The sequence below is a fragment of the Mesorhizobium newzealandense genome (assembly GCF_042682145.1).
In the GTDB taxonomy this organism is placed as follows: domain Bacteria; phylum Pseudomonadota; class Alphaproteobacteria; order Rhizobiales; family Rhizobiaceae; genus Mesorhizobium; species Mesorhizobium newzealandense.
Window position 1 is genome coordinate 1 of sequence record NZ_JBHUGZ010000013.1, and the last position, 53,676, is coordinate 53,676.

General features: G+C 63.5%; 53 protein-coding genes and 6 pseudogenes (1 of these 59 only partly in view). 30 read left to right on the forward strand and 29 right to left on the reverse strand.

Features of this window, described 5'->3' with window-relative positions; genetic code table 11:
- A pseudogene (locus ACFSOZ_RS19555) lies at positions 1 to 686 on the forward strand (TRAP transporter substrate-binding protein); the annotation flags it as partial.
- Positions 687 to 1,465: 779 nt separating this feature from the next.
- Here ACFSOZ_RS19555 and ACFSOZ_RS19560 read toward each other — a convergent pair.
- The 4 genes and pseudogenes from ACFSOZ_RS19560 to ACFSOZ_RS19575 all read right to left on the reverse strand — a co-directional run.
- Entirely contained in the window at positions 1,466 to 1,636 is a 171-nt protein-coding gene (locus ACFSOZ_RS19560) for a hypothetical protein (protein WP_379101015.1), read from the reverse strand.
- 64 nt (positions 1,637 to 1,700) lie between these two features.
- Positions 1,701 to 1,790: pseudogene (locus ACFSOZ_RS19565) on the reverse strand (hypothetical protein); the annotation flags it as partial.
- 132 nt (positions 1,791 to 1,922) lie between these two features.
- Entirely contained in the window at positions 1,923 to 2,153 is a 231-nt protein-coding gene (locus ACFSOZ_RS19570; protein WP_379101018.1) for a hypothetical protein, read from the reverse strand.
- Between the two features lies 1 nt (position 2,154).
- Positions 2,155 to 2,289 (reverse strand): annotated as a pseudogene (locus ACFSOZ_RS19575) (alcohol dehydrogenase catalytic domain-containing protein); the annotation flags it as partial.
- Positions 2,290 to 2,300: 11 nt separating this feature from the next.
- Between ACFSOZ_RS19575 and ACFSOZ_RS19580 the strand changes: the two are divergent.
- Positions 2,301 to 2,720, forward strand: a complete 420-nt coding sequence (locus ACFSOZ_RS19580; protein WP_379100512.1) for a hypothetical protein — start codon at positions 2,301 to 2,303, stop codon at positions 2,718 to 2,720.
- Between the two features lie 174 nt (positions 2,721 to 2,894).
- Here the strand turns inward: ACFSOZ_RS19580 and ACFSOZ_RS19585 are convergent, their stop codons facing one another.
- Positions 2,895 to 3,293: an efflux RND transporter permease subunit gene (locus ACFSOZ_RS19585; RefSeq protein WP_379100514.1), complete on the reverse strand. Its 399-nt coding sequence runs from the start codon at positions 3,291 to 3,293 to the stop codon at positions 2,895 to 2,897.
- A gap of 421 nt (positions 3,294 to 3,714) precedes the next feature.
- Here ACFSOZ_RS19585 and ACFSOZ_RS19590 point away from each other — a divergent pair.
- Together ACFSOZ_RS19590 and ACFSOZ_RS19595 are read left to right on the forward strand one after the other, a co-directional pair.
- Positions 3,715 to 3,771 (forward strand): annotated as a pseudogene (locus ACFSOZ_RS19590) (hypothetical protein); the annotation flags it as partial.
- Between the two features lie 268 nt (positions 3,772 to 4,039).
- Positions 4,040 to 4,201, forward strand: coding sequence for a hypothetical protein (locus ACFSOZ_RS19595; RefSeq protein ID WP_379101021.1), 162 nt, complete (start codon positions 4,040 to 4,042; stop codon positions 4,199 to 4,201).
- A 375-nt stretch (positions 4,202 to 4,576) separates the two neighbouring features.
- Here the strand turns inward: ACFSOZ_RS19595 and ACFSOZ_RS19600 are convergent, their stop codons facing one another.
- Positions 4,577 to 4,825, reverse strand: a complete 249-nt coding sequence (locus ACFSOZ_RS19600; RefSeq protein ID WP_379100516.1) for a hypothetical protein — start codon at positions 4,823 to 4,825, stop codon at positions 4,577 to 4,579.
- A 248-nt stretch (positions 4,826 to 5,073) separates the two neighbouring features.
- Positions 5,074 to 5,379, reverse strand: a complete 306-nt coding sequence (locus tag ACFSOZ_RS19605; RefSeq protein ID WP_379100518.1) for a type 1 periplasmic-binding domain-containing protein — start codon at positions 5,377 to 5,379, stop codon at positions 5,074 to 5,076.
- Positions 5,380 to 6,167: 788 nt separating this feature from the next.
- Between ACFSOZ_RS19605 and ACFSOZ_RS19610 the strand changes: the two genes are divergently transcribed.
- Positions 6,168 to 6,797, forward strand: coding sequence for a Mu transposase domain-containing protein (locus ACFSOZ_RS19610; RefSeq protein WP_379100520.1), 630 nt, complete (start codon positions 6,168 to 6,170; stop codon positions 6,795 to 6,797).
- Complete coding sequence (istB, locus tag ACFSOZ_RS19615) at positions 6,790 to 7,563, forward strand: IS21-like element helper ATPase IstB (protein ID WP_095090157.1); 774 nt, start codon at positions 6,790 to 6,792, stop codon at positions 7,561 to 7,563. The genes ACFSOZ_RS19610 and istB overlap by 8 nt, the downstream gene beginning before the upstream one ends.
- 51 nt (positions 7,564 to 7,614) lie before the next feature.
- Here istB and ACFSOZ_RS19620 read toward each other — a convergent pair whose 3' ends face one another.
- On the reverse strand, positions 7,615 to 8,205 hold the full coding sequence (locus ACFSOZ_RS19620; RefSeq protein WP_379098223.1) for a hypothetical protein: 591 nt from the start codon (positions 8,203 to 8,205) through the stop codon (positions 7,615 to 7,617).
- 8 nt (positions 8,206 to 8,213) lie between these two features.
- Positions 8,214 to 9,086: a S1C family serine protease gene (locus tag ACFSOZ_RS19625; protein ID WP_379098220.1), complete on the reverse strand. Its 873-nt coding sequence runs from the start codon at positions 9,084 to 9,086 to the stop codon at positions 8,214 to 8,216.
- A 169-nt stretch (positions 9,087 to 9,255) separates the two neighbouring features.
- Here ACFSOZ_RS19625 and ACFSOZ_RS19630 point away from each other — a divergent pair, with 169 nt between their 5' ends.
- Complete coding sequence (locus ACFSOZ_RS19630; protein ID WP_379100522.1) at positions 9,256 to 10,206, forward strand: S1C family serine protease; 951 nt, start codon at positions 9,256 to 9,258, stop codon at positions 10,204 to 10,206.
- A 3-nt stretch (positions 10,207 to 10,209) separates the two neighbouring features.
- Here ACFSOZ_RS19630 and ACFSOZ_RS19635 read toward each other — a convergent pair whose 3' ends face one another.
- Together ACFSOZ_RS19635 and ACFSOZ_RS19640 are read right to left on the reverse strand one after the other, a co-directional pair.
- Positions 10,210 to 11,115, reverse strand: a complete 906-nt coding sequence (locus tag ACFSOZ_RS19635) for an arginase family protein (RefSeq protein WP_379100524.1) — start codon at positions 11,113 to 11,115, stop codon at positions 10,210 to 10,212.
- 104 nt (positions 11,116 to 11,219) lie between these two features.
- Positions 11,220 to 11,636 carry a VOC family protein gene (locus ACFSOZ_RS19640; RefSeq protein WP_379100526.1) on the reverse strand — a complete coding sequence of 139 codons (417 nt, stop codon included), beginning with the start codon at positions 11,634 to 11,636 and terminating at the stop codon, positions 11,220 to 11,222.
- Positions 11,637 to 11,702: 66 nt separating this feature from the next.
- Here ACFSOZ_RS19640 and ACFSOZ_RS19645 point away from each other — a divergent pair, with 66 nt between their 5' ends.
- A complete protein-coding gene (locus ACFSOZ_RS19645; RefSeq protein ID WP_379100528.1) occupies positions 11,703 to 12,332 on the forward strand; it encodes a TetR/AcrR family transcriptional regulator in 630 nt (209 codons plus the stop codon).
- On the opposite strand, the gene ACFSOZ_RS19650 is transcribed toward ACFSOZ_RS19645, so the two are convergent.
- Entirely contained in the window at positions 12,262 to 13,224 is a 963-nt protein-coding gene (locus tag ACFSOZ_RS19650; RefSeq protein ID WP_379100530.1) for a LysR family transcriptional regulator, read from the reverse strand. The two genes, ACFSOZ_RS19645 and ACFSOZ_RS19650, sit on opposite strands and share 71 nt — an antisense overlap.
- A 109-nt stretch (positions 13,225 to 13,333) precedes the next feature.
- Between ACFSOZ_RS19650 and ACFSOZ_RS19655 the strand changes: the two genes are divergently transcribed.
- Positions 13,334 to 13,969 carry an FMN-dependent NADH-azoreductase gene (locus tag ACFSOZ_RS19655; protein ID WP_379100532.1) on the forward strand — a complete coding sequence of 212 codons (636 nt, stop codon included), beginning with the start codon at positions 13,334 to 13,336 and terminating at the stop codon, positions 13,967 to 13,969.
- Positions 13,970 to 14,025: 56 nt separating this feature from the next.
- On the opposite strand, the gene ACFSOZ_RS19660 is transcribed toward ACFSOZ_RS19655, so the two are convergent.
- Together ACFSOZ_RS19660 and ACFSOZ_RS19665 are read right to left on the reverse strand one after the other, a co-directional pair.
- Entirely contained in the window at positions 14,026 to 14,325 is a 300-nt protein-coding gene (locus ACFSOZ_RS19660; protein ID WP_379100534.1) for an AzlD family protein, read from the reverse strand.
- Positions 14,322 to 15,056, reverse strand: coding sequence for an AzlC family ABC transporter permease (locus tag ACFSOZ_RS19665; RefSeq protein ID WP_379100536.1), 735 nt, complete (start codon positions 15,054 to 15,056; stop codon positions 14,322 to 14,324). The genes ACFSOZ_RS19660 and ACFSOZ_RS19665 overlap by 4 nt, the downstream gene beginning before the upstream one ends.
- Positions 15,057 to 15,227: 171 nt before the next feature.
- Here ACFSOZ_RS19665 and ACFSOZ_RS19670 point away from each other — a divergent pair, with 171 nt between their 5' ends.
- Positions 15,228 to 15,686 (forward strand): Lrp/AsnC family transcriptional regulator, encoded by a 459-nt coding sequence (locus ACFSOZ_RS19670; RefSeq protein ID WP_379100538.1) that lies wholly within the window; start codon positions 15,228 to 15,230, stop codon positions 15,684 to 15,686.
- 193 nt (positions 15,687 to 15,879) lie between these two features.
- Positions 15,880 to 17,082 carry an MFS transporter gene (locus ACFSOZ_RS19675; RefSeq protein WP_379100540.1) on the forward strand — a complete coding sequence of 401 codons (1,203 nt, stop codon included), beginning with the start codon at positions 15,880 to 15,882 and terminating at the stop codon, positions 17,080 to 17,082.
- A gap of 9 nt (positions 17,083 to 17,091) precedes the next feature.
- Here ACFSOZ_RS19675 and mocR read toward each other — a convergent pair whose 3' ends face one another.
- Complete coding sequence (mocR, locus tag ACFSOZ_RS19680; RefSeq protein WP_379100542.1) at positions 17,092 to 18,561, reverse strand: rhizopine catabolism transcriptional regulator MocR; 1,470 nt, start codon at positions 18,559 to 18,561, stop codon at positions 17,092 to 17,094.
- A 98-nt stretch (positions 18,562 to 18,659) separates the two neighbouring features.
- Between mocR and ACFSOZ_RS19685 the strand changes: the two genes are divergently transcribed.
- From ACFSOZ_RS19685 to ACFSOZ_RS19705, 5 genes are all read left to right on the forward strand, one after another.
- Positions 18,660 to 19,778 (forward strand): Gfo/Idh/MocA family protein, encoded by a 1,119-nt coding sequence (locus ACFSOZ_RS19685; protein ID WP_379100544.1) that lies wholly within the window; start codon positions 18,660 to 18,662, stop codon positions 19,776 to 19,778.
- A complete protein-coding gene (gene iolE, locus ACFSOZ_RS19690; protein WP_379100546.1) occupies positions 19,775 to 20,674 on the forward strand; it encodes a myo-inosose-2 dehydratase in 900 nt (299 codons plus the stop codon). Before ACFSOZ_RS19685 ends, iolE begins: the two co-directional genes overlap by 4 nt.
- 156 nt (positions 20,675 to 20,830) lie before the next feature.
- Positions 20,831 to 21,787 carry a rhizopine catabolism ABC transporter substrate-binding protein gene (locus ACFSOZ_RS19695; protein ID WP_379100548.1) on the forward strand — a complete coding sequence of 319 codons (957 nt, stop codon included), beginning with the start codon at positions 20,831 to 20,833 and terminating at the stop codon, positions 21,785 to 21,787.
- Positions 21,788 to 21,842: 55 nt separating this feature from the next.
- Positions 21,843 to 22,940, forward strand: coding sequence for an ABC transporter permease (locus ACFSOZ_RS19700; RefSeq protein WP_379100550.1), 1,098 nt, complete (start codon positions 21,843 to 21,845; stop codon positions 22,938 to 22,940).
- Positions 22,940 to 23,734: an ATP-binding cassette domain-containing protein gene (locus ACFSOZ_RS19705; RefSeq protein ID WP_379100552.1), complete on the forward strand. Its 795-nt coding sequence runs from the start codon at positions 22,940 to 22,942 to the stop codon at positions 23,732 to 23,734. The genes ACFSOZ_RS19700 and ACFSOZ_RS19705 overlap by 1 nt, the downstream gene beginning before the upstream one ends.
- A 33-nt stretch (positions 23,735 to 23,767) precedes the next feature.
- On the opposite strand, the gene ACFSOZ_RS19710 is transcribed toward ACFSOZ_RS19705, so the two are convergent.
- Positions 23,768 to 24,064: an HlyU family transcriptional regulator gene (locus ACFSOZ_RS19710; RefSeq protein ID WP_379100554.1), complete on the reverse strand. Its 297-nt coding sequence runs from the start codon at positions 24,062 to 24,064 to the stop codon at positions 23,768 to 23,770.
- Positions 24,065 to 24,115: 51 nt separating this feature from the next.
- Positions 24,116 to 24,757 carry a TetR/AcrR family transcriptional regulator gene (locus ACFSOZ_RS19715; protein ID WP_379100556.1) on the reverse strand — a complete coding sequence of 214 codons (642 nt, stop codon included), beginning with the start codon at positions 24,755 to 24,757 and terminating at the stop codon, positions 24,116 to 24,118.
- A 177-nt stretch (positions 24,758 to 24,934) separates the two neighbouring features.
- On the opposite strand from ACFSOZ_RS19715, the gene ACFSOZ_RS19720 reads away from it, so the two are divergent.
- Together ACFSOZ_RS19720 and ACFSOZ_RS19725 are read left to right on the forward strand one after the other, a co-directional pair.
- Positions 24,935 to 25,612 (forward strand): PspA/IM30 family protein, encoded by a 678-nt coding sequence (locus ACFSOZ_RS19720; RefSeq protein ID WP_379100558.1) that lies wholly within the window; start codon positions 24,935 to 24,937, stop codon positions 25,610 to 25,612.
- 77 nt (positions 25,613 to 25,689) lie between these two features.
- Complete coding sequence (locus ACFSOZ_RS19725; protein WP_379100560.1) at positions 25,690 to 25,950, forward strand: YiaA/YiaB family inner membrane protein; 261 nt, start codon at positions 25,690 to 25,692, stop codon at positions 25,948 to 25,950.
- 87 nt (positions 25,951 to 26,037) lie between these two features.
- Here the strand turns inward: ACFSOZ_RS19725 and ACFSOZ_RS19730 are convergent, their stop codons facing one another.
- Positions 26,038 to 26,715, reverse strand: coding sequence for a PadR family transcriptional regulator (locus tag ACFSOZ_RS19730; protein WP_379100562.1), 678 nt, complete (start codon positions 26,713 to 26,715; stop codon positions 26,038 to 26,040).
- 272 nt (positions 26,716 to 26,987) lie between these two features.
- Here ACFSOZ_RS19730 and ACFSOZ_RS19735 point away from each other — a divergent pair, with 272 nt between their 5' ends.
- Complete coding sequence (locus ACFSOZ_RS19735) at positions 26,988 to 27,245, forward strand: DUF2798 domain-containing protein (protein WP_379100564.1); 258 nt, start codon at positions 26,988 to 26,990, stop codon at positions 27,243 to 27,245.
- A 68-nt stretch (positions 27,246 to 27,313) separates the two neighbouring features.
- Here ACFSOZ_RS19735 and ACFSOZ_RS19740 read toward each other — a convergent pair whose 3' ends face one another.
- The 3 genes and pseudogenes from ACFSOZ_RS19740 to ACFSOZ_RS19750 form a co-directional block, all read right to left on the reverse strand.
- Entirely contained in the window at positions 27,314 to 27,706 is a 393-nt protein-coding gene (locus ACFSOZ_RS19740; protein WP_379100566.1) for a thiol-disulfide oxidoreductase DCC family protein, read from the reverse strand.
- 40 nt (positions 27,707 to 27,746) lie between these two features.
- Positions 27,747 to 28,554, reverse strand: a pseudogene (locus ACFSOZ_RS19745) (EamA family transporter).
- Between the two features lie 153 nt (positions 28,555 to 28,707).
- Positions 28,708 to 29,001, reverse strand: a complete 294-nt coding sequence (locus tag ACFSOZ_RS19750) for a GYD domain-containing protein (RefSeq protein WP_111543731.1) — start codon at positions 28,999 to 29,001, stop codon at positions 28,708 to 28,710.
- A gap of 328 nt (positions 29,002 to 29,329) precedes the next feature.
- Here ACFSOZ_RS19750 and ACFSOZ_RS19755 point away from each other — a divergent pair, with 328 nt between their 5' ends.
- Positions 29,330 to 30,385, forward strand: a complete 1,056-nt coding sequence (locus ACFSOZ_RS19755; protein ID WP_379100568.1) for a TauD/TfdA family dioxygenase — start codon at positions 29,330 to 29,332, stop codon at positions 30,383 to 30,385.
- Between the two features lie 126 nt (positions 30,386 to 30,511).
- Here ACFSOZ_RS19755 and rpoD read toward each other — a convergent pair whose 3' ends face one another.
- The 3 genes from rpoD to ACFSOZ_RS19770 all read right to left on the reverse strand — a co-directional run bounded on the left by rpoD (position 30,512) and on the right by ACFSOZ_RS19770 (position 35,515).
- Entirely contained in the window at positions 30,512 to 32,533 is a 2,022-nt protein-coding gene (gene rpoD / locus ACFSOZ_RS19760; RefSeq protein ID WP_379100570.1) for an RNA polymerase sigma factor RpoD, read from the reverse strand.
- Positions 32,534 to 33,054: 521 nt separating this feature from the next.
- Entirely contained in the window at positions 33,055 to 34,998 is a 1,944-nt protein-coding gene (dnaG, locus tag ACFSOZ_RS19765) for a DNA primase (RefSeq protein WP_379100572.1), read from the reverse strand.
- A 151-nt stretch (positions 34,999 to 35,149) separates the two neighbouring features.
- Positions 35,150 to 35,515 (reverse strand): RcnB family protein, encoded by a 366-nt coding sequence (locus ACFSOZ_RS19770; protein WP_379100574.1) that lies wholly within the window; start codon positions 35,513 to 35,515, stop codon positions 35,150 to 35,152.
- 361 nt (positions 35,516 to 35,876) lie between these two features.
- On the opposite strand from ACFSOZ_RS19770, the gene ACFSOZ_RS19775 reads away from it, so the two are divergent.
- From ACFSOZ_RS19775 to ACFSOZ_RS19785, 3 genes are all read left to right on the forward strand, one after another.
- Entirely contained in the window at positions 35,877 to 37,541 is a 1,665-nt protein-coding gene (locus ACFSOZ_RS19775) for a Na/Pi cotransporter family protein (RefSeq protein WP_379100576.1), read from the forward strand.
- Between the two features lie 103 nt (positions 37,542 to 37,644).
- Positions 37,645 to 37,854 carry a DUF2061 domain-containing protein gene (locus ACFSOZ_RS19780; RefSeq protein ID WP_379100578.1) on the forward strand — a complete coding sequence of 70 codons (210 nt, stop codon included), beginning with the start codon at positions 37,645 to 37,647 and terminating at the stop codon, positions 37,852 to 37,854.
- 126 nt (positions 37,855 to 37,980) lie between these two features.
- Positions 37,981 to 39,165, forward strand: coding sequence for an MFS transporter (locus ACFSOZ_RS19785; protein WP_379100580.1), 1,185 nt, complete (start codon positions 37,981 to 37,983; stop codon positions 39,163 to 39,165).
- Positions 39,166 to 39,183: 18 nt separating this feature from the next.
- Here the strand turns inward: ACFSOZ_RS19785 and ACFSOZ_RS19790 are convergent, their stop codons facing one another.
- The gene (locus tag ACFSOZ_RS19790; protein WP_379100582.1) at positions 39,184 to 41,466 is read right to left on the reverse strand and encodes a heavy metal translocating P-type ATPase; all 2,283 of its coding nucleotides are present in this window, start codon (positions 41,464 to 41,466) and stop codon (positions 39,184 to 39,186) included.
- Between the two features lie 109 nt (positions 41,467 to 41,575).
- Between ACFSOZ_RS19790 and ACFSOZ_RS19795 the strand changes: the two genes are divergently transcribed.
- Complete coding sequence (locus ACFSOZ_RS19795; RefSeq protein ID WP_379100583.1) at positions 41,576 to 41,992, forward strand: MerR family transcriptional regulator; 417 nt, start codon at positions 41,576 to 41,578, stop codon at positions 41,990 to 41,992.
- Between the two features lie 12 nt (positions 41,993 to 42,004).
- Here the strand turns inward: ACFSOZ_RS19795 and ACFSOZ_RS19800 are convergent, their stop codons facing one another.
- Together ACFSOZ_RS19800 and katG are read right to left on the reverse strand one after the other, a co-directional pair.
- Positions 42,005 to 42,562, reverse strand: coding sequence for a GNAT family N-acetyltransferase (locus ACFSOZ_RS19800; protein ID WP_379100585.1), 558 nt, complete (start codon positions 42,560 to 42,562; stop codon positions 42,005 to 42,007).
- Between the two features lie 194 nt (positions 42,563 to 42,756).
- Positions 42,757 to 44,952 (reverse strand): catalase/peroxidase HPI, encoded by a 2,196-nt coding sequence (gene katG, locus ACFSOZ_RS19805; RefSeq protein WP_379100587.1) that lies wholly within the window; start codon positions 44,950 to 44,952, stop codon positions 42,757 to 42,759.
- 262 nt (positions 44,953 to 45,214) lie between these two features.
- Between katG and ACFSOZ_RS19810 the strand changes: the two genes are divergently transcribed.
- The 5 genes from ACFSOZ_RS19810 to ACFSOZ_RS19830 all read left to right on the forward strand — a co-directional run bounded on the left by ACFSOZ_RS19810 (position 45,215) and on the right by ACFSOZ_RS19830 (position 51,171).
- Positions 45,215 to 46,168: a hydrogen peroxide-inducible genes activator gene (locus ACFSOZ_RS19810; protein ID WP_379100589.1), complete on the forward strand. Its 954-nt coding sequence runs from the start codon at positions 45,215 to 45,217 to the stop codon at positions 46,166 to 46,168.
- A gap of 86 nt (positions 46,169 to 46,254) precedes the next feature.
- Complete coding sequence (locus tag ACFSOZ_RS19815) at positions 46,255 to 47,079, forward strand: N-formylglutamate amidohydrolase (RefSeq protein ID WP_379100994.1); 825 nt, start codon at positions 46,255 to 46,257, stop codon at positions 47,077 to 47,079.
- Positions 47,076 to 48,944 (forward strand): flavohemoglobin expression-modulating QEGLA motif protein, encoded by a 1,869-nt coding sequence (locus ACFSOZ_RS19820; protein ID WP_379100591.1) that lies wholly within the window; start codon positions 47,076 to 47,078, stop codon positions 48,942 to 48,944. Before ACFSOZ_RS19815 ends, ACFSOZ_RS19820 begins: the two co-directional genes overlap by 4 nt.
- Positions 48,945 to 48,958: 14 nt before the next feature.
- Positions 48,959 to 50,005 carry a glutathione synthetase gene (locus ACFSOZ_RS19825; RefSeq protein WP_379100593.1) on the forward strand — a complete coding sequence of 349 codons (1,047 nt, stop codon included), beginning with the start codon at positions 48,959 to 48,961 and terminating at the stop codon, positions 50,003 to 50,005.
- A 179-nt stretch (positions 50,006 to 50,184) separates the two neighbouring features.
- On the forward strand, positions 50,185 to 51,171 hold the full coding sequence (locus ACFSOZ_RS19830) for a hypothetical protein (protein ID WP_379100595.1): 987 nt from the start codon (positions 50,185 to 50,187) through the stop codon (positions 51,169 to 51,171).
- 51 nt (positions 51,172 to 51,222) lie between these two features.
- Here ACFSOZ_RS19830 and pcaD read toward each other — a convergent pair.
- Positions 51,223 to 52,013: pseudogene (gene pcaD, locus ACFSOZ_RS19835) on the reverse strand (3-oxoadipate enol-lactonase).
- A gap of 105 nt (positions 52,014 to 52,118) precedes the next feature.
- Between pcaD and ACFSOZ_RS19840 the strand changes: the two are divergent.
- Positions 52,119 to 53,045: a LysR family transcriptional regulator gene (locus tag ACFSOZ_RS19840; protein WP_379100597.1), complete on the forward strand. Its 927-nt coding sequence runs from the start codon at positions 52,119 to 52,121 to the stop codon at positions 53,043 to 53,045.
- Positions 53,046 to 53,097: 52 nt separating this feature from the next.
- Here ACFSOZ_RS19840 and ACFSOZ_RS19845 read toward each other — a convergent pair whose 3' ends face one another.
- Positions 53,098 to 53,676 carry the 3' portion of a GIN domain-containing protein gene (locus ACFSOZ_RS19845; protein WP_379100599.1) on the reverse strand. It continues 129 nt past the right edge of the window, so the window shows 579 of its 708 coding nt (coding positions 130–708); its start codon lies beyond the right edge, outside the window; its stop codon occupies positions 53,098 to 53,100.

Consider the following 53,676-nt stretch of genomic DNA (forward strand, 5'->3'; position numbering starts at 1 on the left):
CTCGCCACGCAGGGTCTTTTCGGCCTGCCGGGCGGCAACACCGGCGTGCAGATGGGTGGCTGGTTCCGCAAGGAGATCAACACCGTCGCCGACCTGTCCGGCCTCAAGATGCGCATTGGCGGCTTTGCCGGCAAGGTGGTGCAGAAGCTCGGCGTCGTGCCGCAGCAGATCGCCGGCGGTGATATCTATCCGGGCGCTGGAAAAGGGCACCATTGACGCCGCCGAATGGGTCGGCCCGTATGACGATGAGAAGCTCGGCTTCTACAAGGTCGCGCCCTATTACTACTACCCCGGCTGGTGGGAAGGCGCCCCGACCGTCCATCTGATGTTCAACAAGGCGACATACGACGAGCTTTCGCCGGCCTACAAGTCGCTCCTGCGCACTGCCGCCCAGGCTGCCGATGCCGACATGCTGCAGAAATACGATTTCTCTGAACCCGGCAGCGGTGAAGCGGCTGGTGGCCGGTGGTGCGAAGCTGCGCCCGTTCAGCCAGGACATCATGTGCCGCCTGCTTCGAAAAGGCGAACGTAGGTCTATGCCGAAATGGAAGCCACCAACGCGCCGTTCAAGAAGATCTGGGAATCGATCAAGGGGCTTCCGCAAGGAGCACTATCTCTGGGCGCAGGTGGCCGAATACAATTTCGACACCTTCATGATGGTTCAGCAGCGCAACGGCAAGCTGTAGACCATTCCATTGCCTCCCTTGGAGAGACCCCGGGCCTGCTCGCCCGGGGTCTTTCTTTTCAGGCTGGCGAGGAACTGACCTCGACCAGGATTCCGCCGGGCGCAAGGCAGAAGAGGTGGTCGAATTGACGCCGCCGCGCGTCAGCTCCTGGACCTCGCCCGGCGTGAGGCCCGCATCGGCAAGCTCGGCCTGCTTGGCGTGCACAATGTCTGGTTTGCCGACGAAGAAGCCGACGTGAAATGCGTCTGGATAGGTGGCCGCCCCTCCTTTGCCCGGTGTCATGAGGTTGAGGGCAAAGCCGTCGGCTCCCCGTAGGAGCGCGAAGGCGTCCCTTGCCGCGCATGGCGAGAAGCTCGAAGCCGAAATGGCTGGTGAAGAAGCCGGCAAGAGCTGCGACTTCGGTGGTGACGAGATTGGCATGGTTCAGTTTCATGGTCTTTGTCCCTGTCGCGTGTTGAAAGGCGGACAGGCTTGGCTGCAGACCGTGAACCGGCGGGGCCGTGGCTTCAGGAAATCCGGACATGACCCAACCGGCCCACGGACTTTCGCCTCGCTTGCCGGCCGCGGGTTCTCCCGCAAATCATGCGGCGAACAGGCCTCCGTTCAAAAACGGAAGAGACCGGACTACCGAACCGGTCATGTCCTTTTTCGGCGCGCACCCAATAGCCGATCGATGGGTTGCCGGCAAGCGCGCACAAGGCCAAGCGACGGCCGGGCCGCTCAGCCCGGATGCGGCACCACCAGCACCTTGACCTCGCCGGGCGCCGGCGGATTGGCGATCACGCTGCCGCGTCTTCGAGCGCCACTGCCTGGAGATCAGCCGGTCCGATCTCGATTGCGCCCGATGCAATGAGCTCGGCGGCGCGGCGATGCGTGAAGGGATTGAGGAACGAGCCGAGCACTTTCAATTCCCGGAACAGCAGGTCGAAGGGCTCGAATTCCGCTTTCATGCCTTGCGGCGTCCACGCCGACGATGACGACCGTACCGCCGGCGCGGGCCAGCCGCATCGACTGCTCGACGGTCTCTCGCACGCCCGCGCATTCGAAGACGACGTCGACACCGCCTGGCGCCAGGCCCGCTGTCCGGTGACGCATTGATGACATCGGTGGCGGTCGGATCGATCGTTGCCGTGGCGCCGAGATCCCTCGGCGAGCGCGCGCCGCGGGCTTGCCTGGTCGACAGTATGATGGTCGTGGCTCCGGCGAGACGCGCGAGCTGCACGGTGAGCAGGCCGATCACTGCCGCCGCCAAGGCACGGCCACCGAGCTGCCTGGTCTGATTTCGGCCAGGTCGACGCCATGCCGGCAACAGCCGAGCGGTTCGCAGAAGGCACCATGCGCCGGTTTCAGGCTGGCAGGCAGGATGAAAGCCTGCTTCTGCGGCAAGGCAAGATATTCGGCAAAGCCACCATCCGCGATGAATGCCGATGGCGCGCAGGTTGCTGCAGAGGTTGGCCCGCCCGGCATGACAGTGGCGCGCAACGCCCGCAGGCGATGTTGGGGTCGCCGGTGACACGGTCGCAACGGCAAAGCCCGAGACGGATTTTCCGATTGCCTCGATGATGCCGGAGAATTCATGCCCGGGCGTCACCGGTGCGTGCACGGGAATTCGCCGTGGAACAGATGCCGGTCCGTGCCGCAGACGCCGCAGGCTTCAACGCGCACCAGAAGCTCATCCGGTCCGATCTCAGCTTCTCGACTTCGCGCAGGGCGATGCTGCCCACCGCTTCCAACCGAACCGCTTTCATGATCGTGGCCATGCCGGTTCAGTTGAGAGCTTGGCGGTTGCGACAGGGCCGGCCGCCACCTGGACGTTCTGCTCGGCAATCGCATTCTGAATCGTCGACGGCGGTGATGCCGAGATTGGCGAGCTTGTCCGGATCGAGCCAGACTGCGCATCGAATAGCGCCGCTCGCCGAAGATCTGCACATCGCCGACACCGGGCAGCCGCTTCAGCGGATCGACCACCTGCAGATAGGCGAGATTGCTCAGCGCCACCGGATCGACCGAACTGTCCGGCGGAGGTCAGGTTGACGATGAGGACGAAGTTCGGATTCTGTTTCTTGCATCGTCACGCCGCCCTGATTGACGATCGCCGGCAGCGACGACGCGGCCTGCGAGACGTCGGTTCTGGACGTCGACGGCGGCGGTGCTCAGGGAGTAGCCGACATCGAAGGTGATGGTGATGGTCGAGGAGCCGTCATTGGACTACTCGTCGACGACATGTAGGTCATGACCTTGCACGCCGTTGATCTGCTGCTCCAGCGGCGTGGTCACGGTATCGGCCACCACCTGCGCGCTGGCACCCGGATAATGGGCGCTGACCACGGACCTGCGGTGGTGTGATGTCGGGAAACTGCGAGACAGGCAGCAGGAAATAACAAATTCGGTCCCGGCGAGCACCATGATGATGGCGATCGCCGAGGCGAAGATCGGGCGGTGGATGAAAAAGTTTACCATGGACACGCACGCCTCTCCGGCTGCTCTTGCCTTGCCGAAGGCACTTGGCAACCTGGACAGCCTTTGGCCGCGCCGATCAGCGGGCTCTTCCAGCGAACGCAGCAACGGCACGTCGCGGCGCTGCGCATCGGCGAGCGAACGCAGCATCCTCTCGAAGGCGCGCGGGTCGACGCCATCTGCTTTCATGACCAGCGGATCATCGGATCCCGGACGGCTTCATCTATGGTAAGATCGCGGCGCTGTGCATTGGCCGGCTCCTTGTCTGTCGATTCGCAGCCCATGCTCACGAACCGTTTTCCATCTCTTCACCGGCCGAAGCCGCATGACCTGCAATTTTCGCCCATCTCGATCTGGCCCATCTTTGATCTGGTAGGACCAGTTCACAGCCTTGTGATTGACGGAAGGCGATATAGGTGTTTACGTAAGTAACATTCGTGACGTACAGACCGGTAACACCCTAGTCAAGAGCGTACCGAGGGATTTTTGGAAACCAAGGAGGTTTTGATGGAAGACGGCACTGTGGAACGCGCTCGCCCCCGGGACAGGATCCTGGAGGACGGCGCAGGATATGTTTCACAAGCATGGCATCAAGGGCGTCGGCATCGACGCGATCACTGAGGCCGCCGGAACCAACAAGATGACGCTCTATCGACATTTCGATTCCAAGGATGACCTCATCATCCAATGCCTGCGCGCCACCGCCTGCAAGGCTGGTGCGATGTGGGAAAAATTCGAAATCGAACACCCCGGCGACAAGCTGGCTCAACTGCATGCCTGGGTTCGTGTTGCTGCGATATGCTCAGGGCGGACGGCCGCGGCTGCGACATGGCCAATGCCGCCGTCGAGGTTGAGCGAGACCGACCATCAGCTAGGCGTGTTGATTAAGGAACTCAATGGAGGCCCAGCGCGATCGCCTCGTGACGCTGTGCAGGGATGCCGGCATCGGCCAGGCCGAGTTGCTCGCCGATACGCTGTCGCTTCTGCTCGAAGGCGCCCGTGTCAGCGTTCAAAGCGTCGGCACGGAAGGCCCCAGTGCGCGTTTGTCCGCATGCTGAAGGGCTGATCGTCCTCCTTCCGCGGCACTTCAGCCGGCTGAATTCTCCCCTGCGGCCAACGGCTTAATCGATCTCGTGATCGAGAATGAACGATGCCTCCCGTCTTTTGGCGTGAGCAGCGCTGCAACCGTCGTGACCGGAACGAAAAAAGCCCGCTGCCGGGAGGAGGTGGCACGCGGGCTCGATTTCGAATGTGGCGCGGGAGGAGGTGCACCCCATTCAGCGTCGGCATCGCATCTGGGAGGAGTAGATGGCCGACAACTGCAAACTAGGGGTTGCCCAACGATTCGGCAATCGTGGATCGTGCATAGCAGCTGTGCAGATTTGCTGTATCACCCGCGAAGTTGCTGAGTGTGACCGAAAAAGCTCAGGTCTTCACTGCACCGGAACGTTTTCCTGAAGATCAGGCGCGGTTCGATGAACTTCCTTGTCAGATAGGGCGCCGAGGGAAGCAATCGAGCCAAGCAGGCGAATGACCGACTGTTCGGCGATCAGCCTGGCATTCTGGTCGATGACGACATCGAGCAGGTCGTCGACGAGATAGCCCCGAGTGTCCCGGGTGAGGTCGTGACAGATGATATACCGGCTTGCGTTGGGCCTGGCTTCCCGGATCGCCTTTGCCACGCCCGAATGTCCGGCTCCGACGCATAGATGCCGAGCAGTTCGGGCTCGTTGTGCAGCGCCTTCATCGTCGCGGCATAGCTGACGTCGGGCTCGTCGTTGATCTCGACGGCGCTGCTGACGGTCGGTTGGAAATATTCCTCATTGAGCACCGGAGCGGAACCCATTTCCGCGTTCTTCATGGCCGCGATAGGAGCGCGAGCCGACGACCATCGCCAGATGGCCGGTCCGGCCGCCGAGGAATCGTCCCATCAACAGCGCCGCCGTTCGCCCCGCCACCCGGTTATCGATGCCGACATAGCCGATCGCGGTGCTGCCGGCACATCGGACACCAGCGTCACCAGGCGCATGCCGGCATCGACGATGTCGCGCAGGATGTTGCGCGTGCGTGGATGGTCGACGGCGATGACACCGACGCCATTGGCCCTGAGCGAGAGGTTTTCGACAGCGGTCTGCAGTGCGTTCGGCGAGATTCCGGCGAGGTTGTGGATCCGGCACGAGGCGACAAGCGGCAGCCGCGCGGCGTAGTCCTCGATATGTCCGGCGAGATCGCGCATGAAGGCATTGCTGCCGATCGGCAGCAGAAATTCGAGATGGGCAGGCCGCGACGGAGCAGCGTCACCTGGTCGGCGACCGGCAGGTAGCCGAGCTGCTTCTTCGGGTGCGAGCAAGAGCACGGGTGGGACGCGATGAACCTGGTGGCTGATGTTCCTTGGTCGGACCCTCGTCGAACTCGTCGCCAGTTCACGGGCTCGATGACGGCGTCGAAACGATGGGACAGCGCATGGAATTTGCGGTGCATCTCCGCTCCACATCGGTCTGCGCAACCACACCGAATAGATCTCGTGATGACGTGCCATGGTCTCGATCACGCCACCGTAGACGGCGGTGGCATCGTAGACCCAGGGCCGCCGGTGGCGCGTATCGGATCAGCAGCTCCAGTTCCAGCTCCAGCTGCGGAGTCCATCGTCGGGATCGTGCCGAGCGCGTAATGATGTGGTATGAACAGGTCGGATGGCCACCTTGCGAGGCCAGCGCGGCGGCATAGGACATGGTCAGGAAAAGCGTCGCCAGTGCGGACCCATACGCTGCGAGACAGCTAGCTGTCGCGTAAGGTGACCAAGACCGACGCCATTGGACGACAAAAAGTAAATGGTTCGCTTTTTCCGTGATCGTAAGTCCCCCAAAGTCGTGCAAAAGGCCTGTAGAAAACCCCAGCGATGCGTCTGTGGTTTGGCGGTCAGCTGTGTCTCGAGACGTCCCAGTCCGTCCGCCAGGCCGCCGACCGGCCATGCCCGAGGACCGGACGATGACGGTTCGTCAGGTGTTTGCGCAGGAGCAGCCCATGCTTCTGCCATTGCCCACCAACCCGTACCCCATCGAGGAGCAGATCGCCGCGAAGGTCGGAAAGACACCCTATGTCCGCTTCGACCTGAACGATTACTCGGTTCCCCATACTCATGTCCGGCGCACGCTCACCGTGCGCGCCGATCTCGCCCAGGTCCGGATATTCGATGCCGCCACGATGATCGCCAGCCACCGCCGCAGCTACGACCGGGGCCAGCAGATCGAAGACCCCCGGCACCTCAAGGCGCTCGTCGCCGTCAAGCGCGAAGCGCGCCAGCATCGGGGCCTCAACAGTTTGACGCGCGCCGTGCCGGCCTGCCAGAAACTGATGATCCACGCCGCCGAGCGCGGCGCCAATATCGGCGCGATCACCAATGCCATGCTCAAACTGCTCGACCTCTACGGCGCCACCGAACTCCAGGCCGCCGTCGAAGATGCCTTGCAGGCCGGGGCCTCTCATTCGAGATCGGTTCACGTCGCGCTCGAACGCCGCCGGATCGCGCGTGGCGCTCCACCGCCGGTCGAAACAAGGCTGCCGGAGCATGTCCGCAAAAAGGATACGGTCGTACAGCCCCACAAGCTCGACCGTTACGATCAACTCACTTGCGCAGGCAACGACGATGAATAATCCCGGCATCCTGTTCAACCGCGCCAGGGCGCTGCGCCTCAATGGCCTGATCGCCCACTGGGACGAAATCGCCGACGCGCCGTGGCTGGCCGCCGTGCTTCAATGGGAGGAAGAAGAGCGCTCCGACCGCTCATTGCGGCGACGCATGCGCGCCGCCAGGCTTGGCCACTTCAGGCAACTGGCCGATTACGACTGGAAATGGCCGCGTCGTATCGATCGCGCCGCCATCGAGGAACTGATGACGCTGTCCTTCGTCAAGGAGGCCGCCAACATCGTCCTTATCGGCCCTAACGGCGTCGGCAAGTCCACGCTCGCTCTTAACGTCGCCTACCAGGCGCTGGTCGCCGGCCATTCGGTCCTCTTCCGCACCGCCAGCGAAATGCTCGGCGAGCTCGCCGCCATCGACAGCGATTCCATGCTCCGCCGAAAGCTGCAGTACTATGCGGCGCCCGATATCCTGGTCATCGACGAGGTCGGATATCTCTCCTATTCCAACCGTCATGCCGATCTGCTGTTCGATCTCATCAGCCGCCGATACGAGAAACGCTCGACCATCGTCACCACCAACAAGCCCTTCGCGCAATGGTCGGAGGTCTTCCCCAATGCCGCCTGCGTCGTCAGTCTGGTCGATCGCCTTTTGCACCATTGTGAGGTCATTCCCATCGAAGGCGATTCTTACCGCTTCAAGGAAGCCTCCGAGCGCTCGAAGGCGCAGCGTCAACAACGCACCAGCCACCCCGCTGACGAAAAGGAGCCTGCAGCATGACCGGAAATCCTCATCAGCCGTCCGGTCTCGGGCGTGGAATCCAGTTCATCGTCAATGCCGAATGGACACCCGAGCAAGCAGCCGCCGTCTTCGAACTCCTCGACGATCTGCGAGACTGCATCTGGAGCCGTTACGCTCCCCACATCCAGCAGTTTGTCCGTCACCAACAAGCCCCTGACCATCAGCACCCTTCCAGCGACGAGCAGACAGGGCAAAAGCCCCATCCTCTCGATCCCTCCTGGTAAAAAATACAAAGCGGCCCCATCGGGCCAAGCGGCCCCATCGGGCCGCTTTCTCCCCCACAATCCTCGGCACCATTTGTCCGCGCTTTCTCGCAGCCGTTAACAACAAATCGTCCGCGCCCGCGGGCATTATCGCCATCACCTCGCCGGCAGGCCGCTCGCCGCTGCCCGACAGCAGCACCCGTGGCGTGGAGGCCGGCACGGCATCACCACTGCTGTCGTCAACGATGGCGACATCGGCGGTACCGCCGCCAGCCACGACCGGCAGCAGGTCGTCGCTCGCGGCAAGCGAGGCAGCCAGGCGCTCGGCGCGCCCCGCATCGCCAAGCGCAACCAGCACCACCAGCCGCCGCGAGGCGGCGCCGTCATGCATGATCACGTCGCTGGTGGGCGTGTCCATCGCTCCTCTCAGGAAAGCGGCTTTTCGCCGATGGTCAGCACAACGTCGCGCTGTTCACCGCCGCGCACGACGCCGAGTGTCACCGAAGCGCCGGCGCTGTCGGGCCCGAGCCTGCGGATCAGGTCGCGCGGGCCATGCACGGCCTCGCCGTTCCACGCCACGATGATGTCGCCGAGCGAAAGGCCGGCGGCCTTGGCCGGGCCTTCGTCGTCGAGGCTCATCACCATCGCGCCATGCGCGTCGCGGTCGCGCACCGGGTGCAGGCCGGCGCCGAGATAGCCGCGCGCGACATGACCCTTCTCGCGCAAGGTCGCAACCGCCCGCTCGATCGTCTCGTACGGCATGACCAGCGCCCGGTGGCGCGGCCCGAACAACAGCATGCCGATCAGCGCGCCCTTGGCATCGAGGACCGGGCCGCCCTCGAAACGGCCGCCCGCGCCGACCGCCAGATTGATGCGCCGGTCGATGGTGCCACCGCGCATCGAGCGCCAGGCCGGGCCGACCTCGCCGACCGAGCCCGACACGGCCAGCGCCGATCCCTGGCTGTTGCCGATGGCGATGGCGATGTTGCCGGGCCGCACCGCATCGGCCTTGGCAAGCGAAGGCGCCTTTGCCGCATCGGCCGGCTTCAGCAGGGCGACGCCGGTGGAAGGATCGCGGCCGACCAGTTCGGCCTTCACCGTCTCGCCCGACGCCAGCGTCAGCTCGATCTCCTCGCCAGCCTCGACGGCTTCCTCGGCGGTGACAAAATAGCCGTCGCGCCAGTGGAAGGCGCTTGCCGTGCGATGATGATGCGTGGCCAAACTCGCCGTGGCCGGTGCCACCTTGGCGGCGAGGTCGGCGATGGCCTCGGAAAATGCGCTGAGATTGAAATCGCTCATAGTGGTCTCCTGGGTTTCTTGCATAGCCCAGATATCGCGCGGCAGCGCGCTTGGAGGTACTCGTCTGACGGCTAGTTGCTGGTTCGACTGGCCATCTGGTCAGGTCGCGGCGGTTCCGGCCGCTCCGCACATATAGTCACGATCTATACTGAACACACGGAGCCCACCCATGGCCCTCGCCGCCGCCAAATTGCAAACCGACGACGCATTGCTCGACGCCTATTCGACGACGGTCGCCGACGCCGTCGACCGCATCGGCCCCGCCGTCTGCCGCATCGAGCGCATTGGCGGTCAGGGCGGCCATGGCTCCGGCTTCGTCATCGCGCCGGACGGGCTGGTCGTCACCAATTTCCATGTCGTCGGCGACGCCAAAACGGTGCGCGTCTCGACGCCGGACGGCGCCTCCCGCGAAGGCCGCGTGCTTGGCCGCGATCCCGACACCGACATCGCGCTGGTGCGCGCCGACGGCAGCTTTGCCGATGTCGCACCCCTTGGCGATTCCAAGCGGCTGCGGCGCGGCCAGATCGCCATTGCCATCGGCAACCCGCTCGGCTTCGAATGGACCGTCACCTCGGGCGTCGTCTCGGCGCTCGGCCGCTCGATGCGCGCCTCGACCGGCCGGCTGATCGACGATGTCATCCAGACCGATGCGGCGCTCAACCCCGGCAATTCCGGCGGGCCGCTGGTGTCGTCGGCCGGCGAGGTCATCGGCGTCAACACCGCCATGATCCATGGCGCGCAAGGAATCGCCTTCGCGGTCGCCTCCAACACCGCCAACTTCGTCATCTCGGAGATCATCCGCTTCGGCCGCGTGCGCCGCGCCTTCATCGGCGTTTCGGCCGACACCACGAACCTGCCGCGCCGCGCAGCCCTTTTGTCGCAGGTCTCGACCAGCTCGGCGGTGCGGCTGCGCAGCGTCGAGAAGAACGGCCCGGCGGCCAAGGCCGGCCTGAAGGAAGGCGACATCATCGCCGCCATCGACGGTCGCCCGGTCACCGGCGTCGACGACCTCGTGCGCATGCTCGACGCTGAACGCATCGGCCGCGAGACGCTGTGCACCGTCGTGCGCCGCACCGGCGTCAGCCAGGTGACAGTGACGCCGGTGGCAAGGGCAAGCTGAGGTCTATCGCTGCTTGAGCACCCGCCCAAGCAGCGACACCAGCAACACCGCCAGTTCGCCGGTCGGGTCGAGGTCGGGATCGAAGATCGTCATGTCCATGCCGATGCAGGCGGGACCGGCAACCAGTGCTGACAGGATGGCGACGAGATCGTCGGGATCAATGCCGGGGCTGCCGGGCGAATCCACCGCCGGCATCACCGTCTGGTCGAGCACGTCGATGTCGAGATGCAGCCAGTAACGAGTCCGCGCCAGCGTCGCCCGGGTCTTTTCCAGCACCTTGGCCGCGCTAAGCTCGCGCGCGGCAAAGACGTCGATCAACGTCATGGCGGTGGAGTTGACGTCCGGCCAGGCGAAGTCGGCATCACGGCTCTCCCGTTCGCCGATCTGGATCACCTGTTCGTCGGCCACCAACGGCCCGACAATGCCTGGCCACTCGGTCAGCAATGGCTCGCCGCGCCCGGTGGCGAGCGCGAGATCCATGCCGGCGGCCGAGCCGAGCGCGGCGTCGGCATCGTAATTGCCGGGATGACGGAAATCGCTGTGACCGTCGACATGCACCAGCGACAGTGGACCGGACCGCCGTGCGGCCGCCAGCGCGCCAAGCAGGATCGAACAATCGCCGCCGATGATCAGCGGGAACTCGCCCTGGCCGACCGCGCCGGCGACAATCTCGGCAAGCTCCAGATTGAAGCGGCGGATCGCAGGGCCATTGCGAAGTCGGGTGCCCGGCTGCGGTTCCGTGCTGTAGGCGGGCCGTGCGAGATCGACCACCCTAGCCGGCGCAACCACCTCGACCAGGCCGGCCTCGCTCAGCGCCTGCGGCGCCCGCCACGTCCCCGGCACATGGCCGGGCCGGAGCGGACGAAGGCCGAGGTTGAAGGGTGCGCGGACGAGGCAGATTTCACGCATGGAAGGGCCTGGGTTTGCCAAGCCCACCATAGACCGCGCATGCCCGCCAGGTCACGCGGCCGGAGCCGCTGTCCTCTGCCGACAGTTCGTGCTAGCGGCCCCATTCAGGCTCCCTCGGCAAATTGAGCCTGAAACTCCGGGCTTAACGGGATCGGCTTGATCACGTCGATCAGCACACCATTGGGGTCCTTGGTGATGAAATGGCGCTGGCCGAAGGGTTCGTCGCGCAGGCTGCACAAGATCGGCAGGCCGGCGGCGGTGATCCGTTCGTAGACAGCATCTGGGTTCCTGACCTCGAAATTGATCAGCAGGCCGCATGTGCGGCCCCTCCCTTCTTCCGGGATCGTTTCATGATCGCCATGGACGATGCCAAGATTGACACGGCGATCGTCGGCCGATTGCAGATGCACGTACCAATCGCTCTCGAATAGCGGCTTGAAGCCGAAATGCTTGATGTAGAAGGCCGCCGTGCCGGCAACATCACCTGTCATCAGCACCGGGTAATAGCTCGTGGTCTTCATCTTTCCTTCTCCCGTCAAACAACATACAGTCTGCATGTAGGTTGAATTAACATACAGGCTGCATGTATGCAACAGGAATCCGCGCGCCGCTCCAACCGCGACCGCACCGAGGCGACGCGGGCCGACCTGATCGCCGCGGCGCGCAAACTGTTCACCGAAAAATCCTATGCCGAGACCGGGACGCCCGAGATCGTCGCCGCCGCCGGCGTCACGCGCGGCGCGCTCTATCATCATTTTGCCGACAAGCAGGCGCTTTTTGCCGCCGTGGTTGAGCAGGAAGCGGCAGCTGTCGCCGAAGAGATCGAGCGCGCCTCGCCGCCGTCGTTGTTTGCCCGCGACGCGCTGATTGCCGGTTCGGATGCCTATCTCGCCGCCATGCGTGCGCCCGGCCGCACGCGGCTGTTGCTGCTCGATGGTCCGGCCGTACTCGGCCGCGCCGCCATGGACGCGATCGACAACCGCCATGGCAACCGCTCACTGCGCGAGGGGCTGGTGGCGGCAATGCGGGCGCAGGCGATGACGAGATTGCCGGCCGAGGCGTTGACCGCGCTGCTCGCTTCCGCCTTCGACCGCGCGGCGCTGGCCATCGAGGCCGGCGCGTCAGCCGAGGATTACCGCGCCGTTCTCATGGCGCTGATCGATGGATTGTCTCCGGCTGTTCCTCATCAGGCACCTCGCCCGGCTCGAACTCGTTGAAGCAGCCGAGCTGGCGCTTGAACTGCTCGATCAGCCAGGCCGCCGCCGGCTTCGGGCTGCTGTCGCTGCGATGCATGGCAAACAGTGGCGAGTTCACCTCCCTGAAAGGCTCTAGGTCGATTTCAACCAGCCGGCCACTGGCCAGATCGTCGGCGATCAGCCAGCGTGGCAGCCCGCCCCAGCCCAGCCCTTCGCGCATCAGCATATGCTTGGTGCGCATGTCCGTCAGCCGCCAGGTTCGGTAGGCGAAGACACCGAAGTCGCGTCCCTTGGTGCGTTCGGACTGGTCGGTGACGACAAGCTGGATGTGTTCGCGCGCATCATCGATCGCCACCGGCTTCGGCAGCAGCGCCAGCGGGTGGCTGGGCGCAGCAGCCAGCACGATCGACATGAAGCCGATACGCACAAGATGCACATCATCGACCTCGCCCAGCAGGCCGCCAATGCCGAGATCGGCCTGTCCATTGACGACGTGATCCGGGATCAACCCAAGCGAGCCGATATGCAGGCGCAGCATCACGGTCGGAAACTGCGCCTCGAATGCCTTCAGCACCCGAACCAGCACTGGCGAGGGCAGCGCCGCATCGACCGACAGCGCGACTTCGGCCTCCAGTCCCTGATGGTGGCCATCGGCACGCGAGCGGATCCGCTGCAGCACGCCGACCATGCGCCGCGCATCCTCCAGCATCGCCCGGCCGATCTCGGTCAGCTGCGGCTCGCGCGTGCCCTCGCGCTCGAACAATTTCAGCCCAAGCTGCGCCTCTAGATTGGCGACGCCATAGCTGATGACGGATTGCGCCCGGTTGAGCTTGCGGCCGGCGGCCGAGAAGCTGCCGGTTTCGGCGACAGACAAGAAGATTTGAAGTTGGTCGAGCGTCGGGTTGGGTTGCATGATCATATCCACTTTATGGATGGATTATATAGAAAATATACCAGTTTTTCAAATGGGCCGATGGCCCCATATCAAGCGGGACAAATTATTCCAACCCTGGAGAGCCAACATGTCCATCCTTCTCGTCACATCGAGCCCCCGCGGCGCTGCTTCGCACTCGACCCGCATTGCTACTGAATTCGCTGAAAAGCTCCTTGCTGCCGACCCGTCCAACACGCTTGTCGTGCGCGACCTTGTCGCCAACCCGCTGCCGCATATCGATGCCGACTATTCGACCGGTATCTACACACCGGCCGAAGCGCGCACGCCGCGTCAGGCTGAAGTCGTCGGCGTCTCAGACGTGGCGCTCGACGAGCTGTTCGCCGCCGACACGGTGATCCTCGCCACCGGCTTCATAAACTTCAACATCTCCTCGACGCTGAAGTCGTGGGTCGATCACGTTGCCCGCTCCGGCAAGAGCTTTGCCTATGGCGAGAACGGCCCCAAGGGCCTCGTCACCGGCAAGAAGGTCTATATCGTGCTGGCCTCGGGCGGCATCTACTCCGAAGGTGCTGCCGTGCAGATGGACCACGCCATTCCCTACCTGCGCAGCGTACTCGGCTTCATCGGCATGACCGATGTCGACGTCATCCGCATCGAAGGCGTCGGCATGGGTCCTGACGCGGTCACCGCCGCGCTTGCTAAGGCGACCGCCAAGGTCGATGCCGTGGTGGCGGCCAGCAGGGATGTTGCGGCAGCCGCGTAAAATACTGATCGTCATCCGCATCGAAAAGGCAGGCGCCCTCGCCTGCCTTTTTCGTTCTAGCCGATGAGGTGTCTCAAAAGACCCGCCGAAGCGACCCCTATCAACACAGTCGGCAACATGGATAGCCGCGTTGCAGCGACAAAGGTAATGGCCAGCGCCAGAAGGTCGGCCGGGTTCTTCGACACGAAGGCCGGCGCGATCACCGAGATCAGCACGCAGCCTGGTGCTGCTTCCATCACTGCCGTCGCGCGGGCGCTGAGCGTGCGGTTGCGCAGCACGACATAGCCGCCGATCCGGGTCAGATAGGTGACGCCGGCCATCAGCACGATGGTGAGCAGGGTCGTCGCGTCGATCATGCTTCTCTCCAGAAGAACCAGGCCGAGACCAGCCCCGACACGGCGCCCGCGGCGACATACCAGGCGCTGGGAACAAAGAGGTAGACCAATGCCGCGACGACGAGGCTGACCAGCCACGGCCGCGCGGCGGCCACGCCCTTCCACATTCCGCGCATCAACACCAGGAAGACGGCCGGGAAGGCCATGTCGAAACCGTAGGTCTCGACATGGCCCAGCATCGGGCCGAGCAAGGCGCCCGTCGTGGTGAAGACCACCCAGGTGAGATACATCGCCAGCGCCGCGCCCATATAGTAGCGCGGGCTGAAAGCCGGCGTGATACCGGCCGCGGCACGCTGCCTGGCATCGGCAAGGCCGAGCGCCCAGCTTTCGTCGCATAGGAAGAACAGCGCCGGAAACATCTTGCGCCGCGGCAGGTGGCGCAGGAACGGCGCCAGTGCCGCCCCCATCAGCAGATGCCGGCTGTTGACCAGGAAGGTGATGGCGACGATGAGCACGATGTGCGGCGGCGACGTCCACAGCTGGATCGCCGCGAATTCCGAGCCCCCGGCAAAATTCAGCCCTGTCATGGCCGACAGTTCGACAACGCTCAAGCCCTTCTGAGTGGCCTGGGCGCCCAGCACCAGTGCATAGGGGATGGTGCCGAACAGCACCGGCGCGCACGACGCCACGCCACGGCGGAACTCGGACCTCGAACCATCGCCTGCCGCCTCGACCGTCTGTGAAATGCTCATGGTTTTCCACCGGCTGGCCTCGCGGCCGCCGCTTCCGCTGCGTTTGAAATCAAGTGATGTCGGCGGAAAACATACCCAAACCTTCTCGCAATTTGGTTGCGAAGATTGTTGTATTTCATCGAATTTTGGCATTGAATGTCACAAATTTCCAAATGAATGGAATCCATAGCCATGAAGCTGGACGAGATCGACAAGCGGATCCTGCGGGCGCTGCAGCGTGATGGCCGCATGGCCAACAACGATCTGGCCAACGAAGTCGGCCTGTCGCCATCGCCTTGCCTGCGGCGCGTGAAGCTGCTGGAGGAAGCCGGCGTCATCGACCGCTATGTCGCCGTGGTCAACCCGGCCAGCATCGGCAAGGGCCTGACCTTCTTCACCCGCATCTGGCTGAAAGCACAGGACGAGGACACGATCGAGCATTTCGCCACCGAAGTGGCCAAGCTGCCGCAGGTGATGGAATGCTACCTGATGCTCGGCGATTGCGATGCCATGGTGCGCGTGGTGGCGGCCGGCATCGACGACTACCGCCGCTTCCAGTCCGAGCATCTGAGCCGCATCAAGGGTGTGCAGAACGTCAAGACCGACGTTCCCAGCCAGACGATCAAATACACGTCGGAACTGCCGCTCTGACGCGCATGTCGCCCAAAAGGGTGAAGCGGTTTTGGCACAACGACATGCGTCCAAAGGAAGACCATGCCGCCCGGAAAACGGCGTCGTCCCAGACTGGATAAAAAATGCAACCGGATTGTAGGATCGGCCTCGGTGCCAGCGTCCTTCGGACGCAAGCAGCGTGCAGCGCTGCCCTCTGGCATGGGAGATTTGCATGAACCTTTCCTATCGTTGGGTTATCGTCGCGGCTGGCGCGCTGATGTCCTGTGTCGCCATCGGCACTATGTTCTCGCTGGCGATCTTCCTCGAGCCGATGGCGATCGACACCGGTTGGTCGCGCGCCGGTATTTCGAGCGCCATGACGCTGAACTTCCTGGTGATGGGCCTTGGCGGCTTCGCCTGGGGCGCCCTGTCCGACCGTTTTGGCGCCCGCATCGTCGTGATGATCGGCGCGGCGCTGCTCGGGCTGGCGCTGGTGCTGGCCAGCCGCACCGGCTCGCTCATGACCTTCCAGGTCACCTATGGCGTGCTGGTCGGCCTCGCGGCCAGTGCCTTCTTCGCGCCGATGATCGCGCTGACATCGGGCTGGTTCGACACCAACCGCAGCCTTGCGGTTTCGCTGGTCTCGGCCGGCATGGGCGTCGCCCCGATGACGATCTCACCCTTCGCCCGCTGGCTGATCTCGGCCTATGACTGGCGCACCGCCATGTTCGACATCGGCATCACCGCCTGGGTGCTGCTTTTGCCGGCCGTGCTGCTGGTCCGTCAGCCGCCGAAGCCGGCCGTGGCTGATACAGGTTCCGCGCCGGTTGCCGAAGGCGCCGGCCTGACGGTCGGCCAGGTGCTGCGCTCGCCGCAGTTCATCGTGCTGGGGCTGACCTTCTTCGCCTGTTGTGCCGCGCATTCCGGGCCGATCTTCCACATGGTGAGCTATGCCATGCTGTGCGGCGTGGCGCCTATGGCGGCGGTCTCGATCTATAGCGTCGAGGGCCTTGCTGGCCTGGGCGGCCGGCTTCTCTACGGCGTGCTTGCCGACCGGCTCGGCGTCAAGCCGGTGCTGATCGCCGGCCTGGCGATCCAGGCGATCGTCATTGCCGCCTATCTCAACATCAGCCAGCTCGGGCAGTTCTATATGCTCGCCGTCATCTTCGGCGCCACCTATGGTGGCGTCATGCCGCTCTATGCGGTGCTGGCGCGAGAGTACTTCGGTCAGCGCATCCTCGGCACCGTTTTCGGCGCCACCACCATGCTGTCGAGCCTCGGCATGGCGCTGGGACCGCTGGCCGGCGGCATGGTCTTCGATGCCTATGCCAACTATTCCTGGCTGTTCATCGGCTCCGCCATCATCGGGCTCGGCGCGGTCGGCATCGCCATCGCCTTCCCGCCACTGCCGCGCCGGGAACTGCAGACCGCGTAATCTCGGGTTTTACCCGAGATTGTTTGTTCGTGAGAAATGGGCTTTCAGCACGGCCCGAAATTTTTGCATGGTCTTTTCGGTTGTCTGCGCATCGGCAGCCGCAAAGCCCATGACAAGACCGTTCTGTTCCGAGCCGTGACGGTACTGGATCGATAGGGCCGAGACGTTGATCCCCTGTTGGACCGCCGCCTCGGCGATCGTCTTGTCGTTACATCCATCGCGGAAAATGCCGACAACCTGAATGCCGGATTCGGTGGCATGAAAATCCAGCCAGTCTCCGATATGCCTTTGTGCGCTTTCCAGGAAGAACTGGCGCCTTTCCGCATAGAGACGCCGCATACGCCTGAGATGGCGGGTAAAGTGGCCCTCGTTCATGAAGTCCGCCAGCGCAGCCTGGGCAAGCAATGGGGCGAACTGGCCGGTCACGCTCAGCGCCGAGACGATTGTATGGTCTATTGCCTTGGGCGCCACCAGAAAACCGAGACGCATGGCCGGAAACAGGATCTTCGCGAAGGTACCGACATAGACCACGCGGTTTGACGCGCCGATGCCCTGCAGCGCCGGTATCGGCTGCCCTTGAAAACGGTATTCGCCGTCGTAGTCATCCTCGATGATCCATGAGCGCCAGCTCTCGGCCATGTGCAGGAGATTGAGCCGCTGTTCCATCGGCATGGTTATGCCGAGCGGGTGATGGCAGGAGGGCGTCACGAAAATCATGCGTGGAATGACGGGAGGCGGATCGAGGTTCCAGCCTGCATTGCCCACGCGCAGCGGCGCCAGTTTCGCCCCGGCCGAGACGAAAGCCGAACCCGCCCCGTAATATCCTGGCTCCTCCATCCAGACCGTGTCGCCTTCATCGATCAGCAGGCGGGCCAGGAGATCGAACGCCGACTGGGCACCATTGGTCACGACGATCTGCTCGGCGGTGCACCTAACGCCCCGCGAAGCGGTGAGATAGCGGGCTATCGCCTCGCAAAGCGGTGGATAGCCTTTGACGTGATAGGTCCCGAAAAGGTCGATATGCGCGAATTTTGCCCGGCGGCTGAGCAGTTTCGACCAGGTGTTGAACGGAAAATTATCCGGGTCCGGCATGCCGGGGTGAAAGGCAAGCATGCCGGGCCGGCCATGATGATAGGGTTGGGCGAGCATGGTCTGCCCGCGCAATGATATCGGGTTCTCGTCCTCGGCCGACACATGCTCCGCCGCGGTCGAACGGGTCGGCAGATCCATGACCACCGAGGGCCTGCGTGGCCGTATGGCCAGATAACCCTCCAGCGCCAGCTGGTCGCAAGCGGCAATCACCGTGTTGCGGCCCACCTGCAGATCCCGCGCCATGACCCGTGTCGAGGGCAGCGCGTGGCCGCTCGGCAGCACGCGCCGTTCGATCAGGCCGCGCAACTGGACATAGAGTTGCCGGTGCAGGTTGGCGGAACTGCCGCGATCCAGTGCGATGCCGTCGATTGGAAAACTGGTCTTCATCCTGGTTCCAAAAAATCAATGCAAACTGGTTCTAACAATGGAACCAAAGCAGTCCTAGGCTCAAGAAAAATGCGTTCGGGTTCAGATGGGGCTGACCGATGCAGTGCATAAAGGTGGGAGTGATCGGTGCGGGTGGCGTCGCCCAGGTCGAGCACATTCCGAATCTGCTCAGATTGCACCGGCAGTTCGAGATCCTCGGCGTCTACGATCCTTCGCGCAAAGTCCGCGCCTTTGTTGGCGAGGAATTCGGCCTGAGCACATTCGCCAGTCTCGACGAGCTTCTCGCCATGCCGCTTGACGCCGTGGTCATAGCCTCGCCCGATGCGTTGCACTGGGAACAGGCTCTCGCCGCCTTCGCCAGGGGGCTGCACGTCTTCTGCGAAAAGCCGCTTTGCTATAGCGCCGAGGACATCGACGACTTGATCGCCGCCAGGGATCGCGCCGGCAAGGTGCTTCAGGTCGGCTACATGAAGCGTTTCGATCCGAGCTACGAGGCGGCTTTGAAGATGCTGCCGGGCACGGCGCGGACGCTTCGCTACATCTCGGTCGAGGTCAATGATCCCGACGCGTGGCCGTTCGTGCGGCACCACTCCACATGCCGGGGCGACGACATGGCGGCGGGGTTGGTTGCCTCGACCGAAGCCAAGCAGCGCGAGCAGGTGGACCGCGCGGTGCCCGGTTTGGACGATCCCGGCGCCTTTCGCGGCTTTGTCGGCGCCTATTGCTCGGCGATCGTGCACGACGTGAACGCGGTCCACGGGTTGCTCGATGCGCTCGGGATCGCGGATGGCGACATTGTCGGCGCCTCGCTTTTTGCCAGTGGCGAAGGCGGCCAGGGTGCCGTGCGGCTGCTCGGTTTCCAGGCGCTGTGGAACATGGTGCATTTGGCCGTACCTGGGCTCGCCGACTACCGCGAGCGCATCACGCTCTACTTCGACCACGCCTCGCTCGAACTGGAATTTCCCTCGCCCTACCTCAACCACCAGGCGACGCGGCTGACCGTCCGCACCAGCGACGGCCACACGCTGTCCAGCCGCGATATCCGCAGCGGCTACGAAGAGGCGTTTGTCGAGGAGTTGAAAGGTTTCTGGTCGGCGATCGTCGAAGGCACGCCGGTGCGCAACACCGCCGAGCACGCTCGTCGCGACATGACGCTGCTGGCCGGCCTCGCCCGGCATCACCTGGCCCAGCTCAAGCAACCAGGAGCTCGCCCGTGACCGTTCGCATCGGCATCAATCCGATCACCTGGAGCAACGATGACGTGCCCGAACTCGGCGGCGACACGCCGCTTGAGATCTGTCTTGGCGAAACCAGACAGGCCGGCTATTCCGGCACTGAACTTGGCGGCAAGTTTCCGCGCCGGTCGGCTGACCTGAAGCCGATCATGGAACGCTATGGCCTTGCCGTGATTTCCGGCTGGTATGATGGCCGCTGCGACGAGAAGGATGTCAGCGCGGAAATGGATGCGATCATGCCGCATCTCCAACTGTTGAAGGATATGGGCTCGACCCATGTCGTCTATGCCGACACCTCGCGCGGGCGCCATGACGCCATCTGGGGGCCGATCTCGCAGCGCCCGGCGCTGAGCCCGCAGGAGTGGCCGGCCTACGGCCGCAAGCTGACCGCGCTGGCCGAGCGGATGGCGGATTTCGGCGTGCGCATGGCCTTTCACCACCATATGGGAACCATCGTCGAGACCGATGCCGAGGTGGGCCTGCTGATGCGGCACACCGGCGAGGCGGTCGGACTGCTCTATGACACCGGCCATTCGATATTTTCGGGCGGCGACCCGCTGGCTTTGATCAAGGCGCACGTCAAACGCGTCGTGCATGTGCATTGCAAGGACGCGCGCAAAGCCGTCCTTGATCGTGCCCGCGCGCAAGACATGAGTTTCATGGCTGCGGTCATGGAAGGGATATTCACCGTTCCTGGCGACGGCTTCATCGACTATCCGGCCATTTTGCGCGTGCTTGCCGACAACGGCTACAGCGGCTGGCTGGTCGTCGAGGCCGAGCAGGATCCCAGCAAGGCCAACCCGCTGACCTATGCGACAATGGGATTCCGGAACCTGTCGCGCATGGCGAGCGAAGCCGGATTTACCATCATGGAATGATCGGGGCCGCGATGCGGCCTCTGGGGAACCAGTGCTGATGAATGAAACTGGACAAAGGTGTGCGAAGATCAAGGTCAGGGAATAACAACACACCTTGAAGGGGCAACTGGACTGCCGACCGTAACTGCGGCGGCGGAAAACAAACAGGAGGTTGTTATGTTTTCGCTTGCGAAATTGATAAAGCCTGCGCTCGGCCTGCTGGCCGGCGTCACAATGATGGCGGCGGCCACCAGCCTTGCGGCCGCCGACGAGACGCGCGTGGTGTTTGTAACCCATGGCCAGAGCGGCGACCCTTACTGGTCGGTGGTGAAGAACGGCATGGACGATGCGGCCAAGACCCTGGGCGTCAAGGCCGAATATCTGGCGCCCGAAACGTTCGACATGGCCAAGATGGCGCAGATGATCGACGCCATTGCAGCCTCGAACCCCGATGGGATGGTTGTTTCGATCCCTGACGCCGCGGCCCTTTCAGCTCCGGTCAAGAATGCCATTGCTGCCGGCATCCCGGTCATCGTCATCGATTCCGGCGGCTCGAAGCTGACCCATGATCTGGGCGGCCTGTTGTTCATGGGACAGGACGAATTCCAGGCGGGCGTCATGGCCGGTGAGCACATCAAGGCGCTCGGCCTCACCAAGGCGGTCTGCGCCAATCACGAGGTGGGCAATTCCAGCCTTGACGATCGCTGCGCGGGCTTTGCCAAGGGCCTGGGTGTCGACGTTCCGGTGATGAATGGTGTCATCGACCCGACGGAAATGAAGAACCGCATGATCGCCTACATGACCGCCCATGCCGATACGCAGTTCATTCTCGCTGTCGGCGCCAGCGGTGCCGAACCGACGCTGGCAGCGCTCGATGAAATGGGCCTCGCAGGAAAGGTGAAAACCGGCACGTTCGACCTGTCTCCCACCATCCTGCAGGCCGTTGTTGCCGGCAAGATGGAGTGGGGCATCGACGCCCAGCAATATGCCATGGGCTATATCCCGGTCGCGATGTTCGACCTTTGGAAGAAGTACAAGATCATGCCGATCGCCGACTATCCGACCGGCCCCGGTTTCGTCACCAAGGACACTGCCGCCTCGGTCATCGACCTGGCAAAACTGGGCAAGCGTTGACCGCTCGCGGCCGGGCCTCGGCCCGGCCGCTTTCACTGATGAAGGTAACGCATCCATGGCTGCAGAGATTCGCGACGACCGGGTCCGGTCCGTCTCCCGCCTGAGCCGCCTGCTGAGCAGGCCGGAACTCGGTGCGGCGGCCGGGACCGTTCTGGTCTTTGTGTTCTTCGCCATCACGGCGGGAAATACGGGACTGTTCAGTGCCAAGGGGATCATCAATTTTCTCGAGGTCTCGGCCCAGCTTGGCATTCTCGCCGCACCGGTGGCCCTGTTGATGATCGCCGGCGAATTCGACCTGTCGGTTGGCTCAATGATTGGCTTTGCCGGAATCCTGATCGCCATCCCCTCCGTGTTCTGGGGCTGGCCGATCTGGCTTTCGCTGCTGTTTTCCTTCGCTGTTTGCGGCGGCATCGGCGCGCTCAACGGGCTCGCCGTCGTCAGGACCGGACTGCCCTCCTTCATCGTCACGCTCGGTAGCCTGTTCATGCTGCGCGGCCTGACGCTCGGTCTCACGCGCGGCATATCCGGGCGAACCCAGGTGTCGGGCGTGCATGAACTGGCGTTGCACGATCCTCTCAACAGCCTGTTTTCGGGACAGGTGTTTTCCGGCCTGATCGCGTGGCTTTCGGACATCGGCCTCGTCGGCAAGCGGGCCGACGGCTTGCCGTCGATCTCCGGCATTCCGGTGTCGATCGTCTGGTGGATCGTATTGACCTTGCTCTGCACCTGGTTGCTGACGCGCAGCCGCTTCGGCAACTGGATCTTCGCCGCGGGTGGTGAAGCCAATGCCGCGCGCAATCTCGGTGTGCCGGTGGCGCGCACCAAGATCACGCTGTTCGTCATGACGGCCATGGCGGCCGCGCTCTTTGCGGCGATCCAGGTCCTGGTCACCGGCTCTGCCGACACGCTGCGCGGCACCCAGAAGGAGTTCGAGGCCATCATTGCCGTCGTCATCGGCGGCACGCTGCTCACCGGCGGCTACGGATCGGCCATCGGCGCCATGTTCGGCGCGTTGATCTTCGGCGTGGTGCAGATGGGCATCTTCTACACCGGCATAGACACGGACTGGTTCAAGCTGTTCATGGGCGCCATGATGGTCATCGCAGTGCTGTTCAACAGCTATGTGCGCAACCGCGCCATGAGGAGCCGGTGATGGCCGAGCCCTATGTCGAACTGAAGTCGGTCAGCAAGTATTTCGGGTCGGTCGTTGCACTGAAGGATGTGTCCTTCGACGTATGTCCCGGCGAGGTGCATTGCCTGCTCGGCGACAATGGCGCCGGCAAGTCGACGCTGATCAAGACGCTGTCCGGCGTCTACGCGCCCGACGAGGGTGAAATCCGCGTACAGGGCAAGCCGACAAGGTTTGCATCGCCGGCCGATACGCGCAACAGCGGCATCGCAACGGTCTACCAGGACCTGGCTTTGGTGCCGCTGATGAGCGTGGCGCGAAACTTCTTTCTCGGGCGCGAGCCGATGCGCAAGTTCGGTCCGATCAGCCAGTTTGACGCCGAGTTCGCCAACCGCACCGCGTATGACGAATTGTCGGCGATGGGCATCCAGCTGCGCGATCCCGAACAGCCCGTCGGCACGCTTTCGGGCGGGGAACGGCAGTGCCTGGCCATCGCCCGCGCCGTTTATTTCGGTGCCAAGGTTCTGATCCTGGACGAGCCGACATCGGCGCTGGGGGTGCATCAGGCATCCGTCGTGCTGAAGCTCATCGTCCAGTCCAAGGCGCGCGGCATCGGCGTCATTTTTATTTCCCACAACGTTCATCACGCTTATGTGGTTGGCGACCGCTTTACTCTGTTGAAGCGCGGCAGATGCACCGGCACCTACGCGAAAAGCGAAATCGATCGCGATCAGCTGCTCAATCTGATGGCGGGCGGCAAGGAGCTGGTGGATCTGGAACAGGAACTGAGCAAGGTCGCCAAAAGCAGTCCCGCGTAAGCGAAGCAGAAGGTCAATGGTTGTAGCGGAGCCCTACCCGAAGATCCGCTCGCCCTGCTCGTCGACCAACTGGATGCCCTTCTTGATCGAGATGTCGACGGCGTCGTCGAGCCCGGCAAAACGGTCGGCGCGGATGAATTTGTGCTCCTTGATGACGCCATCGATCTCCTTGGAGACGATGCCGCAGGTCTGGTATTGGCCCTCGGCCTTGTAAGGCGTGGCGCTGATCAGGAAACCCTTGTGCTCGACCTGCTTGGCTGGCGCGGCACTTTTTGGTTCACCGGCCTCAGCGCCGCCACCGCCGCCGAAAAGACGTTTTAGAAAAGACATCGCTCAAATCTCCCTGTTCGCCTTGCAATCGCGGCCTGCCCTGTTCGCGATTCACGACGTTGTTGTCCCAGCATGCGCGAATGTGCCGCCGCGTTCCAGCCCCCTGATGAAGACGTCGACCAGCAGGTCGATCTGCTGGCCGATCTCGTCCGCCTGCCGGCGGACCGATTTGGCCGCATAGCCGCTGGTGACGATGCCATGCACGCTTGACCAAAGGGTTCGGGCAGCGATCCGGCGCGTCTCCTCGTCAAGGTCGAAGTCGCCGCCGGCGAGCACGCCGGCAATGATCTCGAACAGCTGGTCGAGGCGCGCTTCATAGGCATCCGGCTCGGTGCGAACGGCGCGCCGGCGGTTGAAGGCAAGCAGCGCCGGCCAGCTGCCGGGATGCACTTCCACGAAGCGCACATAGGCGCCGGCGAGCGCCAGCAGACGTTGGCGAACATCCGTCACTCCGCGCAGGCCGAGATCGGCCATCGCCGTGGCACCCGCTGCGCCCAGCCGGTCGAGCAGCCGCATGTTGACGGCACGGTGCACCTCATCGAGATCGGCGAACAGATTGTAGACCGAGCCGACCGAGATACCCGCCTGCTCGGCGATCGTCCTCGCCTTCAGATTGTCCATGCCGCCGTCGTTGATCAGCGTCTCGGCAATGGCGAGCACCCGCTCGCTCATCTCTTCCTTGTCCAGTGCCATATCGGTCCTTCTTGAGTGCGACTGTGACGCGGCACGCTCTCACAGCCTCGTTCTTTCCTTTGTTTACCATATCCGGGAATTCGTGAACAGCGTTCAAAAATCTCTTGAACAATGTTCATTTCCTGTTATGTTGACTTCGTGAACATTGTTCAAACGCTAGAACGAAGGGAGAAGAAAATGCTTAGCCTGATCAGAACATTGCTCGACGGCGCCAGTGCGCGGGCCGAGGACGGCCTCAAGGACCGCTTCGCCATCGACCTTCTGGCGCAGCGGATCCGCGACGCCGAGACGGGTCTCACCGCCGCCAAGCAGACGCTCGCCTCATTGATTGTCCGTCAGCGTGCCGAGCAGGCCAATCTCGACCAGCTCGACCGCCGCCACGCCGATGTGGAAAGACGCACCATCAGCGCGCTGGCCGCGGGCAACGACGCGCTTGCCGAAAGTGGCGCGGCAGCCGTCGCCGAGCTGGAGAACGAACGCGAGGTCCGCCGCGCCACCGTGCATAGCCTTGGCGAGAAGACATTGCGGATGCGCGTTTCGGTGGAGCGGGCGCATCGCCGCATCATCGACCTCAACCAGGGCATGATCTCGGCCCGCGCCATCGATGCCGAGCGCAAGGCGCAGTCACGCCTCGTCAGATCGATCGGTCAGTCGGCAAGCCTCAACGAGGCCGAAGACCTTTTGGCCCGCATCAAGGCAGGCAGCGACCCGTTCGAGGAGGCCGGCATCCTCGACGAGATCGACGGCGAGCTGCGTCATGAGGCGATCCGCGACCGCCTCGCCGACGCCGGGCATGGCCCGGCGGTGAGAGTGCGCGCCAATGACGTGCTCGAGCGCCTGAAAACCATCAACTGAAACGCATTTCCAGACCTGATTTCCATCAACCCAAATCCATCGAAGCCAGGTTTCGTCAAACCAAAGGGAGAACCACAATGAACGCCAACCAGACCTACATCATGTTCAACACCATTTCGGTCGGTGCCGCCTATTTCATGCTCGGCCTGTCGCTGTGGCTGGCACCGGTCGACCTGTCGACCAAGGGCTACTGGGCCATGGGCATCCTGCTGCTCACCGGCAGCCTGGTGAACCTGGTCAAGTACCGCACCGACGAGCGCCTGTCGGCCGAGATGACCGCCAAGATCGAGAAGGCCCGCAACGAGAAGCTGATCAGCGAGTATGTCGGCAAGGAATGATCCAGCACGCCTGGAGACGAAAAAAGCCCGGATCTCTCCGGGCTTTTTGTCTGTACTGGCTTTTTGTCCGAGCTGGACCGGGCGGCCTCAGCCGCGCGACAGCGCTTCCAGCGCCTCGGCGGCGCCTTCGAGAATGGCGATCGCCTCGGCCTGCTTGTCGGCCGGGGCATCGACGAAGTCGCCGAGAGCGGCGCGCAGCCGGTGCCGCACGGCGCGGAACTCGTCACGCGCTTCCGACCGGCCACCACGACCGCCACGACGCCCACCCTCTTCGCTCTCGTCGTTCCAGCCGAACCAGTCGCGCGCCTTGGCCATCTTGCGGCCGAAGCGCTCGAGATGCTCGAGCACGCCGTCGATCATCTCGCGGTTGTCGTTGAGATGCGCCTGTCCGGCCTCGGTGATCGAAAACACCTTCTTGTTGCCGTCGGCCGCGGAAGCGGCATAGCCGGCCTCTTCCAGGAAGGTCAGCGTCGGGTAGACCACGCCCGGGCTCGGGCTGTAGATGCCGCTGGTGCGCTCTTCGAGGGCCTTGATGATGTCGTAGCCATGGCGCGGCGCCTCGGCCAGCAGCGACAGCGTGATCAGCTTGAGGTCGCCGTCGGCCAGCATGCGCCCGGCGCGGAACATGTCACCGGGGCCACCGCGTCCGCCGCCACGACCGCCATGGCCGAATGGACCGAAACCGCCACCACGGCCGCCGAACTTGCCGGCCATGTGCATGAAAGCGCGCAACGGGTGCTCGCCAGAATGATGATGTCTGTGCATTGATTGCTCCTTGAGTTCTATCTTACGATATATCTTAATTAGGCACGCCAATCGCTGGAGTCAAGATATATCTTACGATGTATCTGAACGCGGTGCCAGAGCCTTGCTTTTGCCGGAACGTGCCGCTAGAAGGCCCGCGAGCGGCTCGGCTGCTCCGTAAGCGTCTGACGTCAAGCAACGCATCCAACCCCGGTCTTTCCGGGCAATTGCGCCGGTCACCGGCGAATGGATGCCAAATGCGAACGACCGGACACTTCAGGGAATCTCCCAAAATGACTGCAAGAAATCGGCGCAGGAAGCTGCCTGCGCGCTATGCTGCCATCCTCAGCCCGCTGGTGCTGTCGCTGTTGATGACCTTCATCGTCTCGCTCATCTCGACGCTGAAAACCCTTGGTTTCCACCCCGACCTGCCGTTCATCTGGATGACAGCCTGGGGCCTGTCCTGGCTGGTGGCGTTTCCGACGTTGCTGCTGGTGTTGCCGATGGTGCGCCGCATCGTCGGCGCGCTCTGCGAGCCGGCCGGCCGATAAGGCACTGCGAATGGAGGTCCGCCAATGTTTCCGGAGCTCCATTCGCCACGGTCACCGATGACGAACCGCTACCAGCGGCCCTTGCGGCGGTTCCAGGCGTAGAGCAGGTCGGCGAAACGATCATAGGCAAAGCGCGTCAGCGGCAAGGCAACCGGATTGCCGAACACCATCGCCAGCCAGCCCTCGCCCGGCGTTGTCAGCCACACGGCAATCGCGACATCGGCGCCGACCAGCAGCCGGCCGTCCGCGTCGGTGGCGTGCAGCCGGCGGCGGATATCCTCGAGCGACGCGCCAGATCCGGCAAGTGCTGCCGGTTCAAGGTTGATGTCGCGAAACTCGATCCGCCCGGCCTTGACCGCTTCGATCAACCGCCGTTTTTGCCGGTTGATCCCGGCATCGCAAACCGGGCAGCGCGTGTTGTACCAGACGGTCAGCAAAGGCTTGGTTCGTTGTTCGGGCATGATGCTTCCAGAAACCCGCACCTGTTTTTTGGCGTCATGCTCAGCCGTGGCCATGCCTGTGGTGCAGGTCGGGATAATGCGGGTGCCGGTGGCGCATGGGCGCATGCCGGTGCCAGTGCGAATGCGGCTCGCTCACCGGTCCGTCATGATCGTGCTGGTGGTGCTCGTCATGCACATGGCTGTGTTCGTGTTCCATCTCCTCGTGGTCGTGCTCGTGCTCATGGCGTTCCGACAGATGCAGCCAGAGGCCGACGCCCATCAGAAGCCCGGCGACCGCCAGCTTGAGCGTGACGGCGTCCCCCAGGATGGCGATTGCCAACAGCGCGCCGATAAAGGGGGCGAGCGAGTAATAGGCCCCGGTCCGTGCCGTGCCGAGATGGCGCAGCGCCACGATGAACATCACCAGGCTGACCCCGATGGCAAGGAAGCCGACGGCCGCGGTGACAGCGACGATTGACATCGGTGGAAACGAAGCCCCGCCGGCGAGCGCCAGCCCGACATTGACGACGCCCGCCACCAGCCCTTTGAGCATGGCGATCACCACCGGGTCGGTGGCCGAGATCCTGCGTGTGAAATTGTTGTCCAGCCCCCATGCCAGGCACGCTGCGGCGACCAGCACGGCACCAAGGTTGAAGGCGACGCCCTGACCTTGCCACGACAGCAAAACGGCGCCGATAGAGGGCCAGCCCGGCACCGGCGCCGAGATAGAGCAGACCAGCCAGCATGAAGGGGTTGACGCTGTCGAGCAGCAGCTTGCAGAGCGGCGGCGCCGCGCCGAACAGGATGGCGGAGCCAAGAGCAAGCGGCACGCCGGGCCACAGATGCGCATGTGAATTCGGTTCGGACATGGCCGCATCCTAACGCATGTCGCCCAAAACTGCGGAGCGGTTTTGGGGCATCGACATGCCTGAAACAGAGACTTGAAGCGCGTCGGCTGAACGATCAGGCGCCGTCAGGACAGCGCCTGATCATTAGCCTCCGCGCGCGCTGTTTTCAGGGCTCTATCCGAGCGAGGTGATGATCTCGCGGTAGGCGAATTCGGGGAAGGCTTTCAGCGTCCGCGTCCTGATGTTGCCACTCGCCGCCAGCATCAGCGAGAATCGAGCCAGCACCGCGTCGTCGGGCGCTTCGAGCACCGCCACCATGTCGTATTCACCCATGGTCAGGTAGAACGCCTTGAACGATCCGCCCATGTCTCCCAGCTGCTTCCTGGCGGCGTCGAGTCGTTTCGGTGAATCGCGCACATTTCTGGCGCCCTGTTCCGTCCAGTTCATCAGCACGATGTAGCTTGTCATGCACACCTCCCTCCGGGCCACGGAGCACGGCGGCTTCGCCGGGGCGGGCATCCGGGTTTGTCGCCCAGAAAATGCATCCGATGCGAAACTATCCTCCCGCAGCGAACGTCCTGCAAGGACTACCGCGCCGGCGCCTTATCGCCGGGTGAAGGCGAGCATCGCGCCAAGCGCCTTGAAGGCTGCGGCAAAGCGACCGTAAGACAGTCGGAGCCGACCAGCGAAAGTCGGTTCAAAAACCCGCCTGGTTGCGGCAATCTCCGTCGTGGCCGTCGATCTGGCGGAAATCCCCGGCCGACGTCCGAGACCGATCCAGCCGCCGGAGAGCTTCATGCGCGAGACCATCGATCTGCCGCCGGAATCGATTGAAAGTCCTGCCGCATGGACCGGCGAGGAGATGGCGAGGCATCCCCAGAATTGGCTGATCGAACTGGATGCGCAGGACGTCGCGGAACTGGAATTGGCGGCAACCGGCTTTCTTGCTGGCTCGCAGGACATCGGTAACCTGACAAAGGCCGATTTTCCCCTGCCCCGGCTTGACGGTCATCTTGCCGCCCTTCGCGAAAAACTGATCGTAGGCATTGGGTTCGAAGTGCTTCGCGGTCTCCCGGTGGAGAGATACTCCGCGCAAATGGCGGCAACGATCTTCTGCGGGATTGGCGCACATCTGGGAAGCGCACGGTCTCAGAATGCCCAGGGCCATATCCTCGGCCATGTCCGCGACATAGGCGCCGACACCAAGGACGCCACGACACGCATCTACCAGACCTCGGAGCGCCAGACATTTCACACCGACTCCGCCGATGTCGTCGGCCTGCTTTGCCTGCGCGATGCCATGCAAGGCGGCGAATCTTTGCTGGTAAGCACGGTGACGATCTACAACGCGATGCGCAAAAGGCGACCCGATCTGGTCCGCCTGCTGTTTGATCCGATTGCCACCGACCGGCGCGGCGAGATACCGGAAGGGGAAAAGCCCTATTTCGAAATCCCGATCCTCAACTGGCATGCGGGATTGCTGACCGGCATCTATCAGCGTCAATACGTCGACAGCGCGCAACGATTCCCGGATGCGATGCGGTTGAGCGCCGCGCATGTCGAAGCGCTGGATCTCTTCGACAGCCTTGCCAATGATCCGAAGCTAAACCTGTCGATGCGGCTGCGGCCAGGCGACATGCAGTTTGTCTACAATCACTCGCTGCTTCATGACCGCATGGGCTTTCGGGATTGGCCAGACCCGGACAAACGACGCCATATGCTGCGCCTGTGGCTGTCGATTCCCTTCGACCGTCCGCTGCCTGAGTGCTTCAGGCAGCGTTATGGCTCGATAGAAATCGGCGACCGGGGCGGCATCATCGTCAAGGGGACGCGGCTGAACGTGCCGTTGTAGGACAAGTGTGAAACGGGCCCTCCGCCCTGAATTGTAGAGCGGTCCGGCGTTTCCTTGATGAGCGACTTGAAATGAAAGAGGGCGCCAATCGGCGCCCTCAACTCTTCGCAACTGACAAATCTCAACTCAGCTATCCAGGAAGCTGCGCAGCTTGCGGCTCCGGCTCGGATGCTTGAGCTTGCGCAGCGCCTTGGCTTCGATCTGGCGGATGCGTTCGCGGGTGACCGAGAACTGCTGGCCGACTTCTTCCAGCGTATGGTCGGTGTTCATGCCGATGCCGAAGCGCATGCGCAGAACGCGTTCCTCGCGCGGCGTCAGCGAGGCCAGCACGCGCGTCGTGGTCTCGCGCAGATTGGCCTGGATCGCCGCGTCGATCGGCAGGATCGCCATCTTGTCCTCGATGAAATCGCCCAGATGCGAATCCTCCTCGTCGCCGACCGGCGTTTCGAGCGAGATCGGCTCCTTGGCGATCTTGAGCACCTTGCGCACTTTTTCGAGCGGCATGGCGAGTTTTTCGGCCAGTTCTTCCGGAGTCGGCTCGCGGCCGATCTCGTGCAGCATCTGGCGCGAGGTGCGCACGATCTTGTTGATCGTCTCGATCATGTGCACCGGAATGCGGATGGTGCGCGCCTGGTCGGCGATCGAACGCGTGATCGCCTGCCGGATCCACCATGTCGCGTAGGTCGAGAACTTGTAGCCGCGGCGGTATTCGAATTTGTCGACCGCCTTCATCAGGCCGATATTGCCTTCCTGGATCAGGTCGAGGAACTGCAGGCCGCGATTGGTGTATTTCTTGGCGATGGAGATGACGAGGCGCAGATTGGCCTCGACCATTTCCTTCTTGGCGATCGCGGCTTCGCGCTCGCCCTTCTGCACCTGGTTGACGATCTTGCGGAATTCCAGGATCGAGATCGCCGTTTCGGTGGCCAGATGCTGGATCTCGGCGCGCAGGTCGCGGATCGCGTCCTTCTCGTTCTTGGTGAATTCCTTCCAGCCGCGCGACGTCAAGTTGCCGATCGCACGCGTCCAGTTGGGGTCGAGCTCCGAGCCCTGATATTCCTTCAGGAACTCCTCGCGGCGCACGCCATAGCTTTCGGCCAGCCGCAAGAGCTTGCCTTCGTTCTGCACCAGGCGCTTGTTGATGTCGTAGAGCTGCTCGACCAGCGCCTCGATGCGCGCCGTGTTGAGCGACAGCGACTTCACCGCCTTGATCAGCTGGTCCTTCAGCTCCTTCAGCCGGCGATCCTGGCTGGGCGACAGCGTGCCGGCCGCGGCCAGCCGGTTCTCGACCTGCTGGTCCTGCAGCTTGCGCAGCTTTTTGTAGGTGTCGGCGATGACGTCGAGCGTCTCCATCACCTGCGGGCGCAGTTCCGCTTCCATCGCCGCCAGCGACAGGCTGGCCTCGTCCTCGTCTTCCTCGTCGTCATCGACCAGCCCGCGCGTATCGGCGCCGACATTGGTGACGTCTTCTTCCTCGTCGCGCGAACGGCGCGGCTTTTCCTCGACCTTGGCTTCCTCGATGCGCTCGACCACCGGCGCCTGCTTGGCCTCGGGACCGGCATAGGTGGCTTCGAGATCGATGATCTCGCGCAGCAGGATCTTCGATTCGTTGAGCTCGTCGCGCCAGATGATGATGGCCTGGAAGGTCAGCGGGCTTTCGCACAGGCCCGCGATCATCGTCTCGCGGCCGGCCTCGATGCGCTTGGCAATGGCGATTTCGCCCTCGCGCGACAGAAGCTCGACCGAGCCCATCTCGCGCAGGTACATGCGCACCGGATCGTCGGTGCGGTCGGTCGGCTCTTTCTTGGTGGTGGTGGCGGCAACGGCGGTGCCGGTCTGCTCGGCCAGCTCGTTGGCGTCCTCCTCGGCGTCGGCAGCGGTGTCGCCGGCCTCCGGCTCCTCGCCCTGCTCGTCGTCCTCGACCACGTTGATGCCCATGTCGGACAGCATCGCCATCGTGTCCTCGATCTGCTCCGACGTCACTTCCTCGGAGGGCAGCACCGAATTCAGCTCGTCCATGGTGACATAGCCGCGCTTCTTGGCGGCCTTGATCATCTTCTTGACAGCATCATCGGAAAGGTCGAGCAGAGGCCCATCGGTGGCGCCTTCGCGTTCGGTTTCGACCTCTTCCTTTTCCTTTGTCGCCATAGTCTTTATCTTCTCCTAGCGGCCGGACATCTAAGCCGCTTAAGCTGTCGGACCAGTCAAATCGGATGCGCTCGCTTATGAAACGCGCTTCACCGGGCCAGTAACTGCATCTATCGTTAAGTCCAGATTAACCCTGATATCTGTGGCAGGCAGCCTGCCTGTCCAGTGGACCAGTACCTCACATCGCCTATTTCCCGTCGACGCGGGTGCGGGTTAACGTTTCGAATCGTCCTGATTCCGCCATTCTGCCGGAAGGTCAAGCGCCTCTCGCATGATTCGCATGAAAAAAGCGAATCAATTACCCGACTTAGCCCGCCACGCGCCATTTGGACGCGCAACAACGCCTTCACATTTCACTCTCTTACCGAGCCCGTCCCACCCCTATGGACCGGCAAGGGCTCTGTCTTCTTTTGGTGGAAGCATGATCTTGTCCCGAAAACCGGTTCCCACTTTCGGGATCATGCTTTTGGTGAAAGCATGAACTTGTTCCGAAAACCGGTTCCCACTTTTCGGGATATGCTTTAAGCCCGCCCGGCCCTGCCCGAGGACACGCCGAATCCTTCGATCAGCGCTTCCGTCGCTTGTACATCCTGGAATTGCGCCTGAATTTCGATCAGGTGCCGGTAGTTTTCGTCTGTGGGATCGGTGGCGAGCGCCGCTTCCGCCTGTTTCAGCTCCTTATGTAAGGTGCGCGCGCTGCGCTGCAAGTGCAGTGCCTGGCTGAAAGCGTCGCGGGCATCCTCGAGCGCGGCGGTCTCCAGCGCCGGCCATTGCCGCGCCCGCCGGATCAGCCCGACCGCCCGCTCCCAGATCTCGGCGCAGCCCGCGCGCTCGATGGTGGAGATAACCGCCTGGCGGTCATTGGCCATGTCATGCGCCATCGCATCGAGGATGGCGCCGTGCAGCCGCCTCAGATCGGAGTTGGCGAGATCGAGAAACTCGATATGAGCGAAATTCTCGTCGATCAGCGCCGGATGGTTGACCAGCGCGACGATGATCGTCGCCTCGCGCATCGACATCCCCTCGTTGCCGCGCTTGACCAGTGCCGACTGGCCAAGGCTTTCGGTGATCGCGATGCGGCCGCCACCAGCCTTGGCGAACTGTCCGCCGGGCGCCGCCTTGCCCTGGCCGCGCTCGCCCGGCCTGCCCCCATCTTGCCGACCTTGGCGCGCACTGCGCTGGTTGCCGAAGAAGCTCAGCACCCGCTCGCGCATCTCCTGTTGATAGTGGTAGCGCAGGCTTTCGTCGCGAATGCGGCTGGTCAGCTCGCGCAGCGTCTTCTCCAGCTCGGCCCGCCGCTCCGGCGTATCGAAGACGCCGCCCGCGGTCTCGCGCATCCACAGAAGGTCGGCCAGCGGCCGCGCCTCGGCCAGCACGATGCGGAATGCATCCGGCCCTTCGGCCTTGACCAGGTCGTCGGGGTCCTTGCCTTCCGGCAGCAGCGCGAAGCGCGCCGAGCGCCCGGCCTGCACCGAGGGCAGCGCCATGTCGGCGGCGCGCCACGCCGCCTTCAGCCCGGCCTTGTCGCCGTCGAAACACAACATCGGCTCCGGCGCCATGCGCCACAGCAGTTCGAGCTGGTTTTCGGTGAGTGCCGTGCCGAGCGGCGCCACGACGTTCTCGAAGCCGGCCTGCGCCAGCGCGATCACGTCCATATAGCCTTCGACGGCAATGACGGTGCCGCCCTTGGCCAGCGCCTTGCGCGCGCGGGCGAAATTGTAGAGCACATTGCCCTTGTGGAAGAGCTCGGTATCGGGCGAATTCATGTATTTGGCCAGCGCATCCGGCGCCAGCGCCCGGCCGCCGAAAGCGATGATCTTGCCGCGCGAATCCGGGATCGGGAACATGATGCGGTCGCGGAACCAGTCATAGGAGACCGGGATGTCGTCGCCGTGGCGCACCAGCCCGCAAGCCTCGATATCGGCTTTCGGCACGCCCCTGGCGGCGAGATGCTCCTTGAGCGCATTGCGGCTGTCGGGCGCAAAGCCGAGCCGGAACGATTGCTGCGTCGCCGGTGTCAGCCCACGGTCGCGCAGATAGGCGCGGGCTTTCGCGCCTTCCGGTCCCTGCAGCCGCTCCTGGAAGAAGGCGGTCGCCATTTCCATGACATCGGTCAGGCTGGCACGTTCCTTTTCGCGCCGTTCCTCCTGCGCATCGCGAACCGGCATCGGCACGCCGGCCATGTCGGCGATCTTCTCGACCGCTTCGGGAAAGCTCATGCCGTCGAGCTCGGTCAGGAACTTGAAATGATCGCCCGACACCGAGCAACCGAAACAGTGGTAGCGGCCCTTCTTGTCCTCGCAGTGGAAGGACGGGCTCTTCTCGCCGTGGAACGGGCAGCAGCCCCAGTAGTCGCCGCGCGGCGCATTGGTCTTCTTCCTGTCCCACGCGACGCGCTGGCCGATGACCGAAGAAATCGGCACGCGGTCGCGGATCTCGTCGAGGAAGGCGGGCGGAAAGCGCATCGGGAAACTCGTTTCCCCTCCATATAATCATGCCTGCGAAGTCCGACGACCCCTAATGCGGGCCATACCCGGTTTCCACAGGGCAAAAAGAAAGGCGACCTTTGCGGGCCGCCTCCTTTCAAGTTCCAGCCTTGTGCTGGCTCCGCCAGGTCTACTGCGCGGCAAGCGCGCCGAAGATGACGCCGGAGAGGACGCCGACCAGCACATAGTCATTGCCGACGCGGATCCATTCCTGGCCGCGGCCGGGGCGATGCAGGCCATAGCGGCCATAGTCGCGGATCGGCTGGTGACGCTTCCAGCTCGAATATCTCTGGCCGTTGCGCCAGTTGTTCCGCTTCACGACGACCTTCTTCTTGATGACGCGCTTCCTCACATCGTGGTGGCCGGGCTTCTGCCAGTCGACCTGACTGTAGTTCGACTGCGGAGCGTTCGGTGCATTCATCGGCGCGGCCTGCCCGGTGAGTGACGTGGCGGCCAGCATCGAGAAAGCGAGAGCGGAAAGGACAATGCGTTTCATGGGAAGTCTCCTTGGTTGTCGATGCCCAAGGGATAGCGACCCACCGATGAACCGAAACTGAACGCCTGCATTACAATTGTGTAATGAATTCCTTCATTTACCCCAGAGAATTGAACATCATCGCAAAGGCAACAGCCGCCGTGCCAAAGCGACCCTGGCAATGCGCCATTCGCGTGTCGTCCATTTTCCGACACCGCCTGTCGCGCGGCAACGGCCCCTCGAAATCGACAAGATTTTATTATCCGGCTAAAATAGTCGGGTTATTGTCGGTCACTGCCATGAATATGATTCGCAACCTCGCTTTTGCCTCTGATCGCCGCGCCATCCGCGTTGCGAGCCCTGTCCGCATATGGGCGGCGAAATGAGCGGTTCCGTCGTCCTACTGCATCTGGCCGGCGCCGTGGCGCTGATGCTGTTTGCCACCCGCATGGTGAAGACAGGCGTCGAACGCGCCTATGGCGACGTGTTGCGCCACAAATTGCGCGCCACCATGCGCAATCCGATCATGGCGGTGCTGGCCGGCACCGGCCTCGCCATCGCCCTGCAGAGTTCCACCGCCGTCACGCTGCTGGTCGGCTCCTTCGCCGGCTCCGGCATCGTCTCGGGCGCCGCCGGCCAGCTTGCCGTGCGCGGCGCCGAGATCGGCTCGGCGCTGGTGGTCAAGCTGCTGACCTTCGATCTCACCCTGCTGGTGCCGCTCTGTCTGATCACCGGCACGGTGATGTTCATGGCCACCGAGCGGCGCGACTGGCGCCAGTCCGGCCGCATCCTGGTCGGCATCGGCCTGCTGATCCTGTCGCTTGAAATGATCGGCCAGGCATCCGAGCCGCTGCGCAACAGCCAGCTCATGCCGGTGATCATCAACTACTTCTCCAGCGATTCCATCACCGCCTATCTGCTGGCGGCGCTGATCACCTGGCTGTTCCAGTCGAGCATCGCGGCGGTTCTCCTGATGGCGACGCTGGCCGGCCGTGGCGTGATCAGCCCGGAACTCGGCGTCGTTCTCATCCTCGGCGTCAATCTGGGCTCTTCGATCATCGCGCCGATGCTGACCCGTTCGGCCGGGCCTGCCGTGCGCGTCGTGCCGATCGGCAACCTCTTGATGCGCGGACTTGGCTCGCTGGTCATGCTGGTGCTGTTCATGACCTTCAGGCCGCAGGTCGCCTTCCTCGGCGCGACGGCGGCGGACCAGATCGTCAACGCCCACATCCTGTTCAATGTGCTGATCCTGCTCGCCGGCCTGCCGCTGGCCGGGTTCGTCTACCGCGCCTCGGAGAAGATTGTGGCACTCGGCACCAAGCCCGCGCCGGCCGCCACGCTCGACGTCGTCGAGCTTTCCGCGCTCAACGAAAGCGCGCTCGACGTGCCGAGCCAGGCATTGGCCAACGCCACGCGCGAAGTGGTGCGGGTCTGCGAGACGGTCGAGATCATGCTCAAGCGCATCATCGAACTCTATGAGAGCGCCGACGCCGACAAGATCAAGGCGCTGGCAGCCCTTGACGACCGCGTTGACCGCAAGCACGCGGCGATCAAGCTTTATCTGGCCAAGCTTACCAGGAATCCTCTGACCGAGGACGAGGCGCTGCGCTGCCAGGAACTGATCGGCGCCTGCGTCAAGCTGGAGCAGGTCGGCGACATCATCGTGCGCAACATGCTGGTGCATGTGAAGAAGAAGTTCGAGCGCGGGCTGGAATTCACCGACGAGGGCTGGAGCGAATTGTCCGCCTTCCATGGCTCGGTACTCGCCAATGCGCGGCTTGCCTTCAACGTGTTGGTATCGCGCGATCCCGAGACCGCCCGCCAGCTGGTGCTGGAAAAGGACCGGCTGCGCGACCGCGAGAAGGAAACCAGCGCCAGCCATTTCGTGCGGCTGCGCGACGGCACCGCCAAGAGCGTCGAGACCAGCTCGATCCACCTCGACACCATCCGCGACCTGAAGCAGATCAACTCGCTGCTGGCGTCGATGGCCTATCCCGTGCTCGAAGAGCGCGGCCTGCTCACCGGGTCGAGGTTGAAGGCGAGCTGATTTACGACGCCGACACAGTCCTGGTTTCGGCGGCAAAATACCTTTGCTCTGTTTCCACCAGTCGGGATATGGGTCGGTTGGCCCAGCCTTTCGGAGGAAATCGATGGACACCCATTCGCGCAGTTTCGCCAAGGCGCTTTCCTGGCGCGTGACCGGCACCATCGACACGATGATCATCTCGCTGGTCGTGACCGGAAGCATCAAGCTCGCTGCAGCCATTGGCCTGACCGAGGTCTTCACCAAGTCGCTGCTCTATTATTTCCACGAGCGGGCGTGGCTCAAGATTCCATACGGACGCAAGACCCCGGCTTAGCCACCCCGGGGCGCGACTGGGTGACGTGAGAATTCGATCAAGAAAACCTAAACCGGCGTCCACAATTTCTGGATTGCCCGCGACGCTCATCCGTGGTTTGAGGCCGTTCCAGCTAGGGCCTTCCCCATGTCGCTTCCGCTCATCGCCCTGTTCATTGCCGCCTTCGCTTTCGGCACCACCGAATTCGTCATCGCCGGCGTGCTGCCGCAAGTGGCCGAAGGGCTTGGCGTTTCGGTTCCCTCCGCCGGCTACCTCGTCTCCGGCTACGCCTGCGGCATCGCCATCGGCGGGCCGCTGCTGGCGCTCGCCACCAAGGCGCTGTCGCGCAAGACCTTGCTGCTCGGGCTCGCCGTCGCCTTCACCCTCGGCCAGGCGGCCTGTGCGCTGGCGCCCGACTTCACCTCGATGCTGCTTCTGCGCATTGCCGTTGCGATAGCGCATGGCGCCTATTTCGGCGTCGCCATGGTGGTCGCCGTCGGCCTCGTGCGCGAGGACCAGCGCGGCATGGCGGTTGCGGTGATCCTGTCCGGCCTCACCGTTTCCAATGTCATCGGCGTGCCGGCCGGCACCGCGATCGGCAACATCTGGGGCTGGCGCGCGACCTTCTGGGTGATGTGCGCGCTGGGCGTGGTGGCAACGCTTGCCATGGCAGCCCTTTTTCCGCGCACCACCGGGTCGTCGGCCAAGCCCGCCGGCCTGGCGCGCGAGGTTCGCGTGCTGGCGCGCCAGCAGGTCTGGACCTCGCTGATCCTCATGCTGATGCTGATGATCGGCCAGTTCGGCCTGTTCACCTACATTACGCCGACATTGCTCGAAATCACCGGTCTTGATGAAGGCCTGGTGCCGTGGGTGCTGCTGCTCAACGGCGTCGGCGCCACGCTCGGCGTCTTCCTTGGCGGCAAGCTCTCTGACTGGAAGCTGATGCCGTCGCTGATCACCATGCTGGCCCTGCAGGCGGTGACGCTGGCCGTGATCTATGCCGTCAGTCCCTATCCCGTGCCGATGGTTGTCGCGATCGTCATCTGGGGCGGTCTCAACTTTGCCATCGGCACGCCGATCCAGACCCGCATCCTGGCCTGGACCGCCGACGCCTCCAACCTCGCCTCCTCGCTCATACCATCCGGCTTCAATGTCGGCATCGCGCTCGCCGCATCGCTCGGCGCCGCCATGCTCAATGGCGGCTATGGCTACCGCAGCCTGCCGCTGCTTGGCGCCATCGCCATGCTGGTCGCCGTCGCGGTGGCGCTCGCCTCTTATGTCTGGGAAGGGCGCAGCAACGCCACGCCGCCGCTGACGGCCCCCGCCGAGTAGAGCACGCGGCAAAAGCCCTCACCCGCGCCAGCGCAACAGGCGCATGGCGTTGGCGGTGACCAGAACGGTGGCGCCGGTGTCGGCCAGGATCGCCGGCCACAGGCCGGTTATGCCGGCAATGGTGGTGACCAGGAACACCGCCTTCAGCCCGAGCGCCACGGTGATGTTCTGGCCGATGTTGGCCATCACCGCCCGCGACAGGCGCACCATGCGCGCGACATCCATGACCCGGCCATGCAGGATCGCAGCATTCGCCGTTTCCAGCGCCACATCGGTGCCGCCACCCATGGCGATGCCGATATCGGCGGCGGCAAGCGCCGGTGCGTCGTTGATGCCGTCGCCGACCTTGGCCACCTTCAGCCCCTCGCGCTGCAGCTCACCGACGATGCGCTGCTTGTCCTGAGGCAGCAGCTCTGCCCGCGCCTCGATGCCGAGCGAAGCGGCAATGGCTTCGGCGGTGCGGCGGTTGTCGCCAGTCAGCATCACCGTGCGGATGCCCTCGGCCTTCAGCGCCGCAATGCCAGCCGCCGCATCCGGCCGCGGTTCGTCACGCATGGCGATCAGCCCCGCCACCACGCCATCGGCCACCAGCACCGAGACAGTCTTGCCCTGGCCGTTGAGGCTGTCGACGGCAAGGCGCTGCGCCTCGGTCATCACGGCCCGTTCCGCCGCTGCCGAGCCGGAGCCGAGGAAGACCGCGACGCCGCCGACGCTGCCCTCGACGCCCTTGCCTGAGATCGCCTTGGCGGCCAAGGCAGGCGGCACCGGCGCCCTGTCGGCCTTGGCCCTGCCGAGGATCGCCACCGCCAGCGGATGGCTGGAGCCCTGCTCGAGTGCTGCCGCCAGCACCAGCACGGTGCGTTCGTCGCGCCCATACGCCACGATGTCGGTGACCACCGGTTTGCCGGCGGTCAGCGTGCCAGTCTTGTCGAAGGCGACCGCGGTGATCCGGCGAAAGCCTTCCAGCACAGCACCCCCCTTCATCAACAAGCCACGCCGCGCGCCGGTCGCCAGGCCCGCGGCGATCGCCGCAGGGGTCGAGATGACCAGCGCGCAGGGGCAGCCGATCAACAGGATCGCCAGGCCCTTGTAGATCCATGCGCTCCAGTCGCCGCCGATAAGCAGCGGCGGCAGCAGCGCCACCAGCGCGCCGACGGCCAGCACCGCAGGCGTATAGATGCGCGAGAAGCGGTCGATGAAGCGCTCGGTCGGCGCCTTGGCCTCCTGCGCCTCCTCCACCAGCCGCACCACCCGGGCGATGGTGTTGTCCGACGCTGCCGCCGTCACCCGCACCTTGAGCACGCCGTCGGTGCTGATCGTTCCGGCGAAGACAATTTCCGCGATCCCCTTGCGCCTCGGCGTGCTCTCGCCGGTCACCGGCGCCTCATCGATATCGCTCGACCCCTCGACGATCTCGCCATCGGCCGGGATGCGGTCACCCGGCCGCACCACGATCACGTCGCCGACCGCCAGGTTTTCGGCTGGAACTTCGGCCGTGCCGCCGGCCCCCTCGACAAGTGCCGTCTTCGGCACCAGGTCGGCAAGACCCTGGATGCTGGCCCGCGCGCGGCCCGCGGCGACGCCTTCCAGGAGTTCGCCGATCAGGAACAGCACCACCACGGCGGCGGCTTCCTCCGTGGCACCAATCATCACCGCGCCGGCGGCGGCAATGGTCATCAGCATCTCGATCGAGAATGGCGTACCGGCCAGTGCCGCCATCAGCGCGCGGCGGGCGATCGGCATCAGGCCGACCAGCAGCGCGGCCAGGAAAACCCAGCGTTCGGCCGCCGGAAACAGATGGCCGATGCCGTAGGCGGCAACAAGTGCCGCCGCACAAGCCAGCGTCAGCATAGCGCGTCGGGTGCGCCACCACGGCTGCCCCGGCTCGGCATCGCCGTGGAGATGGGCGGCTTCGGCTGTCGGCCAGGCCGGTTGCTTGCCAGCGTCATGATTGTGGCTCGCATGATCGTGGCCCTCGTGATCACGGCCTTCATGGTCATGGCCTTCAAGGTCATCGTGGCCGTGATCAGCGCGCGTCTTGCCCGACACCGGCGCTGTGCGCGCCTCCGCCTTGACGATGCCGTAGCCCAGCCGCGCCACCTGCTGCAGCACCTTGTCTTCCGGCAGTGCGCCGCCGTGACTGACCGTCATGCTGGCGCCGGTCACTGAAACCGAGACGTCGGCGACACCGTCGAGACGGCGCACCGCCGTATCGATCTTGGCCGCGCAGGAGGCGCAGTCCATGCCGCCGATCCTGAACCGTGTCTGCCTGATACTGGCCAGCTTGAGGGGCGCCGTCATCACATCACCTGTCTGCCTTGCCCGCGCGGCGTGCCGCCGCATGGGTCTTGAACCTTGATGCAAGGCACTGTAATTGCTCTAGTCACTAGAGCTTCAAGAGGTAAAATTCATGTTTTCGATCGGTGATCTTTCGCGCCGCACCGGGGTCAAGGTGCCAACCATCCGCTACTACGAGCAGATGGGCCTGGTTGCCGCACCCGAGCGCTCGGAAGGCAACCAGCGCCGCTATGGCAGGCAGGAGCTGGAGCGGCTGGCCTTCATCCGCCACGCCCGCGACCTCGGCTTCGCCGTCGAGGACATCCGCTCGCTGATCGAACTGAGCGGTCATCCCGAACAGCCTTGCGGCCACGCCGACCGGATCGCCGGGGAGCAGCTGTTATCCGTGCGGGAGAAGATTGCTCAGCTCAAGCGGCTGGAGTCCGAACTCGAACGCATCGCCTCCTGCTGCGACGGCAAGACGGTCGGCGACTGCTACGTCATCCGCGCCCTGTCCGACCACGCGCTATGCGCCGACGAGCACGGGTGAGGATGGGTCGGGCTACAACTCGATCCGGAACCGCAGGCTTTCCACCCCGCCATACGCAGCATCCTCGAAGAAGCGCTCGACGAGCTTGCCGCCATTGGCCAAGATCACCTTGTGCGACGCAGGATTGCCCGGCTTGGCGGTGATCTCGACATAAGGCAGGCCGACCGCCCTCGCCTCGTCCAGCATCAGCCGCAGCGCCTCGGTGGCGTAGCCGCGTCGCCGCTTCCATGGCACCACCGCATAGCCGATATGGCCGAGCACATGCGGCGGCAGTTCCGCCGTGCCCTTCTGCCAGCGGAAGCCGATCGAGCCTGATGCCTCGCCGTCCCAGATCCAGCGACGAAAGCCCGGCAGGCGCGGCACCTTTCTGCCGTCGGGCAAGCTGATCGGGCCACCCTTTGCCTGGGGATCATCGAGGCTGGCAAGGAAGGCGACCGGATCCTCCGCAATTGCCGCAAGCTGCTCGCGCGTCGCTTGCTCGAGCCGAACATTGTCGGGCGACCAGCCACGTTCTAGCGCCGCCTTGTAGGACGGCAAATTTTCAAGCGCGGGTTTGACGATTTCGACCATGTTGCACCGGCGGAAGAGCGACGCCGATAAAATAGCAGCATTGCCCGGGAAGACACGGTCCACCAAGGCGCGCCCTCTTGCGACAAGGCCGCGTTCCCATCAATGGAAACGCGGCCTTGGTCTTTTGTCCTTGGGAAGAACCGACGCTCCGGCGCAGCCATTCCCAGGCCGTGCCGGATTGTCGTTATGTGAGTTCAGGCGATGTCGAAGCGGTCGGCGTTCATCACCTTGGTCCATGCCACCACGAAATCCCGGGCGAATTTCGCCTTGGCGTCCGCCGTTGCATAGACTTCGGCCAGCGCCCGCAGTTGCGAGTGCGAACCGAAGATCAGATCGGCGCGGGTGCCTGTCCACTTGACTTCGCCAGTCTTGCGGTCGCGGCCCTCGAACACGTCCTTGGCGTCCGAGTTCGCCTTCCACTCCGTGCCCATGTCGAGCAGGTTGACGAAGAAGTCGTTGCTCAGCGTTTCCGGCTGCCTGGTGAAGACACCATGCTTCGACTGCCCGGCATTGGCGCCGAGAACGCGCAGGCCGCCGACGAGAACCGTCATCTCCGGCGCCGTCAGCGTTAGCAACTGCGCACGGTCGACCAGCGCCTCTTCGACGGTCAGCCGCTGCTTGCCGCTGACATAGTTGCGGAAGCCGTCAACCGTCGGTTCCAGCGGCGCGAAGGAGTGGATGTCCGTCTGTTCCTGCGAAGCGTCCATACGGCCCGGCCAGAAGGGAACGTCCACGCTGTGGCCGGCGGCCTTCGCCGCCTTTTCGACGGCGGCGCCGCCGCCGAGAACGATCAAATCGGCAAGCGAGACCTTCTTGCTGCCGGTCTGCGAAGCGTTGAAATCCTTGCCGATCGCTTCGAGCTTGTCGAGCACCTTGGCCAGCTCAGCCGGCTGGTTGACGGCCCAGTCCTTCTGCGGCGCAAGGCGAATGCGCGCGCCATTGGCGCCGCCGCGCTTGTCGGAGCCACGGAAGGTCGAGGCCGATGCCCATGCCGCCGAGACCAGCTGCGACACCGACAGGCCAGACGCCAGGATCCTGGCCTTCAGCGCCGCAGCGTCCTCTTCGTCGATCAGCACATGATCGACCGCCGGAATGACGTCCTGCCAGGGCAGTTCCTCCTTTGGAACCAACGGGCCGAGATAGCGCACGAGCGGGCCCATGTCGCGGTGAGTCAGCTTGTACCAGGCGCGCGCGAACGCGTCGGCGAACTGATCCGGATTCTCGTGGAAACGCCGCGAGATGGTCTCGTAGGAGGGATCGAACCGCAGCGCGAGATCGCTGGTCAGCATCGAGGGCGCGTGGCGCTTGGCCGAATTGTGCGCATCCGGCACCGTGCCGGCGCCGGCACCACCCTTCGGCGTCCACTGGTGGGCGCCGGCCGGGCTCTTGGTCAACTCCCAATCGAAGCCGAACAGATTGTCGAAGAAGTCGTTGCTCCACTTGGTCGGTGTCGTCGTCCAGGTCACTTCCAGGCCGCTGCCGATGGCGTCGCCACCCTTGCCGGTGCCGAACTTGCTCGCCCAGCCGAGGCCTTGCTGCTCGATGTCGGCGCCTTCCGGCTCCACGCCCACCAGCGTCGCATCGCCCGCGCCATGGGTCTTGCCGAAGGTGTGGCCGCCGGCGATGAGCGCGACGGTCTCCTCGTCGTTCATGGCCATGCGCGCGAAGGTATCGCGAATGTCACGCGCCGAGGCGAGCGGATCGGGCTTGCCGTTCGGCCCTTCCGGGTTGACGTAGATCAGGCCCATCTGCACCGCGCCGAGCGGATCCTGGAGATCGCGGTCGCCGCTGTAGCGCTCGTCGGCCAGCCACTTGCCTTCCGGACCCCAATAAATGTCTTCCTCGGGCTCCCACACATCGGCGCGGCCGCCGGCGAAACCGAAGGTCTTGAAGCCCATCGATTCCAGCGCGACGTTGCCGGTCAGGATCAGAAGGTCGGCCCAGGAGATCTTGCGGCCATATTTCTGCTTGATCGGCCACAACAGCCGGCGGGCCTTGTCGAGGTTGACGTTGTCCGGCCAGCTGTTCAGCGGCGCGAAGCGCTGCTGGCCGGCCCCGGCGCCGCCACGGCCGTCGGCGATGCGATAGGTGCCGGCGCTATGCCAGGCCATGCGGATGAACAGCGGCCCGTAATGGCCGAAGTCGGCCGGCCACCACTCCTGCGAGTCCGTCATCAGCGCATGCAGGTCCTTGATCACGGCGTCGAGGTCGAGGCTCTTGAATTCCTCGGCGTAGTCGAAGGCCTCACCCATCGGATCGGACAGCGGCGACTGCTGATGGAGAATCTGGACATTGAGCTGATTCGGCCACCAGTCGCGGTTGACCCTGCCAACGGCGGCGTGCACGACCGGGCATTTGCCCGTGCTGGGATCGTCAGTTTGTGCGTCCATGTTTTTCTCCGATCGTGGCTGTGTTGAGCTGTTTCAACTGCTGCGTGAACAAGGACAATGGATGTCCCTGGAAGCGGTCCGTTTCATGGCTGGCGCGATGACCATATGCCCGATACGCGACCGAATATCTTGGATGTCCTGTTGCTGGGGGCGCCCTGGACGAAGCCGTCCCGGCTGCTCCTCATCTCCCTTGCAGCTCCTATAGCAAAGCTGCGCGATTAATTTAAGTTGGATTTCCTGATTGCAGCGATAAGATCACATTATGACAAACCTGACCCTGAAGCAGCTGCGCTATTTCGAGGCGCTGGCGCGGCACAACCACTTCGGACGCGCGGCGGACGCCTGCGCGATCTCCCAGCCCGCCATCTCGGTGCAGATCAGGGAGTTGGAGGAAACGCTGGGCACGGAGCTTTTCGAAAGAGGCCCTCGGCAGGTTCGACTGACCAATTTCGGCGAAGAATTTGCCTTGCGCGTCCGCGACATCCTGCGTTCGGTGGATGAACTCGCCGATCTTGCGCGCTCTTCGCGCGACAGGCTGGTCGGTCGGCTACGCATTGGCGTCATCCCGACGATCGCGCCCTACCTCCTGCCGACCATCATTGGCAACCTCTCAAGCATGCATGACGGCCTCGATATCCATGTGCGCGAGACGCAGACGCAAAAGCTGATCCAGGAACTGGCGGACGGTCGGCTCGACGCGGCCATCGTTGCCTTGCCGGTGTCCGAACCGTCGCTGACGGAAATCGTGCTGTTTGCCGAGAACTTCGTGCTGGTCCGGCCCGGTGAAGACGAGGGAAAGCCGGTGCCCAATCGCGAGATGCTGCGTGAAATGCGGCTGCTTCTGCTGGAAGAGGGTCATTGCTTCCGCGACCAGGCACTGTCCTTCTGCAACATGCATTCGACACGGCCACGCGAATTGCTGGACGGCAGTTCGCTGTCGACCCTGGTCCAGATGGTCAGCGCCGGCATCGGCGTCACCTTGATCCCGGAAATGGCCGTGCCGGTGGAGACGCGCTCGGCGTCGGTCTCCATCGCACGCTTCAGGAGTCCCCAGCCGTCGCGGACGATCGGCATGGTCTGGCGCAAGACCAGCCCGATCGCCAAACAGCTGCTACGGATTTCCGAAGTCGTTCGTCAGTCGGCCGACACGCTGCGCGCACAGCACAATCCGACACCGATTGCGCACCTGCTGAACCTGGCGGCTGCCGCCGAATGAGGACTGCCACCTCTTCCTCAGGAGTAAAACCCGTTCGGCTTGTGTGATGAACCGGAACCGTCCGCCCTCTCAGTGCATTTCCGTGGATCGTGAACAAGCCCACTTTCAACAATGCTCCTAGCGGGTCGCCGGCAAGCTGGACAATCAAGCTCGGCGAATCGCCTGTCATTGGCACGGCGATCCACAGCGGTTCCGACGTCGGGCGCGCTTGCCAATCGCTCCTGTCCATCTCGGACTCCGACCGGCTGCGGGAGGAGGACCCCTTCACAGAACACTTTATCGCCGATTTCCCGACCCAGATCATCGTCCATCGATCGCGCTTTCAAGTCGATCTGAACCGCGCGCGCGAAGGTGCAATCTATCTGTCGCCGGACCAGTCCTGGGGCTTGAACGTGTGGCGAGAGCCCCCGGCCGAGGAGGTGATAGACGAGTCCCTCGCCCTTCACGACGCCTTCTATGCCGAGCTCAAGCTTGTCCTGTCCGAGGTTGAAAAGCGCTACGGCAGGTTCGTCCTTGTCGACGTCCACAGCTACAACCACCGGCGCGAAGGGCCGGAAGGAACGCCGGCGTCTCACGATGTCGCGCCTGACATCAATATCGGCACATTCTCGATGGACCGCGCGCGCTGGGCTCCGGTTGTCGGCGCCTTCATGGAGACGCTGCGCAGCCACCGTTTCAACGGCGAGCCGATCGACGTGCGCGAGAATGTGTCATTCCAGGGCAAGGGCGAACAGACCCGTTTCGTCCATGCTAATTTCCCCAAGACCGGGTGTGCCATCGCGGTAGAGTTCAAGAAGATTTTCATGGACGAATGGAGCGGCGACCCCGACTGGGCAGCAATCGAACAGCTGCGCGCTATGCTGGCATCTACGGTGCCCGTCCTGGAGTCGGCGCTGCGGGCCGTACAATGAAGCCCAAGCTCGTTGAGCCCGCGCCCCGGTTGGCGCAAATTGAATCGGACCTGGACGCGCTTTTCCAGGACGGCAAGCCGATCCGCCGCGAGTTCGGCAACGGCAACCGCTTGCACATGGATCGACCGCTGCCCTTTCTGTGTGTCCATGTTGGGTCGCGTCAGGATGCAGCCTTCCACATTGTTTCCGCCAACGCGTCCTATCTGATCGCGGCCGACATTGGCCTCGCCAGCGAGGTCGCGCGGCTGGTTGCGCGAAGGACCCGCGATCACTGCGGGGCATTCCTCATGCTGGACATCGGCGAGTTGGCCGAAGACCGGTTCCTGACGGAAGATGTTCCGTTCCTGCCGCCATTCGAGATTGCTCTGGCCTGCGGCAACACCGCGGCGGAGAAGGCTGCACTCAAGCGCTTCGCCACCGCTGCGTCGGCACGCGAAGCAAAATACCGCACCCCCCGCGTGGACGATCTCACCCCCACGACACGCGCCGAAGCACGGCTCTGGGATGATCTCGGTGATGCGGCATGCCTGACGGTGCGCTTCGCTCCGATCTACAGGGTGCCGGGCACCAAGCGCGTCTATCCTGAACTCCACGACCTCGTCGTCGCCAACATGGTCGATTCCGCGCTTCAGGCCGTCAGCGCCTTCCTGAAGGCATCAAGGCTGGAACAGCCGGCAACCCATCGTTCACTCGGGCGCCGCGCCTATATCGACGCAGTCGTGCGTGCCGACCGGGCAATTGACAGCGTCGCGTCGACGTTCGATTTTCTGCTAGCCGTCACACCGATCAATGCCGAACCAGCCTGGCTGGAATTCCAGGCAGGCGGCTTCGAGCATGTGCCCACACTGCTCTACAGGCCGCTCGAGTTTGGGGTCGCCGTCCAGAAGCGGAAGCTCTATTCGATCTCGCTCGATCATTTGGAAGATCCGCTCCTGACCAAACTGCTCTCCCAAAAGCAGCAGGAACTCGATCTCCAGCTGTCGATGCTCGCGGCACGCGAAACGCCCCGCTTCGTCGAACTCGGGCGAGCACTCTATGGCAGCGTCGAACCGAGCCTGGCGGCGCGGGCACGCACTATTCTTGAAAGGGTACCGCGAATTGCTTCGGCGGCCCGGCAGAAGGGCCTGGATGCCGACGCCGTTGCTTCGGCTGCGCGAGAGATGATCGCCGGGTACCGGGCCGCCTACGCCAATTTCGATGCTTCCGTGGAGATCCGCGGCGATCTGCCGGCTGGCCTCCTGGTCTCTCGAAACCGACTGCTGGTTTCGCGCGATACCAACCTTCCATCGGAACGGCTGACTGCGCTGCTCAGCCACGAGATCGGTGTTCATCTGCTGACCTATTTCAACGGTGATGCGCAGGGGCTTGCCATCTTCCGCAACGGGCTCGCCGGCTACGAGGGCATGCAGGAGGGACTGGCCGTGCTGGCGGAGTATCTGGTCGGCGGCATGACCGCGGCGCGGTTGAGGCTGATCGCGGCTCGGGTCATCGCATGTGAGGCGATGCTCGCCGGCGCAGCGTTTGAGGAAACCTTCCGCATTCTCCATAGGGATTTCGGTCTCGATGATCGCAGCGCCTTCAACGTCGTTCTACGTGTCTATCGAGGCGGTGGCCTTGCAAAAGACGCCATCTATCTGCGCGGCGTGGTACAGATTCTCGATCATCTCAAGAACGGCGGCAGCCTCACTCCTTTCTGGATCGGCAAGATCTCCGCCGCGCATTTCGGCGCGATCCAGGAGCTCAACGCACGCGGCCTGCTGCGGGCGCCGCGCCTAGAACCGACGTTTCTCTCTTCCGACGCGGCGCGTCCGCGCCTCAAGAAAGCGATGGCGGGAATCGACCCGATCGATATGGTTGAAACCTGAACGGAGCCTCCTCAATGCGCATTGCGTTCTTTGTCAATTCCATTGAGAGCGAGACGCCCGGCTACACGACGACAACGTTGGCGCTGGCTGCAGTCCAGCGCGGCCATTCCGTTGTCTATGTTGAACCAGGCGACTTCATACTGCGTCCGGATGACGGTCTGGCTGTCAGCGTCGCGGTTGTGCCAGATGCTACCTACAAGACGTCCGATACGCTGTATGCTGCCCTGAAGGATGCCGCGAGGCAGAAAAAGACCTTCGCGATAAGCGATATCGACATCTTGTTTCTGCGCAACGACCCGTCGCTGGACGCCACCGCTCGACCGTGGGCCGCCAACGCAGGCGTTATGTTCGGGCGGCTTGCGGCGGAACGCGGCGTCATTGTCGTCAACGATCCGGGCTGTCTAGGGCAGGCACAGAGTAAGCTCTATCTTCAGACTTTCCCCGAGGTCGTCAGGCCGGCGACCCTGATATCGCGCAGCATTTCCGAGATCCGCGCATTCATAGACAAAAACTCCAAGGGCTGTATCGTCAAGCCACTGCAAGGGTCGGGTGGCAAGAACGTCTTTCATATCGCGACGCCTACCGATTCCAATCTCAACCAGATTTTCGAGGCCGCCAGCGGTGACGGCTATCTCGTCGCGCAGACCTACATTCCGGAGGCGAAGGCTGGTGACGTGCGTCTTTTTCTGATGAACGGGCTGCCGCTGTCGCGCGACGGCAATTACGCAGCCTTTCGCCGCGTTCCAGCCAAGGGCGACGTCCGGTCCAATATCCATGCCGCCGGAACGGCCCGCAAGGTCAAGGTAACGGGCACGATGTTGCGTATTGCCGAAATGGTGCGCCCCAAGTTGATCAGCGACGGCATGTTTCTGGTCGGGCTCGACATCGTCGGTGACAAACTTCTGGAAATCAACGTTTTCACGCCAGGCGGGCTCGCACGGCTCGCCGCCATGTACAAGACGGACTTTGCCATAAGTGTCATCGTTGCGCTGGAGGAGAAGCGGACGCTGCGGCAAGCCTATGGAAAGAACATGCCGAATTCGCGGCTGGCGACGCTCTGAGGAACGCAGGCAAGCCGGCTGTGCCACGTCGACCTCCCATCACGGTTCTCGTACAGGGCTTCCAGCTGGCGCGCTGAACAAGATGTGTTTCGCCTGTTGGCGCGCGGTCTCTTATGATTGGCCTCGTGTGGCCACATCGCAATGATTCGCAAGGTGGCTTTGGCGGGAGAATTGATCCGGTGCGGTTGAGATCTGTTCCTCTGGGTGTCGCCAGCCTCCTCCTCATGGTGATCGCCTTGACGGCGTCGGTGAGGTCCTTTGCCGCGCTGCAGCCGTCGGGCTTTCCCGCCTGGCTGCAGGCCCATGTCGGCGATGGCGATGGGCAAATTTCAAAAATTGTCCTGGAGCGGGCGCGCGCGCTCTATCTGAAAAAAGTAGCGCAAGGTGCCGTCAAGAACCCCTGCTACTTCGCCATGGATGCCACACGTCCCGGCGATCTGGGCAGTGGAGTGCTCGGGCGCCGATACTATGTCATCTGCGAAGCCAGCCAGTCGTTTCGCGCGATTTCATCAGGTCACGGCGGCGGCCGGAATCTGAAAGGCACTGTCGATTTTTCAAATGGCAGACGGTGCTCGAAGAACTTCGGAAACGCCATGGATTCGGAGCTGACCGCCGGCGGCGCCTATATGACCCGCGAGGCGAAAACGTCGTTCAAAGGCTTTTATCGCACCGGCGCGAAACAGGACGCCGCATTTCTGCGCACCTTCATACAATTCGACGGCGAGGGCGAAGCTGCTAACGCCAGACAGCGGGTGATCGGCGGCCACGCGGCCCAGGTGCTGCGCGGCATGTGCCTGCGCAAAAATCCGAACAGTTCATATGCCGACCATGACGGTTTCGTGCCGTTCGGCAAGCTGGTGGAATACGCCGGCGGCCGCAGCAATGGCTGCACCAGCTGGTCGCCGGCGGATGCGCAGCAGATCATCTCAATGGTGAAGGACAACCCGACGACGCTTTACATCTACCCTGAATCACGCGACATCGCCGCAGTGTCGGCCAACCGTTCGCAATCGGGCGGTAGGCCCTACTGGAACGCGTCCTGTCTGAAGGAAATCGGCGCTCCAAAATTCTGGCCGCGAAAAACCCTCGAGCCGATGATTGCTCAATACGAAAAGGATCATCCGGCACCGCCATCGCAGCCGCTGCCAATCTGCAAGGGGTCTTGAAGTCCGCACCCGGAGAGGCTGCGAACTTCACTGTTGGTTTCGTGCGCCCGTTCAGCGCAGAAAATCGAGCACGGCCTGCATGAACTCGGCAGGGTATTCGACATTCGACAGGTGAACAGCGGGCAGGACAACCAGCTTCGCACCAGGCACCGTCGCCGTGATCAGCTCGCTGTGGCTGGCGGCGGTGACAGTGTCATGCTGGCCGGCGATCACCAGCGTCGGCCGGGAGATCAGCGCCACCGTACGGCGAAGGTCCGCATCGCGAACCGCCGCGAACAGGCCCGCCAGGCCTTGCCGGTTGATAGTCAGCAGCATGGCGCGAAACGCCGCGACGACCGGCTCGTTGGCCGCCACCATCGGCGCGGGGAACCAGTTGCTGAGGAAGACCTCGGCGGTTTCCGACATGTCCGGCGCCTGCAGCACGGCGGCAATCCGCTCGTCGAAATAGCTTGCCGGCCCGAGATGGGACGAGGTGTTGCTCAGGATCAGCCGCTCGATCCGCTCGGGCGCATGGATGCCGAGCCACTGCCCGACGAGCCGCCTAGCGACAGGCCGAGGAAGTGCACGCGTTCAATGCCGAGTGCGTCGAGCAGCTCGATCACGTCGCGACCAAGCCGGTCCAGCGAGTAGGCACCGACTGGGGCGCTTGATCCGCCATGGCCGCGAAAGTCGTAGCGCAGAACACGGAAATGCTTCGACAGCTCGTCGACCTGCAGGTCCCACATCCGCAGTGTCGTGCCGATGGAATTCGACAGCACCAGCACCGGCTTTCCAGCCTCGCCGTCTATCCGGTAGGCGATGCGGGTGCCGTCGCCGATGGTCACGAAATTCAGCTCATTCATGGTGAGGCACCTTCCCTTTGGGAGCGTTGAATGAGGCAAAGCGTAGCCGTGGTGGGTTTTTGATGATATTACAAAGATAGGACAATCTCTGTAGTAAAAGCTGACATGGCCGAATTCACCTTGCATGACCTGCAATGCTTCGACGCCGTGGTCCGCACCGGCGGCTTCCAGCCTGCGGCGGCCATGCTGCATCGCTCGCATCCGGCGGTGTTCGCTGCCGTCGCGAAGCTGGAACGACAACTCGACCTCATTCTTCTGGATCGCAGCGGCTATCGCGTGCGCCCGACCGAGGCGGGGCTGTCATTCCACCGCCGGGCGCGTCAGCTGCTGCGCGAGTTGGAGGACCTGCGCATTCATGCCGCCCAGCTGTCCATGGGCGAGGAAAGCGATATCCATGTGGTGATCGGCGACCTGTGCCCGCGCCCACAGGCGCTGGGGATGCTCGGACGGTTCTTCGCCCAGTACCCGGGCACGCGCCTGCATCTGCACTTCGAAGCAGTTGGCGGCCCGTGGGAGCGCCTCTTCGATGACGAAGCCGATTTGATCCTGCACTGGATCGACAAGGGCGACCCGCGGGTGGAATGGGTCGACCTGTGCAAGGTGCCTTTCATTCCCGTGGTGGCGCCGGGTTTTCTGCCGGAAGGCACCAGGCAGCCAATCACACCGGACCGGATGCACGCGCTCACCCAATGCGTCATGCGCGACACCGCCCGCCATTCACCACAGCGAGACTACTTCATGATCGAAGGGGCGCCGCAATGCATGGTGGCCGATCAGGGCATGAAGAAGGAAATCATCCTGCAGGGCCTCGGATGGGGCCACATGCCCCGCTTCCTGATCGAGGAAGAGCTGCGCGACGGACGCCTGCAATCCATTGCCGGCCGCCACCTGCCGGGCCGTATCGACGAATTGGTGGTGGCGCGCCGCTGCGACCGGCCGCACGGACCGATCGCGAACCGGTTGTGGGATCATATCCAGCAGGAGGCGCCAGCGTTGCGCCGTGCGCTCGAACCGCGGAAAACTGCCCGCTAGGCCACCGGCCAAACCAGCCAGCCAAAGGCGCAGTCCGACGATTGCAGCCGGGCTACGGCACCTGCGTGATGCTGCCGCTGCCTCTTACCTCCGAGCGCCGCATGGTCGGGTGCCCGTACAGCTCGACGTCACCGCTGCCGGAAATCGAGACGTCCGCATCCGCCTCCGCGGTTATCTGCGCATCGCCGCTGCCGCGAATCTCGATCTGTGCGGATTGGGCGATCAGGTTTTTGAGCCGCCCGGTGCCGGAACCGGAAATCTCCAGACCGACCGTCTTGGCGGTTCCGGTGGCAGCGACGCTGCCGCTCCCGCGGATGCTCAGTCGCAGCTCAGGCTGATTGATCTGCGACAGGGTAACGTCGCCGCTGCCGAGCACCTTCCAGTCTGAAATCGCCGGCCCCGACAGGTTGACATCGAACCGGGGCGCGAACCAGCCCGGCTCGCAGTCCAGGCTGAGCCTGCTGCCCTCCATCCGCACATGGTCGAGCAGCGCTGGGTCGCCGGTTACGACAGCCTCGGCCTTGTCCCCCGGCTGGTAGTGGACCGAAGCCGGCAACTCGATCGTCAGACTGTCGCCAGCACTGAAGGGCAATGTGATCTCTTTTCTGGTGGATGTGGCCGCTCCGCAGGT

What these genes read in the sequence shown, in the direction of transcription:
- ACFSOZ_RS19560 (WP_379101015.1), bottom strand. Translation starts at nt 1,636, where the DNA reads ATGAAAGCGGAATTCGAGCCCTTCGACCTGCTGTTCCGGGAATTGAAA.
- ACFSOZ_RS19570 (WP_379101018.1), bottom strand. Translation starts at nt 2,153, where the DNA reads ATGCCGGGCGGGCCAACCTCTGCAGCAACCTGCGCGCCATCGGCATTC.
- ACFSOZ_RS19585 (WP_379100514.1), bottom strand. Translation starts at nt 3,293, where the DNA reads ATGCTGCGTTCGCTCGCCGATGCGCAGCGCCGCGACGTGCCGTTGCTG.
- ACFSOZ_RS19595 (WP_379101021.1), top strand. Translation starts at nt 4,040, where the DNA reads ATGGAGGCCCAGCGCGATCGCCTCGTGACGCTGTGCAGGGATGCCGGC.
- ACFSOZ_RS19605 (WP_379100518.1), bottom strand. Translation starts at nt 5,379, where the DNA reads ATGCGCGATCTCGCCGGACATATCGAGGACTACGCCGCGCGGCTGCCG.
- ACFSOZ_RS19610 (WP_379100520.1), top strand. Translation starts at nt 6,168, where the DNA reads ATGCTTCTGCCATTGCCCACCAACCCGTACCCCATCGAGGAGCAGATC.
- istB (WP_095090157.1), top strand. Translation starts at nt 6,790, where the DNA reads ATGAATAATCCCGGCATCCTGTTCAACCGCGCCAGGGCGCTGCGCCTC.
- ACFSOZ_RS19620 (WP_379098223.1), bottom strand. Translation starts at nt 8,205, where the DNA reads ATGGACACGCCCACCAGCGACGTGATCATGCATGACGGCGCCGCCTCG.
- ACFSOZ_RS19625 (WP_379098220.1), bottom strand. Translation starts at nt 9,086, where the DNA reads ATGAGCGATTTCAATCTCAGCGCATTTTCCGAGGCCATCGCCGACCTC.
- ACFSOZ_RS19630 (WP_379100522.1), top strand. Translation starts at nt 9,256, where the DNA reads ATGGCCCTCGCCGCCGCCAAATTGCAAACCGACGACGCATTGCTCGAC.
- ACFSOZ_RS19635 (WP_379100524.1), bottom strand. Translation starts at nt 11,115, where the DNA reads ATGCGTGAAATCTGCCTCGTCCGCGCACCCTTCAACCTCGGCCTTCGT.
- ACFSOZ_RS19640 (WP_379100526.1), bottom strand. Translation starts at nt 11,636, where the DNA reads ATGAAGACCACGAGCTATTACCCGGTGCTGATGACAGGTGATGTTGCC.
- ACFSOZ_RS19645 (WP_379100528.1), top strand. Translation starts at nt 11,703, where the DNA reads ATGCAACAGGAATCCGCGCGCCGCTCCAACCGCGACCGCACCGAGGCG.
- ACFSOZ_RS19650 (WP_379100530.1), bottom strand. Translation starts at nt 13,224, where the DNA reads ATGCAACCCAACCCGACGCTCGACCAACTTCAAATCTTCTTGTCTGTC.
- ACFSOZ_RS19655 (WP_379100532.1), top strand. Translation starts at nt 13,334, where the DNA reads ATGTCCATCCTTCTCGTCACATCGAGCCCCCGCGGCGCTGCTTCGCAC.
- ACFSOZ_RS19660 (WP_379100534.1), bottom strand. Translation starts at nt 14,325, where the DNA reads ATGATCGACGCGACGACCCTGCTCACCATCGTGCTGATGGCCGGCGTC.
- ACFSOZ_RS19665 (WP_379100536.1), bottom strand. Translation starts at nt 15,056, where the DNA reads ATGAGCATTTCACAGACGGTCGAGGCGGCAGGCGATGGTTCGAGGTCC.
- ACFSOZ_RS19670 (WP_379100538.1), top strand. Translation starts at nt 15,228, where the DNA reads ATGAAGCTGGACGAGATCGACAAGCGGATCCTGCGGGCGCTGCAGCGT.
- ACFSOZ_RS19675 (WP_379100540.1), top strand. Translation starts at nt 15,880, where the DNA reads ATGAACCTTTCCTATCGTTGGGTTATCGTCGCGGCTGGCGCGCTGATG.
- mocR (WP_379100542.1), bottom strand. Translation starts at nt 18,561, where the DNA reads ATGAAGACCAGTTTTCCAATCGACGGCATCGCACTGGATCGCGGCAGT.
- ACFSOZ_RS19685 (WP_379100544.1), top strand. Translation starts at nt 18,660, where the DNA reads ATGCAGTGCATAAAGGTGGGAGTGATCGGTGCGGGTGGCGTCGCCCAG.
- ACFSOZ_RS19695 (WP_379100548.1), top strand. Translation starts at nt 20,831, where the DNA reads ATGTTTTCGCTTGCGAAATTGATAAAGCCTGCGCTCGGCCTGCTGGCC.
- ACFSOZ_RS19700 (WP_379100550.1), top strand. Translation starts at nt 21,843, where the DNA reads ATGGCTGCAGAGATTCGCGACGACCGGGTCCGGTCCGTCTCCCGCCTG.
- ACFSOZ_RS19705 (WP_379100552.1), top strand. Translation starts at nt 22,940, where the DNA reads ATGGCCGAGCCCTATGTCGAACTGAAGTCGGTCAGCAAGTATTTCGGG.
- ACFSOZ_RS19710 (WP_379100554.1), bottom strand. Translation starts at nt 24,064, where the DNA reads ATGTCTTTTCTAAAACGTCTTTTCGGCGGCGGTGGCGGCGCTGAGGCC.
- ACFSOZ_RS19715 (WP_379100556.1), bottom strand. Translation starts at nt 24,757, where the DNA reads ATGGCACTGGACAAGGAAGAGATGAGCGAGCGGGTGCTCGCCATTGCC.
- ACFSOZ_RS19720 (WP_379100558.1), top strand. Translation starts at nt 24,935, where the DNA reads ATGCTTAGCCTGATCAGAACATTGCTCGACGGCGCCAGTGCGCGGGCC.
- ACFSOZ_RS19725 (WP_379100560.1), top strand. Translation starts at nt 25,690, where the DNA reads ATGAACGCCAACCAGACCTACATCATGTTCAACACCATTTCGGTCGGT.
- ACFSOZ_RS19730 (WP_379100562.1), bottom strand. Translation starts at nt 26,715, where the DNA reads ATGCACAGACATCATCATTCTGGCGAGCACCCGTTGCGCGCTTTCATG.
- ACFSOZ_RS19735 (WP_379100564.1), top strand. Translation starts at nt 26,988, where the DNA reads ATGACTGCAAGAAATCGGCGCAGGAAGCTGCCTGCGCGCTATGCTGCC.
- ACFSOZ_RS19740 (WP_379100566.1), bottom strand. Translation starts at nt 27,706, where the DNA reads ATGCCCGAACAACGAACCAAGCCTTTGCTGACCGTCTGGTACAACACG.
- ACFSOZ_RS19750 (WP_111543731.1), bottom strand. Translation starts at nt 29,001, where the DNA reads ATGACAAGCTACATCGTGCTGATGAACTGGACGGAACAGGGCGCCAGA.
- ACFSOZ_RS19755 (WP_379100568.1), top strand. Translation starts at nt 29,330, where the DNA reads ATGCGCGAGACCATCGATCTGCCGCCGGAATCGATTGAAAGTCCTGCC.
- rpoD (WP_379100570.1), bottom strand. Translation starts at nt 32,533, where the DNA reads ATGGCGACAAAGGAAAAGGAAGAGGTCGAAACCGAACGCGAAGGCGCC.
- dnaG (WP_379100572.1), bottom strand. Translation starts at nt 34,998, where the DNA reads ATGCGCTTTCCGCCCGCCTTCCTCGACGAGATCCGCGACCGCGTGCCG.
- ACFSOZ_RS19770 (WP_379100574.1), bottom strand. Translation starts at nt 35,515, where the DNA reads ATGAAACGCATTGTCCTTTCCGCTCTCGCTTTCTCGATGCTGGCCGCC.
- ACFSOZ_RS19775 (WP_379100576.1), top strand. Translation starts at nt 35,877, where the DNA reads ATGAGCGGTTCCGTCGTCCTACTGCATCTGGCCGGCGCCGTGGCGCTG.
- ACFSOZ_RS19780 (WP_379100578.1), top strand. Translation starts at nt 37,645, where the DNA reads ATGGACACCCATTCGCGCAGTTTCGCCAAGGCGCTTTCCTGGCGCGTG.
- ACFSOZ_RS19785 (WP_379100580.1), top strand. Translation starts at nt 37,981, where the DNA reads ATGTCGCTTCCGCTCATCGCCCTGTTCATTGCCGCCTTCGCTTTCGGC.
- ACFSOZ_RS19790 (WP_379100582.1), bottom strand. Translation starts at nt 41,466, where the DNA reads ATGACGGCGCCCCTCAAGCTGGCCAGTATCAGGCAGACACGGTTCAGG.
- ACFSOZ_RS19795 (WP_379100583.1), top strand. Translation starts at nt 41,576, where the DNA reads ATGTTTTCGATCGGTGATCTTTCGCGCCGCACCGGGGTCAAGGTGCCA.
- ACFSOZ_RS19800 (WP_379100585.1), bottom strand. Translation starts at nt 42,562, where the DNA reads ATGGTCGAAATCGTCAAACCCGCGCTTGAAAATTTGCCGTCCTACAAG.
- katG (WP_379100587.1), bottom strand. Translation starts at nt 44,952, where the DNA reads ATGGACGCACAAACTGACGATCCCAGCACGGGCAAATGCCCGGTCGTG.
- ACFSOZ_RS19810 (WP_379100589.1), top strand. Translation starts at nt 45,215, where the DNA reads ATGACAAACCTGACCCTGAAGCAGCTGCGCTATTTCGAGGCGCTGGCG.
- ACFSOZ_RS19820 (WP_379100591.1), top strand. Translation starts at nt 47,076, where the DNA reads ATGAAGCCCAAGCTCGTTGAGCCCGCGCCCCGGTTGGCGCAAATTGAA.
- ACFSOZ_RS19825 (WP_379100593.1), top strand. Translation starts at nt 48,959, where the DNA reads ATGCGCATTGCGTTCTTTGTCAATTCCATTGAGAGCGAGACGCCCGGC.
- ACFSOZ_RS19840 (WP_379100597.1), top strand. Translation starts at nt 52,119, where the DNA reads ATGGCCGAATTCACCTTGCATGACCTGCAATGCTTCGACGCCGTGGTC.